53 protein-coding genes are annotated in these 53,591 nt (G+C 40.0%); 4 read left to right on the forward strand and 49 right to left on the reverse strand.

Annotated elements, in window-relative coordinates:
* Positions 1-170: 170 nt before the first annotated feature.
* From codY to dprA, 6 genes are all read right to left on the reverse strand, one after another.
* Positions 171-950 (reverse strand): GTP-sensing pleiotropic transcriptional regulator CodY, encoded by a 780-nt coding sequence (codY, locus tag IEW76_RS19200; protein ID WP_188656002.1) that lies wholly within the window; start codon positions 948-950, stop codon positions 171-173.
* A gap of 23 nt (positions 951-973) precedes the next feature.
* On the reverse strand, positions 974-2,368 hold the full coding sequence (gene hslU / locus IEW76_RS19205) for an ATP-dependent protease ATPase subunit HslU (protein WP_188656003.1): 1,395 nt from the start codon (positions 2,366-2,368) through the stop codon (positions 974-976).
* 15 nt (positions 2,369-2,383) lie between these two features.
* Positions 2,384-2,959 (reverse strand): ATP-dependent protease subunit HslV, encoded by a 576-nt coding sequence (gene hslV / locus IEW76_RS19210; RefSeq protein ID WP_188656004.1) that lies wholly within the window; start codon positions 2,957-2,959, stop codon positions 2,384-2,386.
* Positions 2,952-3,866 (reverse strand): tyrosine recombinase XerC, encoded by a 915-nt coding sequence (xerC, locus tag IEW76_RS19215; RefSeq protein WP_188656005.1) that lies wholly within the window; start codon positions 3,864-3,866, stop codon positions 2,952-2,954. Before xerC ends, hslV begins: the two co-directional genes overlap by 8 nt.
* Positions 3,867-4,719: 853 nt before the next feature.
* Positions 4,720-6,801: a type I DNA topoisomerase gene (gene topA, locus IEW76_RS19220; protein WP_188656006.1), complete on the reverse strand. Its 2,082-nt coding sequence runs from the start codon at positions 6,799-6,801 to the stop codon at positions 4,720-4,722.
* Between the two features lie 187 nt (positions 6,802-6,988).
* Positions 6,989-7,801, reverse strand: a complete 813-nt coding sequence (dprA, locus tag IEW76_RS19225; protein WP_229721313.1) for a DNA-processing protein DprA — start codon at positions 7,799-7,801, stop codon at positions 6,989-6,991.
* Here dprA and IEW76_RS20890 point away from each other — a divergent pair.
* Complete coding sequence (locus IEW76_RS20890; protein ID WP_229721315.1) at positions 7,750-7,887, forward strand: hypothetical protein; 138 nt, start codon at positions 7,750-7,752, stop codon at positions 7,885-7,887. The genes dprA and IEW76_RS20890 overlap by 52 nt on opposite strands.
* A gap of 50 nt (positions 7,888-7,937) precedes the next feature.
* Here the strand turns inward: IEW76_RS20890 and sucD are convergent, their stop codons facing one another.
* The 17 genes from sucD to smc all read right to left on the reverse strand — a co-directional run bounded on the left by sucD (position 7,938) and on the right by smc (position 25,087).
* Positions 7,938-8,840, reverse strand: a complete 903-nt coding sequence (gene sucD / locus IEW76_RS19230) for a succinate--CoA ligase subunit alpha (protein WP_188656008.1) — start codon at positions 8,838-8,840, stop codon at positions 7,938-7,940.
* 16 nt (positions 8,841-8,856) lie between these two features.
* Positions 8,857-10,017, reverse strand: a complete 1,161-nt coding sequence (gene sucC, locus IEW76_RS19235; protein WP_188656009.1) for an ADP-forming succinate--CoA ligase subunit beta — start codon at positions 10,015-10,017, stop codon at positions 8,857-8,859.
* A 323-nt stretch (positions 10,018-10,340) separates the two neighbouring features.
* Positions 10,341-10,616 (reverse strand): EscU/YscU/HrcU family type III secretion system export apparatus switch protein, encoded by a 276-nt coding sequence (locus IEW76_RS19240; protein WP_188656010.1) that lies wholly within the window; start codon positions 10,614-10,616, stop codon positions 10,341-10,343.
* Entirely contained in the window at positions 10,613-12,778 is a 2,166-nt protein-coding gene (locus tag IEW76_RS19245) for a TP0910 N-terminal domain-containing protein (RefSeq protein WP_188656011.1), read from the reverse strand. Before IEW76_RS19245 ends, IEW76_RS19240 begins: the two co-directional genes overlap by 4 nt.
* A gap of 16 nt (positions 12,779-12,794) precedes the next feature.
* On the reverse strand, positions 12,795-13,574 hold the full coding sequence (rnhB, locus tag IEW76_RS19250; protein ID WP_188656012.1) for a ribonuclease HII: 780 nt from the start codon (positions 13,572-13,574) through the stop codon (positions 12,795-12,797).
* Between the two features lie 113 nt (positions 13,575-13,687).
* Positions 13,688-14,542, reverse strand: a complete 855-nt coding sequence (gene ylqF / locus IEW76_RS19255) for a ribosome biogenesis GTPase YlqF (protein ID WP_188656013.1) — start codon at positions 14,540-14,542, stop codon at positions 13,688-13,690.
* 15 nt (positions 14,543-14,557) lie between these two features.
* Complete coding sequence (gene lepB, locus IEW76_RS19260; protein ID WP_188656014.1) at positions 14,558-15,115, reverse strand: signal peptidase I; 558 nt, start codon at positions 15,113-15,115, stop codon at positions 14,558-14,560.
* A 95-nt stretch (positions 15,116-15,210) separates the two neighbouring features.
* Positions 15,211-15,555: a 50S ribosomal protein L19 gene (gene rplS, locus IEW76_RS19265; protein WP_036778645.1), complete on the reverse strand. Its 345-nt coding sequence runs from the start codon at positions 15,553-15,555 to the stop codon at positions 15,211-15,213.
* Positions 15,556-15,688: 133 nt separating this feature from the next.
* Positions 15,689-16,420 carry a tRNA (guanosine(37)-N1)-methyltransferase TrmD gene (gene trmD / locus IEW76_RS19270; RefSeq protein WP_188656015.1) on the reverse strand — a complete coding sequence of 244 codons (732 nt, stop codon included), beginning with the start codon at positions 16,418-16,420 and terminating at the stop codon, positions 15,689-15,691.
* Positions 16,420-16,941, reverse strand: a complete 522-nt coding sequence (rimM, locus tag IEW76_RS19275) for a ribosome maturation factor RimM (protein WP_188656016.1) — start codon at positions 16,939-16,941, stop codon at positions 16,420-16,422. The genes trmD and rimM overlap by 1 nt, the downstream gene beginning before the upstream one ends.
* Before the next feature lie 9 nt (positions 16,942-16,950).
* Positions 16,951-17,340, reverse strand: a complete 390-nt coding sequence (locus tag IEW76_RS19280) for a YlqD family protein (protein ID WP_188656017.1) — start codon at positions 17,338-17,340, stop codon at positions 16,951-16,953.
* A 123-nt stretch (positions 17,341-17,463) separates the two neighbouring features.
* A complete protein-coding gene (locus IEW76_RS19285; protein WP_188656018.1) occupies positions 17,464-17,691 on the reverse strand; it encodes a KH domain-containing protein in 228 nt (75 codons plus the stop codon).
* Between the two features lie 14 nt (positions 17,692-17,705).
* On the reverse strand, positions 17,706-17,978 hold the full coding sequence (gene rpsP / locus IEW76_RS19290; protein ID WP_036778634.1) for a 30S ribosomal protein S16: 273 nt from the start codon (positions 17,976-17,978) through the stop codon (positions 17,706-17,708).
* A 486-nt stretch (positions 17,979-18,464) separates the two neighbouring features.
* The gene (ffh, locus tag IEW76_RS19295) at positions 18,465-19,811 is read right to left on the reverse strand and encodes a signal recognition particle protein (protein ID WP_036778632.1); all 1,347 of its coding nucleotides are present in this window, start codon (positions 19,809-19,811) and stop codon (positions 18,465-18,467) included.
* Between the two features lie 13 nt (positions 19,812-19,824).
* Positions 19,825-20,148, reverse strand: coding sequence for a putative DNA-binding protein (locus IEW76_RS19300; RefSeq protein WP_188656019.1), 324 nt, complete (start codon positions 20,146-20,148; stop codon positions 19,825-19,827).
* A gap of 87 nt (positions 20,149-20,235) precedes the next feature.
* Positions 20,236-21,501 carry a signal recognition particle-docking protein FtsY gene (gene ftsY, locus IEW76_RS19305; protein WP_188656020.1) on the reverse strand — a complete coding sequence of 422 codons (1,266 nt, stop codon included), beginning with the start codon at positions 21,499-21,501 and terminating at the stop codon, positions 20,236-20,238.
* A gap of 16 nt (positions 21,502-21,517) precedes the next feature.
* A complete protein-coding gene (gene smc / locus IEW76_RS19310) occupies positions 21,518-25,087 on the reverse strand; it encodes a chromosome segregation protein SMC (protein WP_188656021.1) in 3,570 nt (1,189 codons plus the stop codon).
* A 136-nt stretch (positions 25,088-25,223) separates the two neighbouring features.
* Between smc and IEW76_RS19315 the strand changes: the two genes are divergently transcribed.
* Positions 25,224-25,454, forward strand: a complete 231-nt coding sequence (locus tag IEW76_RS19315) for a DUF1128 domain-containing protein (RefSeq protein WP_188656022.1) — start codon at positions 25,224-25,226, stop codon at positions 25,452-25,454.
* Between the two features lie 198 nt (positions 25,455-25,652).
* Here the strand turns inward: IEW76_RS19315 and rnc are convergent, their stop codons facing one another.
* From rnc to sdaAB, 9 genes are all read right to left on the reverse strand, one after another.
* A complete protein-coding gene (gene rnc / locus IEW76_RS19320) occupies positions 25,653-26,342 on the reverse strand; it encodes a ribonuclease III (RefSeq protein ID WP_188656023.1) in 690 nt (229 codons plus the stop codon).
* Positions 26,343-26,422: 80 nt separating this feature from the next.
* Entirely contained in the window at positions 26,423-26,653 is a 231-nt protein-coding gene (gene acpP / locus IEW76_RS19325) for an acyl carrier protein (RefSeq protein WP_036778618.1), read from the reverse strand.
* Positions 26,654-26,741: 88 nt separating this feature from the next.
* Positions 26,742-27,482, reverse strand: coding sequence for a 3-oxoacyl-[acyl-carrier-protein] reductase (gene fabG / locus IEW76_RS19330; RefSeq protein WP_188656024.1), 741 nt, complete (start codon positions 27,480-27,482; stop codon positions 26,742-26,744).
* A 3-nt stretch (positions 27,483-27,485) separates the two neighbouring features.
* Positions 27,486-28,427: an ACP S-malonyltransferase gene (gene fabD, locus IEW76_RS19335; RefSeq protein ID WP_188656025.1), complete on the reverse strand. Its 942-nt coding sequence runs from the start codon at positions 28,425-28,427 to the stop codon at positions 27,486-27,488.
* Positions 28,424-29,434, reverse strand: a complete 1,011-nt coding sequence (gene plsX / locus IEW76_RS19340) for a phosphate acyltransferase PlsX (RefSeq protein WP_188656026.1) — start codon at positions 29,432-29,434, stop codon at positions 28,424-28,426. The genes fabD and plsX overlap by 4 nt, the downstream gene beginning before the upstream one ends.
* 2 nt (positions 29,435-29,436) lie before the next feature.
* Positions 29,437-30,012 (reverse strand): transcription factor FapR, encoded by a 576-nt coding sequence (fapR, locus tag IEW76_RS19345; RefSeq protein ID WP_188656027.1) that lies wholly within the window; start codon positions 30,010-30,012, stop codon positions 29,437-29,439.
* A gap of 78 nt (positions 30,013-30,090) precedes the next feature.
* Positions 30,091-32,127, reverse strand: a complete 2,037-nt coding sequence (gene recG / locus IEW76_RS19350; RefSeq protein WP_188656028.1) for an ATP-dependent DNA helicase RecG — start codon at positions 32,125-32,127, stop codon at positions 30,091-30,093.
* A 5-nt stretch (positions 32,128-32,132) separates the two neighbouring features.
* Positions 32,133-33,026 carry an L-serine ammonia-lyase, iron-sulfur-dependent, subunit alpha gene (gene sdaAA, locus IEW76_RS19355; RefSeq protein ID WP_188656029.1) on the reverse strand — a complete coding sequence of 298 codons (894 nt, stop codon included), beginning with the start codon at positions 33,024-33,026 and terminating at the stop codon, positions 32,133-32,135.
* A 22-nt stretch (positions 33,027-33,048) separates the two neighbouring features.
* Positions 33,049-33,711 (reverse strand): L-serine ammonia-lyase, iron-sulfur-dependent subunit beta, encoded by a 663-nt coding sequence (gene sdaAB / locus IEW76_RS19360; RefSeq protein WP_188656030.1) that lies wholly within the window; start codon positions 33,709-33,711, stop codon positions 33,049-33,051.
* A gap of 235 nt (positions 33,712-33,946) precedes the next feature.
* Here sdaAB and IEW76_RS19365 point away from each other — a divergent pair, with 235 nt between their 5' ends.
* A complete protein-coding gene (locus IEW76_RS19365) occupies positions 33,947-35,224 on the forward strand; it encodes an NCS2 family permease (RefSeq protein ID WP_229721311.1) in 1,278 nt (425 codons plus the stop codon).
* A gap of 286 nt (positions 35,225-35,510) precedes the next feature.
* On the opposite strand, the gene fakA is transcribed toward IEW76_RS19365, so the two are convergent.
* Together fakA and IEW76_RS19375 are read right to left on the reverse strand one after the other, a co-directional pair.
* A complete protein-coding gene (gene fakA / locus IEW76_RS19370; RefSeq protein WP_188656031.1) occupies positions 35,511-37,181 on the reverse strand; it encodes a DAK2 domain-containing protein in 1,671 nt (556 codons plus the stop codon).
* A gap of 37 nt (positions 37,182-37,218) precedes the next feature.
* Positions 37,219-37,581, reverse strand: a complete 363-nt coding sequence (locus IEW76_RS19375) for an Asp23/Gls24 family envelope stress response protein (protein WP_188656032.1) — start codon at positions 37,579-37,581, stop codon at positions 37,219-37,221.
* 301 nt (positions 37,582-37,882) lie between these two features.
* Between IEW76_RS19375 and rpmB the strand changes: the two genes are divergently transcribed.
* A complete protein-coding gene (gene rpmB / locus IEW76_RS19380; RefSeq protein ID WP_036778593.1) occupies positions 37,883-38,071 on the forward strand; it encodes a 50S ribosomal protein L28 in 189 nt (62 codons plus the stop codon).
* Positions 38,072-38,179: 108 nt separating this feature from the next.
* Here rpmB and spoVM read toward each other — a convergent pair whose 3' ends face one another.
* The 15 genes from spoVM to IEW76_RS19455 form a co-directional block, all read right to left on the reverse strand.
* Positions 38,180-38,260, reverse strand: coding sequence for a stage V sporulation protein SpoVM (gene spoVM, locus IEW76_RS19385; RefSeq protein WP_019376515.1), 81 nt, complete (start codon positions 38,258-38,260; stop codon positions 38,180-38,182).
* 40 nt (positions 38,261-38,300) lie between these two features.
* Entirely contained in the window at positions 38,301-38,972 is a 672-nt protein-coding gene (locus IEW76_RS19390; protein ID WP_308422096.1) for a thiamine diphosphokinase, read from the reverse strand.
* 172 nt (positions 38,973-39,144) lie between these two features.
* A complete protein-coding gene (gene rpe / locus IEW76_RS19395; protein WP_188656033.1) occupies positions 39,145-39,798 on the reverse strand; it encodes a ribulose-phosphate 3-epimerase in 654 nt (217 codons plus the stop codon).
* Positions 39,799-39,801: 3 nt separating this feature from the next.
* A complete protein-coding gene (gene rsgA, locus IEW76_RS19400; protein WP_188656034.1) occupies positions 39,802-40,683 on the reverse strand; it encodes a ribosome small subunit-dependent GTPase A in 882 nt (293 codons plus the stop codon).
* Complete coding sequence (pknB, locus tag IEW76_RS19405; protein WP_188656035.1) at positions 40,684-42,720, reverse strand: Stk1 family PASTA domain-containing Ser/Thr kinase; 2,037 nt, start codon at positions 42,718-42,720, stop codon at positions 40,684-40,686.
* A complete protein-coding gene (locus tag IEW76_RS19410; protein WP_188656036.1) occupies positions 42,720-43,475 on the reverse strand; it encodes a Stp1/IreP family PP2C-type Ser/Thr phosphatase in 756 nt (251 codons plus the stop codon). The genes pknB and IEW76_RS19410 overlap by 1 nt, the downstream gene beginning before the upstream one ends.
* Positions 43,476-43,716: 241 nt before the next feature.
* Entirely contained in the window at positions 43,717-45,063 is a 1,347-nt protein-coding gene (rsmB, locus tag IEW76_RS19415) for a 16S rRNA (cytosine(967)-C(5))-methyltransferase RsmB (protein ID WP_188656037.1), read from the reverse strand.
* On the reverse strand, positions 45,056-46,003 hold the full coding sequence (gene fmt, locus IEW76_RS19420; protein WP_188656038.1) for a methionyl-tRNA formyltransferase: 948 nt from the start codon (positions 46,001-46,003) through the stop codon (positions 45,056-45,058). The genes rsmB and fmt overlap by 8 nt, the downstream gene beginning before the upstream one ends.
* An 18-nt stretch (positions 46,004-46,021) precedes the next feature.
* Positions 46,022-48,433: a primosomal protein N' gene (gene priA / locus IEW76_RS19425; protein WP_188656039.1), complete on the reverse strand. Its 2,412-nt coding sequence runs from the start codon at positions 48,431-48,433 to the stop codon at positions 46,022-46,024.
* Positions 48,430-49,635, reverse strand: a complete 1,206-nt coding sequence (gene coaBC / locus IEW76_RS19430; RefSeq protein WP_188656040.1) for a bifunctional phosphopantothenoylcysteine decarboxylase/phosphopantothenate--cysteine ligase CoaBC — start codon at positions 49,633-49,635, stop codon at positions 48,430-48,432. The genes priA and coaBC overlap by 4 nt, the downstream gene beginning before the upstream one ends.
* Positions 49,636-49,686: 51 nt before the next feature.
* Positions 49,687-49,887 (reverse strand): DNA-directed RNA polymerase subunit omega, encoded by a 201-nt coding sequence (rpoZ, locus tag IEW76_RS19435; protein ID WP_084599247.1) that lies wholly within the window; start codon positions 49,885-49,887, stop codon positions 49,687-49,689.
* Positions 49,884-50,504, reverse strand: coding sequence for a guanylate kinase (gmk, locus tag IEW76_RS19440; protein ID WP_036778564.1), 621 nt, complete (start codon positions 50,502-50,504; stop codon positions 49,884-49,886). The genes rpoZ and gmk overlap by 4 nt, the downstream gene beginning before the upstream one ends.
* 10 nt (positions 50,505-50,514) lie before the next feature.
* Positions 50,515-50,778 (reverse strand): extracellular matrix/biofilm regulator RemA, encoded by a 264-nt coding sequence (gene remA, locus IEW76_RS19445; protein WP_036778562.1) that lies wholly within the window; start codon positions 50,776-50,778, stop codon positions 50,515-50,517.
* Positions 50,779-50,865: 87 nt separating this feature from the next.
* A complete protein-coding gene (locus IEW76_RS19450; RefSeq protein ID WP_188656041.1) occupies positions 50,866-51,747 on the reverse strand; it encodes a YicC/YloC family endoribonuclease in 882 nt (293 codons plus the stop codon).
* 125 nt (positions 51,748-51,872) lie between these two features.
* On the reverse strand, positions 51,873-53,165 hold the full coding sequence (locus IEW76_RS19455) for an NCS2 family permease (RefSeq protein WP_188656042.1): 1,293 nt from the start codon (positions 53,163-53,165) through the stop codon (positions 51,873-51,875).
* Between the last annotated feature and the right edge of the window lie 426 nt (positions 53,166-53,591).

Consider the following 53,591-nt stretch of genomic DNA (forward strand, 5'->3'; position numbering starts at 1 on the left):
CCTCCGGCTTCCTTCAGATTCCGGGTCACCCCGGACACCCTTGCCCTTGGCTAACGGCTACAACGACCTTCACCGTTCGGGACTCTAACCCTAAAGCTTGCGCCCATGTCGGGCACACATCCAAAAAAACCCAGCCCCTAAGGGGGCTGGGTTTTTTGGACTAAAGTTGTTTAGTTCAAACGCATATTTTGCAATTCGACAAGAAACTTGTCATTCAGTACTTTGATATACGTACCTTTCATGCCTAGAGAGCGTGACTCAATAACACCCGCACTTTCTAATTTACGAAGAGCATTTACAATCACCGAGCGCGTGATTCCAACACGGTCAGCAATTTTACTCGCCACAAGCAACCCTTCATTTCCTTCTAACTCTTCAAAGATATGTTCAATTGCTTCTAGCTCACTATAAGATAAGGAACTAATCGCCATCTGGACGACAGCCTTACTTCTAGCTTCCATTTCAATCTCTTCTGTTTTCTCATGAAGGATTTCCATGCCTACAACAGTAGCACCATACTCACCTAGTAAAAGGTCGTCATCGTTAAAACTTTCAGTTAAACGACTAAGAATAAGTGTACCAATTCGCTCACCGCCGCCGATAATAGGTACAACAGTCGTCAATCCTTGTTGGAACAATTCACGGTTCTCAACAGGAAATGCCGTAAGCGGGTGATCAATATCCAAGTTTGGAGTTGTTTCATTTATAGAGAATAAGTTTTGTGTATACTCTTCTGGGAATTGTCGCTCAGCCAGCATACTTTTCATGCGGTCGTTTTCAATTTCCTGCTTAATAGCGAAACCTAATAGTTTACCTCTTCGACTTACGATATACGTGTTTGCCCCAATAGCATCACGCAGCGTCTCAGACATATCGTTAAAGTTGACGGATTTACCTGTAGTTTTTTGCAACATTGAATTAATATTGCGTGCTCGATCTAATAATTTCATATTGATCCTCCTGTTCAGTGTGTCTATAAAATAAATTGGCTTAAGTCTTTATTCTTGGCAATCGATGCTAATTTATCATCTACATAAGCTTTAGTGATTTCAATGGTTTCCATATGGACATCCGGAGCTTCAAAGGACAGATCCTCTAATAGTTTCTCTAAAATAGTGTGCAATCTGCGTGCACCAATATTATCTGTCTCCTGATTCACTTCGAAAGCTACTTCTGCTAATCTGGTAACAGCTTCGTCAGAAAATTCCACATTTATACCTTCTGTTTCAAGTAAAGCTTTATATTGCTTTAATAATGCATTTGATGGTTCAGTGAGAATATTCACAAAATCTTCCACAGTCAGTTTCTCAAGCTCTACGCGAATTGGGAAACGTCCTTGTAATTCAGGAATTAAATCTGAAGGCTTAGACATATGGAATGCTCCCGCTGCAACAAATAGAATATGGTCTGTTTTTACAGGACCATGCTTTGTAACAACTGTAGATCCTTCTACGATAGGTAAAATATCTCGCTGCACGCCCTCTCTTGAGACATTCCCTGACGATTGCTCATTTCCACCAGCTACCTTATCAATTTCATCTACGAAGATCATTCCATTTTGCTCTACGCGTTCTACTGCATCTTGAGATACTTCGTCCATATCAATGAGTTTTTGAGCTTCATCTTGAGTTAGCACCTTACGAGCATCCTTTACAGAAAGCCTGCGTTTTTTGGACTTTTTCGGCATGAATTGACTGAAAGCATCTTGCATATTCATCCCCATTTGTTCCATACCCGAGCCCTGCAACATATCAAACATGGAAGATTGTTGCTCTTCCACTTCGATTGTAATCATTGTATCTTCTAGCTCACCCATTGCAAGCTTGTGAGAAGCTTGCTTACGTTTTTGCTCTACATTTTGTTCTTCAGAGCGATCTTCACTTTGCTGCGTGTCTTCTTGACCAGAGAAAAACATTTCTAATGGGTTTTTAAAATTATTTTGCTTTTTCTTTTTAGGAACTAAATATTCTACAATACGCTGGTTCGCACGCTCTTCAGCTTTCCCTTTCACTTGCTCCATTTTTTCTTCTTTCACCATACGGACAGCTGTCTCCATAAGGTCTCTTACCATGGACTCAACGTCTCGGCCCACATAACCTACTTCTGTAAATTTAGTAGCTTCAACTTTCACAAAAGGAGCACCTACAAGCTTAGCTAATCTACGAGCAATCTCTGTTTTACCTACCCCTGTTGGCCCCATCATTAATATATTTTTAGGAACAATTTCGTCTTTTAACTTATCATCCAACTGCATGCGTCGATAGCGATTACGTAAAGCGATCGCTACAGCTTTTTTGGCGTTATTCTGACCAATAATATATTGGTCTAAGCGTTCAACTATTTGTCTAGGTGTTAAGTTTTCACTCATCGATAAAGACCTCCCTTAGTCCTCCAGCGATTCTAGTACGATTTCATTATTGGTATACACACATATTTCTCCTGCAATTTCTAAAGCTGCTTGAGCAATTTCAGTTGCGTTTTTCTCAGGAGAATAACGTTTTAATGCTCGACCCGCACTCAATGCATAGTGCCCTCCAGATCCAATTGCAATAACACCATCATCAGGTTCAATGACCTCACCTGTACCCGAAACAAGGAATAGGTCGTCTTTGTTCATCACAATTAACATCGCCTCAAGCTTACGAAGCACTTTGTCACTTCGCCACTCTTTAGCAAGCTCTACAGCTGCACGAGCTAAGTTTCCATTATAGGCTTCAAGCTTTGCTTCGAATTTCTCAAACAACGTAAAAGCATCAGCTACAGAGCCAGCAAATCCTGCCAAGACTTGCCCCTTAAATAATCTACGAACTTTTTTTGCTTTATGTTTCATTACAACGGCATTTCCAAATGTAACTTGCCCATCTCCGCTCATTGCACATTGTCCATTATGCTGAACGGCAAAAATCGTTGTTGCATGAAATTGTTGTTCCAAAAACTCCACCTCATTCCATTTATTCATCCTTGCCTGCTCGTGGATGGCTATTCATGTATACGTTTTTTAAATGATCTTTCGTTACGTGTGTATATATTTGAGTAGAGGTTAGGTGCTCATGCCCTAACAATTCCTGTACGGAACGTAAATCTGCCCCTTCATTTAACATATGCGTAGCAAACGTATGCCTAAGCATATGAGGATGGACATGAATGGTCATAGCTGCCTTTTCTACCATTTTATTCAGGATTAACCGGACTCCACGGTCTGTTAATGGAGAACCTTTTGCGTTAAGCCAGATTGCTCCAGTGTCCATTCCGGACTTCTGTAATAACGAGTTTCTTCCATTATAAATGTAGTGTTTTAAAGCCTCTCTTGCAAAGCTCCCGAAAGGAATGTAACGTTCCTTCCTTCCTTTACCTCGAACCAGAACCGTACCAAGCTCAAGATCTATATCAGATAACTCACACGATACACATTCACTTATACGCATGCCTGTCGCATAAAGAAGCTCTAAAATAGCTTGATTTCTTTGGCCTAAAGGTTCTTCAGTATTACTCACATGAAATAACTTATCCAACTCTTCTTCATATAAGAATGAAGGAATCGGATTTTCCTGCTTTGGCAAAGAAACATGTAAGAAAGGATTTGACTCTACATGCCCTTCCCTTTCTAAGAAGCGATAAAACGATCGTAAGCTTGAAAGCTTTCTCGAAACGGATCTTCGAGAAAGTTGCTGGTCATAGAGTTCTGTTAAAAAGACTCTAATAATGGGATAATCCACTTCCTCCCAACTCAGATCTCCTTCCCTTTGTAGAAATGCTTTAAAGGAACGGAGATCACTTTGGTAAAAGTGGATCGTATATGATGAAGCGTTCTTTTCAATTTGTAAGTACTCCGTGAATAAGTTTATTTGACGTTGATTATCATCCATCAGCTCACCTCACATAAGGCGCTTAAATATTAACACAGATAATACAGCTTATGCAATGAATTTTACTTAATTGTAACAAAATTCTGAATTGTTCTTAAACCTTTGTAAATTATCATTGCTAGCATATCCATGACCAAGAGCAAATATACTAATTTCTGTCAAGTATATTCCCTTACCACTCAACGATTATAGCTTGATGACCTACTAGTGTCAATTAAAATTATTTTAAGTATTTTTTAACAGTTTGTAAGGTAGGAATAGAATTACAAAAAATTCTATTAAAAGATCTATTATAATCATAAGACTCTTATGTGGAAGACTGGAAGTTGCTATATTTTAGCCGGGAGGGCCGTTGTGTTTGATGAGTGTTGGGCTTGCTCGGGGACAACTCGCTTTCCTGCGGAGAGCTGGGAAGCCTCCTCGTTCGCTTACGCTCTCTGTGGGGTCTTCCCTAGGCCCTTTTCCCGCGGGAGTCTCGCAGTCCCCGCGCAAGCCCTTGCTTTAAAGAGGTGAACGGCCCCGAAGTTTACGTCAGGGGTTCTGGTGTAACCCTATATACGGCATGTTTCCGTTAATCTTAATATTGAAAAGGTGGGCCTGGAAACTGCGAGACTCCCGTGGGCAGAAGAGCCTAGGTGAGACCCCGGAGTCCGGCTTTGCCGGGCGAGGAGGCTCACCAGCTCCCCACAGGAAAGCGAGTGGTTTCCAGGCCCACCTTACACTCAACTAAAGCTAACGAAACATTCTCTCAGTTTCGAGTATTCCATATTACTGCACTTACCTGAAATCGTTTATTCGGAGAGTATACGATTATTGCTCATAAATAAAAGCATAAGGGGATAGCCCCTTATGCTTATTGCTGAAGTTCTTCTTTATAATCACATTCAGAACACTGCACTTGCGTTCCTTTTTTAGCTTTCTTCTCTACTAACATTGATTCACATTTCGGACATGGACGACTGATTGGTTTATCCCATGAGATAAACTCACATTCTGGGTAACGATCACAGCCATAGAACGTGCGTTTCTTTTTACTTTTACGTTCAACGACGTTCCCTTCTTTACATCGAGGGCATTTAACACCAATTTCTTTTAATATTGGCTTCGTATTACGGCAATCTGGGAAATTGGAACAAGCAAGGAATTTACCATAGCGGCCCATTTTGTAAACCATTTCATGACCACATTCTTCACAGTCAATTCCTGCGGGTTCGTCTTTAATTTCGACCTCTTCCATTTCTTTCTCAGCAGTTGTTAAACGCTTTTCGAAGTCTTGATAAAAGTCATCGATTATTTGAACCCATTCTTTGTTGCCCTCTTCTACAGCATCAAGATTTCCTTCCATTTGTACAGTGAAATCGACGTTAATGATTTCAGGGAAGTACTCTTTCAATAATTCAATCACGATTTCCCCTAATTCAGTAGGTACGAATCTTTTATTATCTAAACTCACATATCCTCTTCTTTGGATTGTATCAAGGGTAGGAGCATATGTGGATGGACGTCCAATCCCCATCTCCTCTAATGTACGTACAAGACGAGCTTCTGTGTATCGCGGTGGAGGCTGAGTGAAGTGTTGATTCGGTTGAATGGCCTCTGCTTTAACCGTAGTGCCCTCTTCCAAATCTGGCAACATCTTATCTTCTTCTTTCTTATTATCGTCGTTGCCTTCAACATATACTTTCATAAACCCTTTAAATTTAACTTTAGAACCGGTAGCTCTAAATTCTACGCCTTGATTTAACAAGTGAACGGTCATGGTATCAAGAACAGCAGGAGCCATTTGGCTAGCAACAAAACGCTCCCAGATCAATTTATACAATCGATACTGATCTCTAGACAAATATTCTTTCATTGCCTTTGGGGTACGTAAAGAGGAAGTTGGCCGAATCGCTTCGTGTGCATCTTGAGCATTTTGCGATTTCTGTGATTTCTTTTGACTCCCAGATCCAAGATAGTCCTTTCCATACTGCTCTTCAATATATCCAGCAGCTTCATCCTTAGCTGTTTGAGAGATACGAGTCGAGTCTGTACGCATATAGGTAATCAAACCAACTGTGCCCTCTTTTTTACTAAGCTGAATTCCTTCATATAATTGTTGAGCCATCATCATTGTTTTCTTAGCACGGAAATTTAATTTTCGAGCTGCTTCTTGTTGTAACGATGATGTCGTGAATGGTGATGCAGGATTACGGCGACGTTCTCTTTTGTTTACTTTATCAACATTGAAGTCTTCGTCGTTCATTTTAGAAAGAATCTGATCAACATCTTCTCTAGATCCTAGTTTTTGTTTTTTACCATCTATACCATAAAAAGAACCTTCAAACTGTTCATTATCTTTCATAAAGTTTCCATCAATGGACCAATACTCTTCAGGTTCGAAATTTTTTATTTCATTTTCCCGGTCCATAATCATTTTTACGGCTACTGATTGTACTCGTCCTGCACTAAGACCTTTTTTTACTTTTTTCCATAATAACGGGCTAATGTTGTAACCAACTAATCGATCTAGCACCCTTCTTGCTTGCTGTGCGTTCACAAGATCCATATCAATTGTACGAGGATGCTTAAACGATTCCTTAATTGCATCTTTTGTAATCTCATTAAATACAACACGACATTGAGATGTCTCATCCATATTTAAGCTATGAGCCAAGTGCCAGGCAATTGCTTCCCCTTCTCTATCGGGGTCGGCTGCGAGATAGACTTTCTTTGCTTTCTTAGCAGCTGTTTTAATTTCTTTTAATACAGGCCCTTTGCCTCGAATAGTAATGTATTTCGGGGTATATCCTTCTTCTACATTTACACCCATTTGACTTTTGGGTAAATCAATGACATGCCCCATTGATGCTTTTACGGTATACTTTTTTCCTAAATATTTCTCTATTGTTTTAGCTTTTGCTGGTGATTCTACAATAACAAGATAATCTGCCATATAGTATCCTCCTAGATGAGGTTATTCTTTATTTCATTTATTTTATGTGTAAACGGTTGTTTTAAATTAAATCTTCCCTATTATTAAATACTTCTTATTCATTTGTCAAACAAATTATAGAAACAAAACTTATAGAAAAACGGAAAAATATTGATTTTATGACAGATTTCGACACCATTTCCCCTTTTTATTCTTTCCATTCATCTAAAATATCATGGGCATTTTGAACTAATTTAGCACCATCTTGAATCATCTTATTACAGCCGCTTGAAAAATCATTCAATATAGAGCCAGGAATCGCAAAAACCTCTCTTCCTTGTTCTAAAGCTTGATCTACGGTTATTAACGTACCGCTTCGTTCTTTCGCTTCAACAACTAAGGTTCCAAAACTTAGGCCGCTTATTATTCTGTTTCGTTCAGGGAAATGCCATTTTCTTGGTGGGATGTGAGGGGCATATCCAGATAACAGAAGTTGATCTTGAGCTAACGTCTGCATGAGGGGTTGATTTGCTTTAGGATAACAGTATTGAAAACCAAAACCTAATATAGCTATGGTCTTTCCACCTAGCTCTACGGTGACATCATGAGCAATAGAATCAATCCCTTCAGCCATCCCGCTTACTATAACAAATCCTTCATTTAATAATGGAGGAAGCACCTTCTTCAAAGAAGCTAACGCAAGATTTGAACACTTTCTAGTTCCTACTATACTTAAGTACGAATCCATACCCAAAAGTTTTAGATCTCCTTTTGCATATAGAAGTAAAGGGGCATCAGGAATACCCCTTAATAGTTTAGGATAATTAGGATGCCAAAAAGGAAGTAAAGCACATTCTGATAAATTTATGAGGAGCTGTTTTCTATTAGAGTCAGAATGGAGATGAGTAAGAAATGTGGAAGCTCTTTTTGAGGAAAGATTAAAATTTGAAGTAAGTTCTTTTAGGGAGAGTGAAAAAACAAACTCAAGGGAAGGATCAAACTGAAGAAATTGCTTTAACAAAGCCCGACTTGCTCCTTTTGTTTGATGTAAAAGAGCTAATCTTAATGTTCTTGCTTCCAAACGTACACGTCCCTTCATTTATATAGGAGATCGTTTAAAAAGGTGCTCCTACAACCAGGAGCACCTTCCTACTATCTTAATGGGTTTTACATTTATCGTAGATATTGTTTTCTTTTAACACGTTTATGAGCGTTTCTCCCATAACTGCAGGCGTTTCAGCCACTTGTATACCACACTCATTCATTACTTTGATCTTTTCCTCTGCTGTGCCCTTACCGCCTGAAATAATGGCACCTGCGTGTCCCATACGTTTACCAGGAGGCGCTGTGCGACCTCCAATAAAGCCAACAACAGGTTTATCCATATTGTCTTTAACAAATTGGGCAGCTTCTTCTTCAGCTGTTCCACCTATTTCACCAATCATAATAACTCCATAGGTGTCAGGATCATCCTGGAAAGCTTGCAAGACATCGATAAAATCAGTACCGTTCACTGGGTCTCCACCAATCCCTACAGCTGTAGATTGGCCAATACCAGCTTCAGAAAGTTGGTGTACGGCTTCATATGTTAATGTTCCACTTCTAGAAACAACGCCGATATGTCCTTTTTTGTGAATGTATCCTGGCATAATACCAATCTTACATTCTTCTGGAGTAATAACACCTGGGCAGTTCGGCCCTACTAAGCGTGTTTTCTTCCCTTCCATATAACGCTTCACTTTTACCATGTCAATAACAGGGATATGCTCTGTAATACAGATTACAAGATCAAGCTCAGCATCAACAGCTTCCATAATTGCATCAGCAGCAAATGCGGCTGGTACGTACACAACAGATGCCGTCGCACCTGTTTCTTCAACAGCTTCTTCAACAGTATTGAACACAGGTACGCCCTCTACTTCAGTGCCACCTTTTTTCGGTGTTACGCCGCCTACGATTTGGGTACCGTATTCAAGCATTTGTTTCGTATGGAATAGGGCAGTAGACCCTGTAATACCTTGTACAATGACTTTTGTATCTTTATTAATATATACACTCATTTTTGTCCGTCCTTTCTTATTTTACTAATTCTACGATTTTCTGTGCTGCTTCGGCCATAGATTCGGATGCAACAATGTTTAGGCCTGACTCATCAAGGATTTTCTTACCTTGTTCTACGTTTGTTCCTTCTAGACGAACAACAAGTGGAATTTCAAGACCAACTTCTTTCGTTGCCGCAACGACACCTTCTGCAATGACATCACATTTCATAATTCCACCGAAGATATTAACAAGAATACCCTTAACACTGTTGTCGGACAAAATGATTTTGAAAGCTTCTGTTACCTTTTCAGTAGTTGCGCCTCCCCCAACGTCAAGGAAGTTGGCGGGGTCTCCGCCATAGTGCTTAATCGTGTCCATTGTCGCCATCGCAAGACCAGCACCATTAACCATACAGCCAATATTACCATCTAATGCAATATAGCTTAGGTCATATTGAGAAGCTTCGATTTCTTTTGGATCTTCTTCATCTAAATCACGAAGTTCAAATACATCTTTTTGGCGATATAAAGCGTTATCATCAAAGTTTAACTTCGCATCAAGCGCCATTACTTGACCGTCTCCTGTAGTTACAAGCGGGTTAATCTCTGCAATGGAACAATCTTTTTCAACAAATACTTGATAAAGACCCATCATAAATTTAACCGCTTTCCCTAACAGTTCATCTGGAATGTTAATGTTAAATGCTAAGCGACGAGCTTGATAAGGCATTAATCCAGTTACAGGATCGATTACTTCTTTGAAAATTTTCTCTGGTGTTTCAGCTGCTACTTCTTCAATTTCAGTCCCGCCTTCTTCAGAAGCCATCATCGTTACACGTGAAGTGACCCGGTCTAGTACAATACCAACGTAATATTCTTTTTGAATATCACAGCCTTCTTCAATGAGTAAGCGCTTAACTTCTTTACCTTCAGGACCCGTTTGATGAGTCACAAGCTGTTTGCCTAAAATTTCTTCAGCATATGTACGGACTTCATCTATATTTTTGGCTACTTTAACACCACCAGCTTTTCCGCGGCCCCCTGCATGGATTTGTGCTTTTACTACAGATACATCTGTACTTAAGCCTTTAGCGGCTTCTACAGCTTCGTCTACAGTAAATGCAACGGTTCCGCTTGGAACGGCAACGCCGTAGCTACGTAAAATTTCTTTCCCTTGATACTCATGAATGTTCATCTTCCATCCTCCCATCAAATTGTCACTGCATGACCATTGTATAAAAAATATGTGTGAATTGTCTACAAATTCATCTAGTATCTCCAAAAAAATTAAGAAAATACCGACAAAATCCGCTATTTTCTCCACTTATAAGCTAAAAAAAATATTATTTATAATAATTTACTTGATGTAGGAGATAAGACTAGTTGAATAGCAGAAACGATTCCACAGAAAGCTTTAAATAAAAATAGAGGCACTTAAATCTTTATTTGATTTTAGTGCCTCTATTTAAAAATCATTGATTAATATATAAATGCAGTAGTAAACGTTACTAAAATCACTTAAGACTTCATTTGTTTATCAAGTTGATAAACATAAGCAAATACTTCGGCAACCGCTTGATACAATTCTTCTGGGATCTTTTCATTAATATCAAGTTCTCCTAATAGTTTTACAAGTGTTGGGTCTTCTTGTATAGGAACTCTGTGATCATTTGCTTTATTAATAATATTTGCAGCAATATCCCCTTTTCCTTTAGCAACAACTTTTGGAGCATTAAATTGATCTTCATCATAACTTAATGCTACTGCTTCTCTTTTGTAGTTAGATTCGCTCATATTTTTAAATCAAAGCCTCCTGTTTTTCGAGTGGGGTTATTTACTCTATTTATAGCAGTTTCAGAGGAATCTTTAAGGTTGATTTCCTTATGCCGAACAGTGGATAGCTTATAGTTCAGTTGTTCTAAACCTTTTTCTAGAGATGGCTTAAGCATATGAATAAGATCTTCCACCCCGCTATTTTCAGTAAATAAGGTGAGTTGGACAACTCGTTTTTGAATCCTCATATCAATAACCGTTTCTTTAAGAGATTGGAGATCAAGATAAAATAAAATGTGACAATAGTCTGGATCAATTTCTCCATTTTCTTTCTTGTTCCCTTCCACATCCATTGTCACATCTTGCTCAATTCCAAACCACTCTCCTGGCATCTGTACATTAAATTGGATAGATTGTTCGGATTCTTGCATCATTATTGGAGCAGCATTAAGATGATTCAACACTCTTTGCAGCCGATCTGCTACAGATGAGGCTAGTGGGTCTTGCATAGCTTGTAGTATGCTTCCTTTTAAAGATGAGGAGGGTGCTTCTCCTCTCTCCGCTAGTTGATACTCGTAATTAATTCCACTGAGTTGAGTATATGCTTTTAACTTTACTAAAAATCGATCTTTGGAAGACATAGCTATTTCATTCGTTTCTTGCAACCCATGCCTCAGCCATTCAATAAGTTTTGTAGCTTCTCCTTTAGGCAATTGGTTGTTCATAACTTGACTCAAAGTGTTTGCAACTTCTTTCAAAGGAGAACGGTTTTCGTTCAGCACTTTAGTTGGGTTTGAACTTCCTATAAGGAATCCGAGAGCTTCTACAGACGGTTGTGATGCTCCATGATTACTTAAAGCTCCTTTTAGAGAAGACCATACCCCTGCTACTTGTAGGGATTCAGAAAGTTGATTTAAAGCTTGTCCAAGCTTTGGAGACATAGGCCCCGGCATATTCCCATTTGGTTCTGTCAATTTATTTAAAATGGACGAAAACTGATGCAGTAAAGACTTTGTATTTTTTGATACAGGGAGTTGCTGTTGAAACAAGCTAACCAACTGACCCTTTAACTCCCCTGAATTTTTTATTACGAATGAACTTTCTGATTCTTTACTAGCGGCAGTTGCATTAAGTTGCTTAACAGCTTGTTGTAAAGACGTTTGATTTTGTCTAAGGAAAGATGCTGGATCTGATACCGTTAAAAGCTGCTGGGCTTTAAGTATGGGGAACTTCTCATGATTTGCTTTATTACTCATGAGTTGCTCCCATATCCCTTTACTTGTCAAATTTCTCCCCGCATCTTTTAGATGATCCATTGAATGTAAAGAAGATTGGGGACCATTAACTTGTTCTTCTAAAAGAGATGCAAACGTTTGAATCGCAGAACTTTGATTATGATTAACAGTTAGCTGAGTTTGAATTTGGGATAATGACGTTTGGTTAGAGATATGCCCACTTCGCTGTAAAAGCTGTAACGCAGCCGTTTGTTCCCCTAAGGGAGCGTTCATAAATGTCCTCATGATCATTTTATCTAGAGGTAAACCAGATCCTTTTCTTCCAAGAACCTGTTGTAATTGATGGCCAAGAGAAGCCCGAGTTTGACTCTCAAGACTTCCCGCATCTGTAAATATAGATTGAAGAGAAGCTGTTAAAGAAGATGATTCTGTGTATTTAGTGTATAAAGCTTGAAACACAGATGATTTAACCGGCAAATTCCTTGAAAACATGTCTAATAAAATTTGAGATGCTTTCGATCGAGGACCCCACTGTTCCAATATTTGCAGCGCTTCTTTTAGATCTTTTCGTGTAAAGGGAATGTCTCGTTGAATTAGTTCATTCACGAAACTCATTTGGCTCTTAGAAGGACTTGAGATACCTAATTGATGCAGTAATTGTGTTGAAGACTGAAGCGTTTTCCCCTTCTCCCCTTCTACCACTTTTAGGCGAAGCATAGGCTTTGTTTGTTGAACTTGAAATACATACCTTTCATTTACAGAGAGGGATGCTTCTAGCTGAGCGTTCATTTGGCCACCACCAATTTGAACCAGCGCTTTTGCTTGAGGGTATAACTTTAATACTTTACCACCGACCAGACTCCCTTGTTGTAGTGATTGTGACGGTTGGTTCAGAACCGCTGATGAACGCAGTTGGTTAAGGAATTGAGGAGCCGTTAAAGATGACATTCTCTATCCCCTCTCTTTACTGAAATGTTAACGAAGCTTCCTTTACCGGTGCAAACGATCTCCTGTGATACGGAGTAACTCCATGTTGTTTTAAAGCTTGAAGATGATTCTTCGTACCATAACCAGCATTCTGATTAAATTCATATGCCGGATAAGATCGGTGAAGGTCATCCATATAACGATCTCGTGTCACTTTTGCAAGGACACTAGCAGCTGCAATAGAGATGCTTCGCTGATCTCCTTTAGGAAAGGCATCTACTGGTGCACGCGTATTTGTTAAAGGGAGAGCATCAATCAAAAGCTGATCGGGTTCTTTGCTTAACTGACCAATTGCTCTATGCATCGCCAATTTAGTAGCCTCATAGATGTTAATGTCATCAATCGTTTCACTTGTTACAATCCCAATTCCATATGAAATAGAATGGGCTTTTATATAGTCAAAGAACATATCCTTTTGGCTTTCTGAAAGTGCTTTTGAATCATATAATCCTTCTAAATAGAACGTATCAGGTAAAATCACTGCCGCAGCTACAACAGGACCTGCTATAGGCCCTCGACCCGCCTCATCGATTCCAGCGATTAGCTCTTTCCCTCTTTCCTTGTATGCATTCTCATAGGTTTTCATAGCCTCAAATTGATCTTTGAGCGCCTGTTTTCTTGCTAATTGTTTGTGATATTGTTTAACCAACTTTTGTACACCTTTACGGTCATCAGATTCTAAAGCCTGTAATTCTTCTGGTGTACACCCTGTGTCAAAAAGTTTTCCCTTTATTTCTGCAATGGTCTCTTTACTCATGATCGTCCTCGTTTCCTCTTTTATCGGTTTTCTCTACATATCTCTTAAGGATGGATTTGATATTTTCTCACACAAAAAGCTGACCCTCAACATGAGAAAGTCAGCCTTATCTTTTATTGTATCATATCTGGTGTTTCCAAAGTGACTCTGCCAATCTTGGCTGAACGTAAATCACGAATAATTACCTCAGCCACTTTATCATAATTAATATTTCCACCGCTCTCTAAGCAGCCTCTCTTCGTTCCGATATGATCAAATACTTCTCCCATATCATCCACATCAGCAGACACTCCGAAGCGTTCTTGCAAAAGGCTTGGATAATGTTCTTGTAAAAAGCGAATGAAAAAAGCAGCCACGTCTGGAATAGGTAAAATATTATCTTTAATCGTACCAATCGTAGCTAGGCGAAACCCAACAATTTCCTCTTCAAATTTCGGCCACAGAATACCTGGTGTATCTAGAAGCTCGAAGTCTTTTTTCACTTTGATCCATTGTTGAGCAGTCGTAACGCCTGGTCGATCACCTGTTTTTGTAATCTTCTTTTTCGCGAGACGATTAATAAGTGTAGATTTCCCAACATTCGGAATACCGATAATCATAGCCCGCGCTGGTCTTGGACGTACACCTTTTTTCCTTAAGCGTTCTAACTTTTCTTGACCCATGTCTTTAGCTTTTTGAATAACATACTGTACGTCTTTTGGATCATCCACATTTACTGCTATTGCCTCGATATCTTGCTCTTTATACCAACTAATCCACTTATTCGTAACCCCATCATCAGCTAAGTCTCTCTTCATAAGAAGAACCATCTTAGGCTTCTGTTGAAGCACTTGATGAAGCATTGGGTTTTGTGAAGAGTATGGTGCACGTGCATCTACTAATTCAATGACAAAGTCAACAAGCTTTAATTTCTCTTCTACTTGTCGTTTGGCTTTAGCCATATGGCCCGGAAACCATTGAATCGTCATAGTCATCATCCTTTATCAATCTACAAAACCAAACCGTTCCATAGGCCAATAAATAAACCTGGTTTCCCCTACTATCCTCTCTAAAGGAATCAACCCAAGCATACGGCTATCTGTTGAGTTATTACGGTTATCCCCAAGTACTAGAACATGGCCTTCAGGAATGGTTTCATAGTTCCCTTTTATATCTTGTAATCGAAAATCAAACGTATAAGATTGATTCTCTGAAAGTCGGTCTAATCTTTCTTTCAAGAACGTTTCCTCTACAGGTTCTCCGTTCACATATAATGTATCATCCCGGTATTCAATGTGATCGCCCGGGAGGCCTATTACTCGTTTAATATAATCTTTCGTTTCTGTTGCATGAAACACAACGATATCAAAACGTTCTGGTTTTCCAATAGAGTAACTAAATTTATTCACAATCATGTGGTCACCATTTTCTAGCGTCGGAAGCATAGATGGCCCGTCCACTACGATTGGAGCAAATAAAAATACGCGGATGACAATTGCTAAAATGGCTGCAACGATCAACGCTTTTATCCAATCAAGCCATTCATTTCTTTTCTTCGTCATCCAGCTTCCCTCCACTATGTAAACAACATCTGTTATAAGTCATTATAGAACAAAAAGGAGCCTGTCTAAACAAGCTCCTTTCTTTCGTGTTCATCTTAGCGAATTTCTTTAATGCGCGCAGCTTTACCACGTAGGTTACGTAGGTAGTAAAGTTTAGCACGACGTACTTTACCACGACGAACAACTTCGATTTTATCAACGCGTGGAGAGTGTACTGGGAACGTACGTTCAACACCAACGCCAGAAGAAATTTTACGTACAGTGAATGTTTCGGAGATGCCTCCGCCACGGCGCTTAATTACAACACCTTCAAACACCTGAATACGTTCGCGGCTTCCCTCAACAACTTTAACGTGAACTTTTACAGTGTCACCAGCTTTGAAACGTGGAAGATCTTCGCGTAGCTGTTCTTTAGTAATTTCTTGGATCAAGTTTTGCATCCTGTTTCACTCCTTCTTCACCAATGCTCTTACCTGGATTGACCTGGTAGCGGAACATCGTAATTAGACTTAAGCTAAACGCCTAAGCACAAGTTTTAATATAGCATAATTACAATGATGATGCAATATGCTTTTAATCATTCTGCCATTCATTTATCCATTGTTTTTCTTGTTCCGTTAATGAGCGTTGTTCAATAAGATCTTTACGCCTCTCATAAGTTCGCTTTAAGGACTGTTTATGTCTCCATTCATCAATCTTTGCATGGTTGCCGGAGAATAACACCTCGGGCACGTGCATTCCTCGAAAATCACGAGGCCGTGTGTAGTGAGGATGTTCTAATAGGCCATTTGAGAAGGAATCTTCAGGTGCTGAAGATGCGTTCCCTAGTACACCGGGTAACAATCGCACAACACTGTCCATCACAACCATAGCCCCAAGCTCTCCACCGGTTAACACGTAATCCCCTATAGAGATCTCATCCGTTACAACATGTTCACGAATCCTCTCATCATAACCTTCATAATGGCCACATAAGAAAATTAAATGATCTTCCTGAGCTAATTCTTCTGCCTTAGCCTGAGAATGCGGTTCACCTTGAGGGCACATAAGAATGACTCTTGGCTTCTTCCCTTGCTTATCTTTAATAGCATCTACTGCGTCAAAGATCGGCTGAGGAGATAAGACCATACCAGCTCCCCCTCCGTAAGGGGTGTCATCTACCTTTAAGTGTTTACTTTCGGTATAGTCTCGAAAATTAACAGTCTCATATGAAAATGCATCTAAATCCTGAGCTTTTTTCATAATAGATGTATTGAGTACCCCACTAAACATTTCTGGGAACAAAGTCAAAATATCAATATGCATTAGTCAAGCAGCCCTTCCATTGGTTCAATTGTGATCGTTTTGTTGTGGATGTCTATTTCTTTTACAACTTGTTCGATATAAGGGATTAGAGCATCCTTTTTCTGAGGACGCTTTACGACCCACACATCATTTCCACCAGGGCTTAAAATTTCTTTCACGGTTCCCACAACTTCCTCTTCCGTTGTTTGTACGGAACAACCGATAATCTCGTGGTAATAGAATTCTCCTTCATCCAGAGGAGTTTGTTGCTCTTTCGTGATCGCTAATGTGCCGCCTTTTAACGATTCAACCTCATTTAATGAGCTATACTCCTCAAAATGAAGAAGGTGAAAGGATTTATGCATACGATGACCTTTAATCGTTAATGCAATGGGTTCTTCTTGCTTTGACTGCGGAACCCAGTATACTTCATTTCCTGGTTCAAAACGATCTTCAAAATCTGTTACTTGAATTACGCGAATTTCACCGCGTACTCCATGAGTATTCACGACCTTACCTATTGTATATAATTCTTTATCCATTCACATCACCTATTTATCAATCCGGATTACTTTACCATCTTGAACAATAATCGCGCCCTGGTTCATTTGTTCGTCCCAGGTATCCCCTACATTTAGGTCTACTATGGATTCCACTTCCCCATCTTCTATTTCACTGCCTAATGGTAGGATTTCTAGTTGTTCGAGTTGATATTCAAGCCACCGAATTTTTTCTTTTCTCTTATCGATTTCTCGATTAAAACGCTTTGCTACTTCTTCTCTGGAGATATTTTGTTTTACTTCAATCTTTCTTTTTTCAAAGGAAAGTTGCTGACACTCTTCATCAAGTCTAGCTTTCCGTGTTTCAAACTCTTGCTGTAACTTTTCTTTACTTGCTTCTGTAAGAACACGTTTTACTGGTACACGTTTGATGATGTTCATCACATTCGCTCCTTTAACCGTAAACGACTCTTCTATACATCCCAAGGATTTTGCTTTATGAAGAGCAAATTACACGAAAAAGTTTAACCTAGTAAAAAAGGGAAAGGTGGCCCCTCTCCCTTTTTACATAATATCTAAATAAATTCGCTTCTTGGAATTCGATCCTGCCGCATATACAACGGTTCGGATGGCCTTAGCCACTCGTCCGTGTCTACCAATCACCTTGCCGACATCATCTTTGTGAACAGATAAGTGATACGTAAGCTTACGCTCTTCTTCTTGCTCTGTAACGGCAACATCATCTGGATAATCAACTAGTGGACGTACAATGGTTTCGATTAAGGCTTTCACGATATCACACTACTTTACTTTTGAGTTTTTTGTGCGTGAAACTTTTCCATAAGACCTTGTGTTGAGAACAAGTTGCGAACTGTGTCAGATGGCTTAGCGCCTTCTGTCATCCAGTTAAGAGCTTTTTCTTCATTTACAGTAACCTCTGTTGGGTTAGCTGTTGGGTTGTACGTTCCGATCTCTTCGATGAAACGACCATCACGTGGGGAACGAGAATCTGCTACTACTATACGATAGAATGGGTTACGCTTAGAACCCATGCGCTTTAGGCGAATTTTTACTGCCATATTAAATACCTCCATATTTTCAAATGCTTATTTTTACTTAACACAATTTTAGATTTTAGCAGAGAACTGCGAGTGTGTAAAGGGGTTTTGCATTACATATTAATAAAAGTGTGAAAGGCGCTTCGATCACAGTCCAGCTCCAACGGTTAGGCCCTAGCGCGATAAGTAAAAACACTGCGGTGAGGAAACCTCACCTACGCGCTTTTACTTATCCGTACGGGCCTGGACGAACCGTTTCCGCTTCCTGCTTTTCCAGCTCCGGCGGGGAGGAGCTAGCGCGATAAGCAATCGACTTGCAGTGACTAACGTCACTTCCAGTCGCTTGCTTATCCGTACGCTCCTGTTCACCCCGCCTGCGCTTTTCCAAATGTCCAGTTCCGGCTCCTAGCCCCTAGCGTCATAAGCCATTCAACTACAGTGGTTTTCAACCACTTTCGTTGCTTGGCTTATGCGTACGGGGCTAAGCAGTCGCCTGCACTTTTCCTTTTACATAAACGGTAATTTAAATCCGCCGCCTTTACCTTTTTTACCTTTTTGGTTCGTCATCTGCTTCATCATTTTCTTCATGTCGTTGAACTGTTTTAATAAACGGTTCACTTCGGATACGTTTCGGCCGGAGCCTTTGGCAATTCGTTTTTTACGACTTGCGTTCATGATACTTGGGTCATTTCGTTCGGCTTTAGTCATGGATTGAATGATTGCTTCGATGTGATTTAATTGCTTCTCATCTATATTAGCATTCTTCAAACCTTTCATTTTATCAGCGCCTGGGATCATGCCGATTAGTTCATCGAGTGGTCCCATATTACGAACTTGGCCCATTTGTTCTAAGAAATCGTCCAATGTGAAGGACGCGTCGCGCATTTTCTGCTCGAGTTCTTTCGCCTGGTCTTCGTTTACTTCAGACTGGGCTTTTTCAATTAACGTTAGTACGTCTCCCATACCTAAGATACGAGAAGCCATACGCTCAGGGTGGAATGCTTCTAGCTGGTCAAGTTTCTCACCCATACCTGCAAACTTAATTGGTTTGTCTGTTACAGCTTTGATTGATAGCGCAGCACCACCACGGGTGTCACCATCTAATTTAGTTAGGACTACCCCGCTAACGTCTAGCTGCTCATTAAAAGATTCTGCTACGTTAACAGCATCTTGACCTGTCATCGCATCAACAACTAGGAAGACTTCATCGGGATTCACGTTTGAGTGAATTTCTTTCAACTCTCCCATAAGATTCTCGTCAATATGAAGACGACCAGCTGTATCAATAATGACATAGTCATTATGATTCTCTTTCGCTTGAGCAATTGCTTCATTAGCAATGTCAACTGGGTTTGCCTCTGTTCCTTTTGAGAAAACAGGCATATTAAGCTGAGTCCCAAGCGTCTCTAACTGGTTAATTGCAGCAGGACGGTAAACGTCAGCTGCTACTAGTAAAGGGTTCCTATTGTGGTTTTTACGAAGATGGTTAGCAAGTTTACCGGTAGTGGTAGTCTTACCAGCACCTTGAAGACCTACCATCATAATAACTGTTGGTGGACGATTAGCCACAGCAATTTTGCTCTGGTCTCCTCCCATAAGATCAGTTAATTCTTCTTTCACCACTTTAATCACTTGTTGACCTGGAGTTAAACTTTGCATAACTTCTTGTCCAACCGCACGTTCTTTCACGCGTTTCACAAAGTCTTTTACAACTTTGAAGTTAACGTCCGCTTCAAGAAGCGCAAGGCGGACTTCACGGGTCATTTCTTTTACATCTGCTTCGGTTACCTTACCTTTGCCTTTGATCTTTTGGATCGAATTCTGCAGTCGGTCGGCTAAACCTTCGAATGCCATATAAGCCGCCCTCCTAATCTAAGTTCTCAAGGGTCTCAATGATTTCTAACACGTCATCAGACCCTTTCTGAACGGAATCTTTCAATTGCTTCAACAACCTTTGTCGCTTTTCAAAACGATCGTATAAGTCTAACTTCTGTTCGTATTCTTCAAGCATTGTTTCTGTTCGTTTAATATTGTCATATACAGCCTGACGACTTACATTGAATGTTTCAGAGATCTCCCCTAAAGAATAATCTTCAAGGTAATAGTACTCCATATAACTTCGCTGTTTATCTGTCAGTAATTCTTGGTAAAAATCAAACAAATAGTTCATGCGTGTTGTTTTCTCAAGCAAAGTAAGCACTCCTTGTTAAGTGAAATGCCTTTACATATACAAATAGTACAAAATAAAGGTGTGATCTGTCAAGTTCATCCCGATGAATTATTCTTGTTCTGACTCTTCAAGCATATCAGCAAATAGGCCATAAACGAAAGCATGGGCATCAAAGGATTGAAGATCTGTCACCTTTTCGCCTAGTCCTACGAACTTAACTGGTATATCTAATTCATTCCGTATCGCCATAACAATACCACCTTTAGCGGTACCATCAAGTTTTGTCAGCACAATCCCAGACACATTCGTCGCTTCTGAGAAGGTCTTTGCTTGACTCAAGGCATTCTGACCTGTAGTGGCATCAAGAACTAGTAACGATTCATGAGGTGCGCCTGGTATTTCGCGTTCAATGACACGCTTCACTTTGGATAACTCGTTCATTAAGTTAACCTTGTTTTGCAAACGACCAGCTGTGTCGCATAGCAGTACATCTGCTCCCTTAGATTTTGCAGACTGAATACCGTCATAGATAACTGCAGCAGGGTCACTTCCTTCACTATGACGAATAACTGGTACTCCCACACGCTCGCCCCATACTTCAAGCTGTTCAATCGCACCGGCACGGAATGTGTCACCTGCTGCCATAACCACATTTTTTCCTTGCTGTTTAAGTCTGTGAGCCATCTTCCCAATTGTAGTTGTTTTCCCTACACCATTTACTCCTACAAAAAGAAGAACAGTAAGTCCGTCTTGATTAAACGTGATTTCTTCAATTTCTTCGTCATCATCTCCATAATAGATGTCGACCAGTTTTTCTGAAATGACTTCGCGAACCTCACGAGTGTCTTTAATGTTACGACGCTTCACTTCCATCTTTAATTCATCAATTAAATGCATAACTGTATTGACACCCACATCAGCAGAAATGAGAATCTCTTCTAGTTCTTCGAAGAAATCTTCGTCTACTGTACGATAACGCGCAACAAGGTCATTCACTTTAGTCGCAAAAGAGTTACGGGTTTTCGCTAATCCCTTCTTAAACTTTGTGGATATGCTCTCTTTCTCTTCTACTTCTTCTACTTCTTCTACTTCTTCTTGTTCTTCTTGTTCTTCTTGTTCATCTTGTACGTATTCTGTAGTGTCTGGTTCAACAACCTCTTCCTCTTTAGATGGTTCTTCAACAACCACTTCAGAAGCAGGCTCGTTGACATCTTCTTGTACTTCCTCTTCTTCGGTTGAAGTGGAAAGGTCTTGATCCTCTTCTTCAGTTTGGTCCTCTTCAAGATTGTCTACGTCTTCTTTTTTACCGGAATCTTCTTGTACATGCTCATCTTCTTTTACGAATTTTTTTTTTAACTTCTTAAAAAATCCCATCTCACATACTTCCTTTCTACGAACGTTGTATTAATTCCTTAGTCTCTTCCAAACGAACAGAGACAAGTTTTGAGACACCAGACTCTTGCATCGTTACCCCATACAAGACATCCGATTCTTCCATCGTCCCTTTTCGGTGAGTAATGACGATAAACTGTGTTTTAGCACTAAATCGCTTTAAATACTGAGCAAATCGGGTCACATTTGCTTCATCAAGTGCTGCTTCTACTTCATCGAGTACACAGAATGGAACCGGCCTAACGTGAAGAATTGCAAACAGAAGAGCGATTGCTGTCAGTGCACGTTCCCCGCCAGATAATAATCCTAAATGCTGCAATTTCTTGCCTGGTGGTTGTGCTACTATTTCAATTCCTGTCTCTAAAATATTCTCAGGATCTGTCATTCTAAGGTCAGCCCTGCCACCTCCAAAGAGATCTTTAAAGACATGAGTGAACTCTTCACGGATTTGAACGAACGTACTTTCGAAACGACGCTCCATCTCTCCATCCATCTCCGAAATCACACCGAATAACGTATCTTTAGCCTCTAGTAAGTCTGTTTGTTGATCAGTTAAGAATGTGTGACGTTCTTTAATGCGATCATACTCTTCAATGGCTCCTATATTGACGGTTCCTAATTCATCAATAGCAAGACGAATAAGCTTTACTTGTCTCTTCGTAGCATCAATATCTTCTACTTCAGGATAAGTCGCTTTTGCCTTCTCATAAGAAAGCATGTATTCAGTCCTAAGGTGTTCTAGTCGATTTTCAAGTTCTACATCAAGACGGTTGGCTTTAACCTCTTTATCTTGTATATCTTGCACCAAGGATTGGTGCATCCTTTTGTTCTCTTTCAGCTCAGCCTCGATGTCTTGAATCTTTTCGGAACGATTGGTGCGATCTTCACGTTTACTACGTATCAGTTCACTTTTCGTTTCTTTTTGGTGTCGCTTTGCTTCAATTTGAGCATCAATTTCTTCTTCCGTTTCTTTAGACTCAGCAATATCTTTTAACTGATCAAGCTGAGATTGTTGTTCTTGTTTGGAAGACTGCACTTCTTCTAATTGAACGAGGAGAGCTTCTGTTTTTTCCTGCTGGTTTTTCACTTGTGTTTGCTGCTCAGCATACTCAATTTGTAACTGGTTTAGATCTTGTTGAAGTTGATCATAACTGGCTTTTTGAGTCGTTTGCTGTTCTGTTAGTTGATCAATTTCTTTCTGAATGTTAATGAGATTCTCTTCAATCGTTTCTAGTTCAGTTGTTAATTTCTTATTCCGCTCTTGTAGAGAAGATCGGTCATCATCAAATTGAGCTTTGTCTTGGTCATAAAGGGAAAGCTGATCGTTTAAATTTTGTTCTTGTAATTCAAGTTCCCTCAAGCGTCCCCTGCTTGCTTGTTCTTCAAGCCTTGATGATTCAAGTTGCTGTTGTAAAGTCGAGCGTTTTTCTTTCTTCTCTTTAATTTTCTCTTTTAAGTCCTTAACTGTTTGCTCATATTGTGTGCTTCTTTGCTCAAATTGAGTTAACTTTTCTTGTAACTCCTGTAGCTCTTGATCTCTTGTAAAAAGCGACTGGTTACTCTTTTTCTGCGCGCCACCTGTCATGGAACCACCAGGATTTACTACATCCCCTTCCAATGTCACAACGCGGAAACGCCTCCCCGTTGCTTTTGCGATCTCATTGGCTTCCTTTAATGACTCAGCTATGATTACATGCCCCATAAGGTGTTGAATGGCTTTGGAGAAGTGCTCTTCATATTGAACCAGCTCAGAAGCTACCCCGACAAAACCTTTTATTCCTTTAGCTGTATTTAATTTTTCTGAAGGAATATATTTTGGTTGAATCGTAGGAAGTGGCAAGAACGTCGCCCTACCTCTGTTGGTTTGCTTTAACCAGTTAATGGTCTTACGAGCAGTGGCTTCATCTTCCATCACAACATGCTGGGCCGCTCCACCAAGCGTTGTTTCAATAGCTGTTACATAATTTTTAGGAATATCAATAAGTTCAGCAACGGCACCTTTAACGCCTTTTAGTTCACCAGACTCTCTTGCCTTTAAGACTTCTTTTACACCTTGGAAAAACCCTGCAAAATCTTCTTTTAAGTCTTCTAGCATTTCTTTTTTAGAACGTAATTTCTCTAAATGTTGATAGCCTTGATAAAGTTTAGATTGCTTCTCCTGATACTCTTTCTCTTCATGGTCAAGCTCTGTTTTAACACGATTTAAACTTTGCTCTTGTTCCGTTCGTTTAGCTGTAACCGTTTCGAGTTCTTGTTCTAAAGTCCCTTTTTGTTTTTGGATCGCATCACGGTCATCAATGAGGTCTTTAAATTTACCTTCTAGACGAGTCGTTCTTACATCAAACTGCTCTAATTGTTGGCTTACAGACTGACGTTCGTTACGTTTGGCAGCCTGCTCATTAAGCTGTTCAATATAATCACTCTTTAAGCTTTCTATTTTTTCTTCCTGATTGCTTTCTAATTGATTAAGTTGTTCCCGTACTTTATTTAACTTTTCTTTTGTCGTATTAGCTTGGGATGTGACACGATCTAACTTAGACTGTTCTTGTTCATATTGTCCTTGAACAGTTTCTTCACGGCCCTGAAGTTTACTAACATCCTCTTCTAGTTTGGAGCGGTTTTCAGTGTAATGTTTCTGACGTTCACTAAATAACTCTTTCTTTCCTTCAAGGTTTTCAAGCTCCTGGGTTAAAACCAGTAAAGCTTCTTGCAACCCTTCAACAGAGTCATCTAACGCTTTCATTTCGTTTCGCTCTTCTTCCACATTTGCTTCTTGATTTGAAGTAAGCGCACGCAATTCTTGTTCCCGAGCTTTTTGTGTTTCTAAATCTTTTAACAACGCTTCCCAATCAGCGTGTATGGTCTCTATTTCTGCTACCATTAGAGAAACTTCATAATTCTCAAGCTCTTCTTTCTTCTCAAGGTAATCTTTTGCAATAGCAGCTTGCTCTTTTAATGGCTCTAATTGACCTTCAATCTCATAAATAATATCCTCTACGCGGTTCAAGTTTTCTTGAGTTTCCGCTAACTTGTACTCTGCTTTTTGTTTACGTTTCTTATATTTAAGAACACCAGCAGCCTCTTCAAAAATGGACCTGCGCTCTTCAGCTTTTGAGCTTAAAATCTCTTCTACCTTTCCTTGCGAGATTATAGAGAATGCTTCCCTCCCGAGACCGGAGTCCATAAACAAGTCGATGATATCTTTCAAACGACACGCCTGTTTATTAATAAGGAATTCACTTTCCCCAGATCGGTACACTCTTCGTGTGACGGAAACTTCCTGATAATCAAGAGGTAGTGTGTTGTCTTCATTATCTAGCGTTAATGTAACTTCTGCAAAATTAAGCGGTTTACGGGAATCACTCCCCTGAAAGATAATATCCTCCATTTTAGAGCCACGAAGAGACCTAGCTGATTGCTCACCTAGAACCCATCTTATAGCATCTGTGATATTACTTTTCCCGCTTCCGTTCGGACCTACTACTGAGGTGACGCCTGGCACAAAATCTACAGTAATCCGTTCGGCAAACGATTTAAATCCTACTGTATCTAAACGTTTGAGGAACATGTTAACTTCCTCCTATGTAAAACTATTTTTTGTATTTCTGCGATGAATAATTTCAATTTCAACTCATTTATTTTATCATAAACTATAAGGTGTTAGAAGAAAGCATTCTAGTAATGATGAAAGAGGAGAGATTTCTATGGATTTAAGTACCCCAACAAATGATAATTTAGTGTTTATGATTAACACTCTAGCCGAGCAGCTTCAGGTTGTTAACCGTGGTTTAATGGACCCTGAAGACTACGACATCAAGCATTATGAAGACATTAAAGACATGTACGACATGGTCCAAATGAAAAAAGGACAACTTAGCGTATCAGAACTCCAAGCTGTTGTTGGTGAACTAGGTAAATACCGCGTTAAAGCATAAGCATTTAAGACGAGCCTTCTAAACAGGCTCGTCTTTTTTTTCAATTATAACTCGAGGTCCGTGCCCCAGACACATCAACCACTAAACCAACGTAACGGCCCCATCCAAAACTAAGGTAACTCAGCTTCTGCGCTTATCTTGAAAAACACCACAGCCTATTACAGATAGAAAAAGCTGCTAGCGGGAGCCAGCAGCTTTTTAAACCTCTATATCGAAAGCATCAAGTGCTTCCTTTGCAGCATTTTGTTCTGCTTCTTTTTTCGTTCGACCAATGCCAACACCAGAACGGTCACCTTGTATAAAAACGTGGGCGATAAATTCACGATTATGAGCTGGGCCTCTTTCTTCCACGATCTCATATTCTATAACGCCATTACGCTCTCTTTGGACCACTTCTTGTAATTGACTTTTATAATCCATCGCATGCGAAAAAGCACCTTTATGAATTTTAGGGTAGACAAACTCTTCAAGAAATCGAATAACAGTCTGGAAGCCTTGATCCAAATAAATAGCTCCGATAAACGCTTCAAATACGTCTGCTAACAGAGCAGGACGCTCACGACCACCTGTCATTTCTTCTCCTTTGCCTAAGAAGATCAGGTCACTGAAATGTAAATCATTTGCGAAACGAACGAGTGAGGCTTCACAAACAATTGAAGCGCGATATTTCGTTAATTCGCCTTCAGTCATCTCTGGATGCTTACGGTATAGATATTGAGATATTGCTAATTCTAATACTGCATCCCCTAAAAATTCTAATCGTTCATTGTCGTCATATTCTCGGGTGCGATGCTCATTCACATAGGATGAATGGGTGAAAGCCTGTTCTAATAACTTTTTACTCTCAAAGGTTATCCCAATCCTATTTTGAAATTTCGTGAAATCCACTGTCTCATGCCACCTATTCTTATTATTAGAATTACATACAGAGAAAGTCTCGCATCTTGCGAGACTTTCTTACTTTATTGTTACTTGCTGTTTATGTAATTCACAGCATCGCCAACTGTCTCAATTTTCTCTGCATCTTCATCAGAGATCTCCATGTCGAACTCATCTTCAAGTTCCATAACAAGCTCAACCACATCTAGTGAGTCTGCTTCTAGGTCATCTTTAAAGGAAGCTTCCATGGTTACTTTTGAGTCGTCTACATCTAGACGTTCAACAACTATGCCTTTTACTCGTTCAAATACATCTGCCATCGTTGTTCACCTCCCTTCAGTAATTATAGAAGATTTTGCTTTAAAATACTAGGTCATGACAAGATTTTATCTTGGATCTTAATAAAATTTACATGACCATGCCGCCATCTACATGAAGGGTTTGCCCTGTCATATAGTTGGCATCGTCAGACGCTAAGAAACGAACAACCTTTGCGATATCTTCACCTTGTCCTAAACGAGACAATGGAATCATCGATTGCATACTCTCAACTTGTTCATCTGTCAGTTCATCTGTCATATCTGTTTCAATAAATCCTGGTGCAACGGCATTTACAAGAATATTACGAGCAGCTAGTTCTTTAGCTGAGGTCTTCGTTAATCCGATCACACCTGCTTTAGCGGCTACATAGTTAGCTTGTCCTGGGTTTCCACTAACACCAACAACTGAAGCTATATTTATAATTTTTCCGCCTTTTTGCTTCATCATTGGACGTGTTACAGCTTTGGTTGTCAAGAATACACCTTTAAGGTTCGTATCTATAACCTGATCAAACTCTTCTTCTTTCATTCGCATAAGAAGGTTATCACGCGTTATACCAGCGTTATTGATTAATAGATCAATACGACCAAATGTTTCAGTAACTTGTTTCACCATTGCTTTTACTTCTTCTTCTGATGATACATTGGCTTGGATCTTAATACCTTCAGTTCCTAAAGAAGTGATTTCATCAACAACGTCTTGAGCCTTTTGTTCGCTACCCGCATAGTTCACAGCTACTTTAGCTCCTTGTCTTGCTAGCTCTAAAGCGATAGCACGGCCGATACCGCGAGATGCACCAGTTACAAGGGCAACTTTACCTTCAAGCATTTGTTAGTCCTCCTTATACCATTCCAGAAATGCCTCTAAGCTCTCTGGGTCTTGGATATTAAATGTTTTCATTCGTCGATTAACTTTACGGATCAAGCCGCTTAAGACTTTTCCATTTCCAACCTCTACAAAGGCATCAATGTCTTGGTCCATCATATAGCGAATCGTTTCTTCAAAGCGAACCGGAGAATATAGTTGTTCAACTAAAGAATCAAAGATTTGATCTTTATCTTGAACAGGCTTTGCGGTTACATTGGCTACAACCGGAACTTCAGCCTCTTTTAAAGAAACACCTTTTAGTTCTGACTCAAATTGCTCACTTGCAGGCTTCATTAGACGTGAGTGGAAAGGTCCGCTCACATTAAGAGGTAGTGCACGCTTTGCTCCCTCTTCTTTCAAACGTACACACGCTTCGTCTACGCCTTCTTTTGAACCTGATATAACAATTTGACCAGGGCAGTTATAATTGGCAACTTCTACAACTTCCCCCTCATCCCGAATTGCTGAAGTTACACGTTCGATTGTTTCAACATCTAATCCGAGTACTGCCGCCATGGAACCTTGCCCAGCTGGAACTGCTTCTTCCATAAGCTGACCACGCTTTTGTACTAAAGACAATGCTTCTTCTTGTGACATTGTCCCAGCAGCTACATGAGCGCTATACTCCCCTAAACTGTGACCTGCAACAAGTTCAGGTTTGATGCCTTCATCTTTAAGTAATTGAACGATCGATGTACTTAGTAAAAGAAGAGCTGGTTGCGCATGCTCTGTTTTCGTTAACGTTTCCTCTGGCCCTTCTAACATGTATTGACTGAGAGAAACGCCTAAGCGATCGTCAGCTTTAGCGAACTGCTCTCTTACACTTTCATATTGATCATAGAAAGACTTTCCCATACCAACTTCTTGAGAACCTTGTCCTGGAAAGACAAAAGCTATTCTTTTCATTGATCATCATCCTTATCCCAGTCCATATTTTGAACCGTTTCTTGTATAGCTTGATTCACCTCATGGTCGACCATGTGACAAGCTTGTTTAATAGCGTTATATACTGCACGTGAATCAGAAGATCCATGAGCTTTAATAACAGGTGCGGCAAGACCAAATAATCCAGCTCCGCCATATTCAGAATAATCTAACTTACTCTTCAACCCACGTAGATTTTCCTTAGCCATACTAGCAGCCAACTTAGTCTTCCAATTTGTCATAAATGTATCTTTAATCATGGCAAACATCGACATCGCTGTACCTTCTATTGTCTTAAGGGTTACATTACCCGTAAAGCCATCCGCTACAACAACATCCGCTACACCATTCAGTAAGTCACGTGCTTCCACATTTCCTACAAAATTAATTGGAGCGCCTTGCAATTTCTTGAATGTCTTCTTAACAAGATCATTCCCTTTTCCATCTTCTGTACCAACATTTAAAAGACCAACCCTAGGAGAAGTTATGCCACGGACTTGTTCTGCATAAACAGATCCCATTACCGCGTATTGTACTAGGTGGTTTGGTTTTGCATCAACATTAGCCCCAACGTCTAATAGTAAAAAACCTTTTCCGTCCACTGTAGGTAGCGTTGGACTAAGCGCAGGGCGTTCAATTCCCTCAATTCGTCCAACAACAAACAAACCTGCACTCATAAGCGCCCCTGTGTTGCCTGCAGAGACACAAGCATCTGCTCGTCCTTCTTTAACTTCTTTAGCCATTAAAACCATTGAAGCATTTTTCTTACGGCGAACCGCACGCACGGGTTCATCTTCTGAAGTAATCATCTCATCTGTATGTATGACCTTAATGGCTGAATAATCCTCGCTCATGTGTGAACGAATCTTGTCCTCCTGGCCAAATAAGGTAATCTCTAGATTTTCTATATTTTTTACCGCTTCTATTGCGCCTAATACGATTTCTTTAGGAGCATGGTCTCCTCCCATTGCATCGACTGCTAATCTCATGGTTAGGCCTCTCCTTTTTCATCATTTGAACGAAACATAACAAAGACTCCTGAAAATACAGTCTCTTGGTCAACCACGCTTTCTACTTCTACGATGGTTCGACCCTTGTCATCATTTCCTTTAACTTGCGCCTTTGCCACAACACGTTCCCCTTCTTTTACTTGCCGCGTAAACCGGATTTCAGATTTAGCTGTTAGAGCAAGTTCATCGTTAATAACAGCCACAGCCAAAGAGTTCGCCTGTGCAAACAGGTGATGACCTCTGGCAATTCTATTACGAGAAAATACGTGTTCATCTTTTATATCTAATATCGAGATTGCTTTATGATCTAACTCCAAATCAACAACTTCCCCAATAACCTCCTCTAGAGGCAGGGCTTTAACTGTTTCATTCCATTGGTAGGTAGCGACCGACTTAATTCGTTCACGAAGCTCAGGAATTGATAGTTCCATTCGATCTAGACGAATCGTTTGGATACTAACTCCATATTTCTTGGCTAATTCCTCATCTGTAATGAACGGAGTCTGCTCAATCGTTTCCTTGAGACGCTGCTGACGCTCTTTCTTCGATAACTTCATCTATACACACCGTCCAATTATGACTAGGTACTAATAGTAATATATAATACCTCCCTATCTTATGCAAGGATTGTTTCTTTAATCCAAAACTTCTCCTTTTAAAATAGGGTCATTCATTAAGAGGTTAAAGAGCGGTTGAAGGGATGGGTCTTCCTTAAAATGATCTTCTTCAATCATCTTCTGCGCATCTTGACGAGCCGTTTCTAAAGCTCGATAATCGTGCACCATATCTGCAACCTTAAATTCTGGGACGCCACTTTGCTTTCTTCCAAAGAAATCGCCAGGACCACGAAGTTTAAGGTCATGTTCAGACAATTCAAATCCATTTGTGGTTTCACTCATGATCCTCATCCGCTCTTTGCCTACATCTCCTTTTGGATCAGCTAGTAAAATACAATAACTTTGATGACTCCCTCTTCCTACACGACCTCTTAACTGATGAAGCTGGGATAAACCAAAACGATCAGCATCGTATATAAGCATGACCGTTGCATTGGGAACGTTCACACCCACCTCAACAACCGTTGTGGATACCAGTACTTGCACCTCGTTATTAGCATACTGCTTCATCACTTCATCTTTTTCCTCAGATGTTAAGCGACCGTGCATCAACCCCACTTTTATAGACGAAGGGAAATAAGCAGTAAGTTGATGATAAGTATCCACTGCATTCTGTATGTCAAGCTTGTCAGATTCTTCAATTAGCGGGCTAATCACATAAGCCTGACGCCCCTCTTCAACTTCATTTTGGATAAATGTTAAAACACGATCTAACATTTGTTCTTTCACCCAATAAGTCTCAACAGCTTTACGCCCAGCTGGCATTTCATCAATTACAGAAACATCCATGTCTCCAAATGCTGTAATAGCAAGAGTTCTAGGGATGGGTGTAGCGGTCATAAAGAGCACATCAGGCATCAAGCCTTTATCACGAAGTGTCCGGCGTTGCTCTACACCAAAACGGTGCTGTTCATCAATAATGGCTAATCCAAGATCATTAAAAATGACTTCGTCTTGTATTAATGCATGTGTTCCAATGATAATATCCGCCTCATGGTTCGCAATTTTTTCTACGACTTCTTTACGCTGTTTCCCTTTAACGCTACCTGTCAGAAGTACAACCTCAGCCTTATCTCCAAACAGCTCTTGCAACGATTCATGATGTTGTTCTGCAAGGATTTCTGTAGGGACCATTAGAGAACCTTGTTTGCCTGAGGTAATGGTTGCATATAAAGCTATAGCTGCTACCGCAGTTTTTCCAGATCCCACATCGCCCTGAAGCAAACGATTCATTCGATAGGGGGAGCTCATATCTTTCAAGATTTCTTTTAGACTTTTAGATTGAGCCCCTGTCAACTGGAAAGGTAAATCATTTGTAAATTGAGTAACCGACTCTTTATCAAAGCTTTGAGCATTACCCGTTGTCGCTTCTCGTTTGATTTTTCGTAAGAGCTGCATTTTTAATTGGAATAATAAGAACTCTTCATATATAAAGCGACGCTTCGCATGTTTTAATACGACCCGGCTTTCCGGGAAATGCATCCCATATAATGCCTTGGATCGCTCGGGTAACTTATAAGCTTCCAAAAAGGAAGGAGGTAAGACCTCTTCTATGTAAGAACCATATTGATCTACGGCCGTTCTCATCCACTTTTTAAACGTTGGCATTTTCATATTCCCTTTTAACGAATAGACGGGTTGGATTGGGGTGTTCGATTTAGCTCTCCCTTTATAATAATGACTCACCGTAATCTGCAAACGATGTTGGTCCCATTTCCCTGTAACAGTTACCGTATCACCTGGCTGAAGCTGTTTCTTAGCAAAAGCACGATTAAACATAACTGCTTTCACCGCGAACTGTTCCACTTGTAACGTAATGGTTAAGCGTGATTTCTTCTTTCCAAAAAAGGTGAGGGAAGGTTCACCTACGACCTCCCCTTCAATAGTAGCTTTTTCATCGTGTACAAGTTCGGTCAACGGCTTTACCTCGTGAACATCATAACGGAAAGGAAAATAAAAAAGGAAGTCTTCTATCGTAACTATTCCCATCTCATTTAGCGTTTCTCCAGTTTTCTCGCCAACTCCTGACAATTGTAAAACCGATTGTTGTAGCACTTGTCTCACTCACTTTTTAAATTTATTCCATACACTTTCGCTTCTAACTCCCGTCCTGTTGGTGTAGCCGCTAAACCACCTTGGGCTGTTTCTCTAAGAGCCACAGGCATCGTTTGACCAATTTTGTACATAGCATCAATGACTTCATCACATGGAATGCGACTTGTCACACCAGCAAGAGCCATGTCTGCTGCAACAACTGCGTTAGAAGCTCCCATCGCATTCCGTTTCACACAAGGAACCTCCACAAGGCCAGCTACAGGATCACATACTAACCCTAGCATATTTTTAAGTGTAATCGCCATTGCTTCAGCTGATTGAGCAGGTGTACCACCAGCCATTTCTACAATCGCAGCAGCCGCCATACCTGCAGCCGATCCTACTTCTGCCTGACAGCCTCCAGCAGCACCTGAGATGGATGCATTATTCGCAACGACAAACCCAAACGCGCCTGAAGTAAATAAATACCTTACCATTTGCTCGCGTGTAGGGTTTAATTGGTTCTTTACAGCAAATAGTGTTCCAGGGACACATCCAGCACTCCCTGCTGTTGGTGTAGCACAAATCGTTCCCATAGCCGCGTTTACTTCATTGGTAGCCACTGCTTTACTTACAGCATCCATTAACAGGTTCCCGGAAAGTGGCGTGTGGTTTTTCATATAATTTTGAATGAGTACAGCGTCTCCTCCTGTTAAACCAGAATGAGACTTAACTCCTTGCAATCCTTCCTCAACCGCGTTTTCCATAACCTTTAGGTTTTCTTCCATTTGTCCAAAAACCTCTTCACGAGATCGTTCACGAACCGCCATCTCTTGACGAATCATTAACTCAGAAATAGAAACTCCTTCACTTTCACATCGTTCTACTAACTCCGCTACGTTCCGAAATAAGATTTTCATATATGATTCCTCCCCTAGTCTGTTAATCTACAACTTTCGCTACTTGCAAGATATGATCACAACTTTCAAGTTCTCTTAAAAGATCATCACTAACATTTTGGTCAACTTCAATAACCATAAGGGCTTCTTTGCCCATTTCTTTTCTCGAAACTTCCATATGCCCAATATTTATCTCATGCTTCGCAAGCGTTTGAGTGACAGAGGCAATAGAACCAAATCGGTCGTTATGCATAACCAAAATAGCGGGATGATTCCCGGAAAGACGTAACTCAAACCCATTGAGTTCAGTAATTTCAGCTTTTCCTCCACCAATTGATATCCCGACTAACTCTAGATCACCATCCTCATCCCCGATCCTTACACGAGCTGTGTTGGGATGGTCTGTGTGGGCATCTTCCTCTTCAAACTGAACCTTAATTCCTTTTTCTTTCGCCAAATCCAGAGATGTGCTAATTCTTGTATCCCACGTTTCAAAGTCAAGCACACCACCTACAATAGCAACATCTGTACCATGGCCTTTATAAGTCTTCGCAAATGACCCATATAAGTGGACGGTTACCCATTTAGGCTCACGACCAAATAACGTTCGCGCTACTCTCCCTATACGGGCAGCACCTGCTGTATGCGAACTAGACGGCCCAATCATGACCGGACCAATAATATCAAAAACAGATTTAAACTTCACTGTTACCACCATCCTATTCATATAAAATGATCATCTATTTCCTTTATACACGTAATTGTAAGCGCATTCAACAAGTAAGAGTGTTTTAGATCAACTCTTTTATTATAACAAAAATAAAGAAAAACGAGTATGAAGAGTAGTTGATAAAATTCACAGACTTCCCTATAATAAAACTTTGTGGATTATGTTCGGCATAATCGGGTGGGAGAGGGCAACTTTATATTGAGGGTTTTATATGAAGCACCATAACCCTGATTCACAAGGAGCAAAGACATCCCTGAAAACGGAGATGATGGCAGGTTTAATCGGGTATTTAACGACTGTCTACATTGTAGCAGTTAATGGCTCGATTTTAAGCGAAGCCGGTATCAGCTACCAAGCTGGTATGATCGCTACCATATTGGCTAGCTTTGTGGGGTGCTTATTAATAGGTTTTTGGGCCAACGCTCCTATGGTATTAATACCAGGAATGGGCGTTAACGCCTTGTTTGCCTATTCAATTGTGCAAGGTGGCGGGCTCACTTTCGAGGAAGGATTGGGAGTTGTTCTAGTATCGTCAATCCTTTTTATCATTATTGCCCTAACCAAACTAGGTTCATGGCTCCAAGAAGCTATACCTGACTCGTTAAAGCACGCTATTACGGTAGGATTGGGTTTGTTTCTTACGTTTATCGGCCTTGAAAAAGGCGGCTTGATTACTCGAGGTGAACATTCATTGATTGAATTGGGTCATTTCACTTCCCCAACCGTGCTCGTTAGTTTACTTACTTTGGCGGTAGGTATATTCCTATTCATCAAAAATGTCCCTGGCCATTTTCTCTTAACCATGGGAACTGGAACAGTCTTAGCCTATCTGTTCGGGATTTTAGATGGAGGCACAACAAACATTGCTCTAGATGCACAATGGATTTTCATCCCATCTTTCAGTGCAGTAGACGAACTGGCCTTTTGGCTAGGTGTATTTCCGTTAACGATCGTACTCGTCTTTGAGAACATGGGTCTCATTAACGGACAGCTATCGATGGTGGGAGATATGAGTAAATTTAAGCGTTCATTCCAATCCACAGCTTTTTCAAGCCTAACATGCGCTTTTTTCGGCACATCACCAACTGTGTCATCAGCAGAAAGCGCAGCAACGATTGCCTCAAATGGTCGATCCGGTAAAGCAGCCATCACGACAGGCGTATTGTTTTTGCTCACCCTTGGACTAATCCCGTTTATATCATGGATCCCTTCCATGGCGATTAGCCCTATATTGATTATTGTAGGGGCCCTTATGGTACAGAATGTTCGCCATATTGCCTTTGACGATTTATCAGAAGCAATGCCTGCTTTCTTAATCATTGTAATGATTCCTTTCACAAACAGCATTGCTGACGGAATGGCCTTTGGATTCATCGCTTACCCAATTGTTCAAATGGCAAGCGGTCAAAAAAACAAAGTTACCCTTCCTGTTATGGTTATCGCGGGTATGTTTCTAACTGAATTCATCATTAAAGCATTAGGGTTGTAACCCTATCCTTTCAGATGTAAATTAGAGCATTGGACTGTTATACAGTCCAATGCTCTTTTTGTATGTAGATTTGGATTGAAGACAATGTCTATTTGCTACGAATGGAGAATTGCTCCCGCCAATTTTAATGGAGCGTAAGGTGGACCTGGAAATCACTCGCTTTCCGCGGGCGAGCTGACGAGCTTCCTCATTAACCTATAACAAATGAATAAGAAAAGCAGTTCAATCAAGGGGGACAAGCTTCTTTGTCCTCCAAAATTGAACTGCTTTCGTTGCTTCCACCTTACTATTCCACTGAAAAAATAAAGGAATAGATTGGCTGGTTGCCTTTATGAACTTCTACTTCTAGGTCTTCATAGTTTTCTTCTAAGAAGCTTTCAAGAGCCTCAACTTCTTCTGTCGTAGCATCTTCACCCTGAAGAATAGTTAAGATTTCATCTTCTTCTTCATCAATCATATCTTGAAGAAGTTGCTTAGCTGCTTCAAGTTTATCTTGATGAGTAGAAGAAATGCTACTTTCTAGAATACCCATGAAATTACCTTTTTCAATCGTCATTCCATCAATTTGAGTGTCACGTACAGCATATGTTAGCTGACCTGTCTTTACAGCTGCAGCTGCTTCTTTCATACCTTCCTGATTCTCTTCAACCGATTGTTCAGGGTGGAATGAAAGTAGTGCACTCATACCTTGAGGGACTGTCTTTGTAGGAACCACAACAACGTGATCCTCAGCTAAGTCTGCAGCTTGTTCAGCAGCCATGACTATATTTTTATTATTTGGCAATACGATAATTTGCTTCGCATTCGCTTCCTGAATTGCATTAGTAATGTCCTGAGTACTTGGATTCATCGTTTGCCCGCCTTCGATTACGACTGTAGCTCCAAGGCTTTCAAACATCTCTTTAATGCCACTTCCCATTGCAACAGTTACAATAGCAAATTCAGCTTTTTCTTTCTTTGCGGGCTTTTCTTTCTTCTGTTCGCCTACAATGGATGTGTGTTGTTCACGCATATTTTCAATCTTCATATTCACTAGACTACCATAGCGCTGACCTAGTGTTAGCGCTTTACCAGGCGTCTCAGCATGTACGTGCACTTTAATGAGCTCGTCGTCTGATACGACAAGTAAAGAATCTCCAAGCTCACTAAGGTCCTCTCTAAAAGCATCTTCATCATATGGGTTTTGAGCTAGTTTATCTTCTTCGAACTTCACCATGAATTCTGTACAGTATCCAAACTCTATTTCATCGGTGCTCATGAAGTCTTGAGCGAGTTTATGGTGTTCAGCATTAACCATATCATCCATACTTGGACCGGCTTCATTCGTAGCAGGTAACTCTTCGCCTTTTAAGTTAGCCAAGAACCCTTCATAAATTGTTACAAGACCTTGACCCCCACTATCAACCACTCCTACCTCTTTTAGGACTGGTAGCAGTTCTGGAGTGCGTTTCAATGATGATTTTGCATTCTTTATCATTTCTTCCATGAAAACAACAATATCTTCTTCCTGGTCAGCAATCTTGTTAGCAGCTTCAGCGGAATCTTTAGCCACAGTAAGAATTGTGCCTTCAACAGGTTTCATTACTGCTTTATAGGCAGTTTTAACACCCTGGTTCATTGCCTCAGCAAAATCAGTTGTTGTAATCGTTTCTTTATCCTCAATAGCCTTTGAGAAACCTCTAAAGAGTTGTGATAGGATTACACCTGAATTACCGCGCGCCCCCATCAACAACCCCTTAGCTAAGCTTTTAGCTACTTCACCTACGTGGTCTGCTTGTACATTTCTTACTTCATTCGCTCCTGATGTCATTGATAAATTCATATTCGTACCTGTATCACCGTCTGGAACAGGGAATACATTAAGAGCGTCGATCATATTCGCATTGTTTGTTAAATGGTTTGCTCCTGCGAGCACCATTTGCGCAAACGTTGCTCCATCTAACGTCCTTATCGTCACTCCGACTTCCTCCTTCGTCATCCACTAACTTGTCTGATTAATCATTTGACACACGTACACCCTGAACATAAATATTCACAGAGTCTACGGACAAGCCAACTGTTTTATTTAATGTATACTTCACTTGTGATTGTACATTAGAGGCAACCTCCGAGATCTTCGTCCCATAGCTTACGATAATATACATATCAATATGTGTTTCTTCTTCTTCTTGACGGACAATGACGCCGCGTGCGAAATTCTCTTTACGCAATATTTCCGTAAGACCGTCTTTGATTTGATTTTTTGAGGCCATACCTACAATTCCGTAGCATTCTACAGCTGCACCGCCAGCTACAGTTGCAATCACTTCATTCGTAATGGTTACGTGACCAAAGTTCGTATTTAAATCAATGGACATATTGGATCCTCCTTCGTTCTCTTCCATACTTATCGTCATTTTACTATAACGAGCTTGAATTTAAAAGTGTGGTTGATGGAAGAAACGCGCCACATTCTCTACAATCGAACACTTTCATTGACTAATTCGCATAAAAGCTTGTGAAAACCCCATTTAACAATGGACGAAAACAATTTATCTGTCAAGTGACTTTTCTTGATATATTTCGCCAAACTTGTTGAAATCTTAACGACGGTATGATAAATTAAATAAGTATTTGATGATATACATGAAAGCTTTAGTGCAAGTAGGAGGGAAAATTATGAGTCGTAAATGTGCTGTTACAGGCCGTAAAACAACTACTGGAAACAACCGTTCACACGCTATGAACGCTAGTAAACGTCAATTTAAATCTAACGTACAAAAAGTACGTGTTATGATCGACGGTAAACCTCAAAAGGTTTACGTTTCAACACGTGCTCTTAAATCCGGTAAAATTCAACGCGTTTAATCGCTAAGCATTTTACCATACAAAAAAAGCACCCTTTGGGGTGCTTTTTTTGTATCCAAAGATAAGAAATTACTACAAATGAGAACATGTGTTAGACGTCGTACGCCTTTAGTCTTTTTTGAAGGTACCTATGATGACGCGCACGAAACCACCAATGAAGCGTGGGAGTTTAATGGTATAAAATTTCAACTGGTCCCCCTCCTCTAACATACAATGACCTTTAATAGCCTTAGGATTTCCTAGTTTCACTTAGTACATCTCGGCTCTTTATTAGTAATAGTATGCCATGCTCAAATGAAAAAGTACCTTTTTCTGAAATAAGCTTATTCGACACACACAACGTAGACCCCCATGGGACAAAGGCATTTTCTAAAGGATAATAAAAGCCTTCAAGCGTTAGCCCCCGAACCTCAGGAGTAAATGGAATGAAGGAAATGTTCGGATAACCAGGGTCAAATTGCACTTCGTGATGCCCGGGAGATTTACACTCAACCCAATTCCCCTTATCAATAATCACCCCTTTAATCCCTTGTGCTTCTAGGGGAGCTAGAATTTGCAGATTTGTCAAAGCATGATCCAACCTACCTCCAGTGACACCAAAGAAGTAAATAACTTCTGGATCTAATGTCATAGCCTTCCGTACAGCAATTTCTAAATCAGTCTCATCCTTTTCAGCTGGATGCTTTGTAAAATCCTTCGCAGAATGCTTAATCTTTTCTAATTCTTCTTCAGTTACAGAATCAAAATCCCCTACAGCGAAGTCTGGGGAGATCCCATCATCTACAAGGGTGATAGCACCATGGTCAGCCCCAATCCATGTAATCTCTTCTTCTTTGTATTGTGTTAATGAGGGAATATGCTCACTTGGCCCTCCCCCAACTATTGCGATCCCTTTCATCATTTCACCCTTTCTACATTCTATGAAAAAAGGCTGATCCCATTCCTAAAGGGTCAGCCTTTTTGTTATCTAGGAAATTATAAAACGGTTCGTTGATAGAACTCATCGAGAGCGAAGAGTCTATTCCCTATTGGGTATCCGATGCACTGTGTACTACTCTCTCTGCTATTTAAAGCTACACGCGAGTAGCTAATAACGATTGAATAGCTTCTCCTCGGTCCTCTTTATTAAAGACAGCACTTCCCGCAACAAGAACGTCTGCTCCTGCTTCTACACATGTTTGAGCTGTACCTTCTTTTACTCCACCATCAACTTCGATCTCAAAATTATATCCATGCTCTTCTCTCAAGTTTGACACCTCTTTGATTTTAGGAACAACATTTTCAATAAATTGTTGCCCCCCAAACCCAGGGTTAACAGTCATAAGAAGAACCAAATCCACATCAGGTAGTACTGACTTGATCATCTCAACCGGCGTAGCAGGGTTTATGACTACACCAGCTTTTACACCAGTTGATTTAATCAACTGAATTGTTCTATGAAGATGAGGACACGCTTCCTGATGTACAGAAATAATATCAGCACCAGCCGAAGCGAACTGCGGAATGTACTGATCCGGATTTTCAATCATTAAGTGAACATCCAGCGGCAAGTTGGTATGTGGCTTAATTGCTTCTACAATAAGTGGCCCAATTGTAATGTTCGGAACAAAATGACCATCCATCACGTCCACGTGCACATATTCAGCTCCGCCTTGTTCAATATCTTTTATTTCTTCCCCTAACTTGGCAAAGTCAGCAGATAATATAGATGGAGCAATTTTTGTCATAAATTAATACCTCGGCTTTCTGTTTTGTATTTCTTCTAAGAACTGCAGGTAATGTTCATATCTGTAAGAAGGAATTTCCCCTTCTTCTACCGCAGCTTTAACCGCGCACTTTGGTTCTTTGTTGTGTAAGCATCCTCTAAATTTACAATACTCGCCGTGCTCTCGCATTTCAGGAAAACAATCCGGGAGTTCATCATATTCTAGGTCTTGAAATTCAAGAGAACTAAAACCAGGCGTATCCGCAATAAGCCCCCCGTACATTTCAATGAGCTCCACATGACGTGTTGTATGCTTCCCTCGACCAAGGCTTTTCGAAATGTCATTCGTTTCAAGGTCTAAATGAGGCTTTAGGGCGTTTAACATTGAAGACTTTCCTACACCAGATTGTCCAGCAATAACAGTGGTTTTCCCTTCAAGGTAAGGTGTAATTCCCAATAGACCATCCTCTTCTTTTGAAGAGCCCACAATCACTGTGTACCCCAGTTTCTCATAGTCTTCCTTGTATGACTCCAGCTTCTCAAGCTCCTCATCATCGACAAGGTCTGTCTTCGTTAATACAATCATTGGTGTAATATTTTTCGATTCGATCAAGACCAAAAATCGATCCATTAAAATCGTACGAAACTCTGGCTCTACAACTGATGCTACAATCATCGCTTGATCAATATTCGCTATAGGTGGTCGAACTAACTCATTTTGTCTTTCGTCAATATCAAGGATATAGCCTTCTTCATTCTCGTCCATCTCAAATGATACGTTGTCACCTACAAGCGGAGTGATTTTCCTCTTGCGGAAATTCCCTCGTCCCTTACACGGATAAACAGAATTTCCATCCTGAACGTAATAAAAACCACTAAGCGCTTTTACAATCTTACCCTTTAACATCTATTCAGCTTCACCTTCTTCATATGGTACCTCTTCTTCTTTCACCGTTTCACCATCTACCTCTACCCTATAGTAAGCAGTTGAACCTTGTTTCACTCGAAGGGGTATGGTGAATTCTTTTGTTTGATTTATGATTTCGTCTATATAAGGCGTATCTACATCTTCATTTTCATCATCAATATAAATTTTAACCGTTTTTTCAATAGTTTCTTGTTGATTTGCGTTTTCTTCCCCATTGTTATCTTGAGGTTGCTCATCTTCTTGAGATTCATTTTGTTCGACTTCAACGGTGTATTTTTTATTAACAGTTCTATAAGAAGGTGGTTCCTGACCTTTAGAGACCCATACCCTCAAAGTCGATCCTATATCCACTTCTTCGTTGGCAGTTGGCTGCTGACGAATAATTTGACCTTGGGGAACTGATGAACTGAACTCTTGCCCAGCTTCTTCGAGCGAAAAGTTATTTCCTAAAGTTGATTCTGCTTCTGAGATTGTGCTCCCCGTGACATCTGGTACATCTACTTGTTCAGGACCACTGCTAACCACCAACACAACAGATGTTTCTTCCGGAAGAACCATATCTCCAGCACCTGGAGTAAGATTGGAGATGATTATACCTTCTTCAACATCAGATGAATTCTCTCGGTTAAGATATACCTTCTTATACCCTTTCTCTTCCAATTCTTTCTTGACTTTCTCGAAAGAAGCCCCCGCGTAATCCTGAAATTCTTCTTTTTTCTTACCAAGGCTTGAGAAAATAGTAATTTCTGAACCTTCTTTTACAGTAGACCCTACTTCAGGATTAGTCCTAATGACTTTTCCTTCTTCTACTTCAGAGGAATTAATAGCCTCGCGATTTACTTTCAAGTTGAGCTCCATTAACTGACTAAGCGCTTCCTCATACTCTAGTCCTCTTACATCAATCACTTCTACGTCATCAGGAATCATAAAAGCCGGGATAAGAAATAACGCCAAAACACCTGCTCCAATTAACGTAAATAAAATCCCAAAGACCCATCCTTTCCACTTCCTTTTCTTCTTAGGAGTGGTTGGTGGTGGCTCAGGGTCAGTATTAACCTCTGTATGATCTGTCTGATGTATAATCGTATCATCTGTACGCTCAGAGTTATAAGCATCATTCGTTATAATTGGAATTGCTTTTGTTACTTCTTCATCATCATCCAAAGGAACGGTAAATTTCGCTTCATCTTGCCTTTCGGGCAAAAGAGCAGTATCTAAGTCTTCATCAATTTCAGATATATCATCATAACGATGAAATGGATCTTTTGCTGTTGCTTTTAATACAATATTTTCCACACTTTGAGGTACTTGTGGATTCCATCTTTTCATAGAAGGAGTCTCACTTTGCAGATGTTTCAAAGCAATGGACACAGGTGACTGACCCGAAAAAGGAAGTCGCCCAGTCAACATCTCAAATAGAACGATTCCAATCGAGTAAATGTCTGATTTCTTAGTTGCCATACCTCCTCTTGCTTGTTCAGGAGATAAGTAGTGTACAGAACCTAATACTGAATTGGTTTGGGTTAAGGAGGTAGCGCTTAAAGCCATAGCAATCCCGAAATCCGTTACTTTTACTTGTTTATATTCATCAATCAATATGTTTTGGGGTTTTATATCCCTGTGCACGATATGGTTATCATGGGCATGTGTAATGGCTGCTGTAATTTGCTTAGTAATATCTAATGATTCTTGAACGTCTAGTGGTCCGTATGACTGTATGTATTGTTTCAAAGTCATTCCATCAACATATTCCATGACCATGTAGTAAATGTGTTCTTCTTCACCAACATCATATATGTTTACAATATTCGGGTGAGACAAGCTTGTAGCCGAATGAGCTTCTCTTCGAAACCTTGCAATGAACTCATCATCATTTGCATATTCCAAGCGAAGTACTTTGATTGCTACATCTCGATTTAAAATCGTATCACGGCCCAGATAAACATTGGCCATTCCTCCGCCACCAATGGTTTCCCGGATTTCATAGCGGTCATTTAAAAGGTGTCCCTTTAGCATTAAGACACACCCTCTTCCGTTGGTGCATCATGATGAACGAGCACTAACGAAATGTTATCTTCTCCCCCACGCTCATTCGCAATGGTTACAAGCTTTTCAGCAGCTTTCTCAAGAGGGAGTGGCTCTTGAACGAATTCAACCAGTTCATCATCTATCATTTTATTCGATAAACCATCTGAACAAAGCAATAACTTATCATCTTCCTCCCAGATCACCGTATTAATATCCACACTCGTTTCAGACTCTGTTCCAAGTGCCTTTAATAACACATTCTTCCTAGGGTGATGCTCAGCATCTTCACGGGTAATCTGACCAGCTCTTACAAGTTCATTCACTAACGAATGATCTTCGGTCACTTGCTTAAACCCAAATTCATTTGACAAATAACAGCGACTATCACCTATATGAGCTACAGACACAAATTCTTCTGTACAAATAGCCGCTACAATCGTTGTCCCCATTCCCTGGCATTCTTCATGGTTCAAAGCATACTGGTATAATTCTTGATTAACATTTTTAATTGTACGTTGGAGCCAATCCTCTGCCTCTTCTGCTGTTTGAATAGGTTGAGCGTCAAGCCACTTATTATGTAAAGAGGTCGTCGCTATATTACTCGCAACGTCTCCTGCTCGATGTCCACCCATCCCATCTGCTACAACGGCTAACACTTGATTGTTTTGGTTAAAGAAAATTCCCCCAGCGTCCTCATTATGGCTACGAACCTGTCCTTTGTCCGTCAAAAAATAACCATTCAAGGGTTTCACCTCGTCTCTTATTTAAGCTGAATGTGATCGATGCTAAATATAAGTTGATGAAGTACTTATTGTCTTTCGGCACGTCACTCTTGTTATTACTAAGCAAGGACATGTGCCTAAAATAAAGAACAGACCCCAATGTTCTATTTTGTACAATGGGGTTTTGTTGTTCTTAATCTAAATTCACGTAAAATGTCTCAACTAAACGATTAGAATTCGCCAAATTTCAAAAATCCATTTATCATTTACGCTTCAATCTTGTTAAAAAGAAACCGTCTGTATCAAAGTCTTGTGGAAATAGTTGAAGACCCCACTCGCTTAGACCAGGTAGATCTTTACAATCTTCAGGTAGATCATTAAAGAAGTCCTTGTCCACTTCAAATTCTGAATGACGATTTAAGAAATCTTGTATAACTTCCTCATTTTCTTGACGGTCTACTGTACATGTACTATATACTAGTGTACCATTTTTTTTCATTAATGAACTCACTGATTCAAGCAACTCTTTTTGAATAGTTGAGAGAGAAACAATATCATCTTCAGTTTTGGAATACTTAATGTCTGGTTTTCCTCTCACTACACCAAGACCAGAACAAGGAGCATCTAATAATAATCGGTCAAATGTTTCAGCACCGATTAACTCAGGCAGGTGCCTAGCATCAGCTTGTGCTGTTGAAATATTTGTTAAACCTAGTTGATCCGCCTTCTCTGCCACTAGCTTGACCTTCTTCTTATGAAGATCAAATGAAGCAATTTGCCCGGTGTTATTCATCTTCTCAGCAATATGGGTTGACTTTCCGCCAGGTGCGCTACAAGAATCGAGAACATGCATGCCTTCCTGAAGATCCATCATCTCGGCTACTAGCATGGAACTTTCATCCTGAACTGTTACCCCACCTTCATGGAAGATGCTGTGACGAAGTATATTACCTGAGAAGATGATAATTCCTTGCGGTGACAAGACAGATGCTTCAACATCAAAACCGTCTTCTTGTAATGTTTCCATCACCTGAGCTCGCGTATAGCGAGTCGTATTCACTCGAACAGACATTGTTGGTCGCTCCAAGTTCTTACGACACATTCTTGTTGTTTCTTCAAGCCCATACATATTACTCCAGCGTTCTACCATCCACTTTGGATGACTCGTTTCTATTGCTACACGCTCAATAGGGTCCTCAATTTCATCAAGTGAAGGTACTCCATTACGCTGAAGGCTACGAAGAACACCATTTACCATAGATACTATACCTTTATGCCCTCGCTTTTTAGCAATTTCTACTGCTTCATGAATAATAGCATGATCAGGCACGCGCTCTAAGTAGACCATCTGGTAACAAGACATATAAAGTAGCCAAAGAACCCAAGGCTTTAACTTCTTCTTATTTTTAACAAAGGGGGTGATGTAGTAATCTAAAGTATCTTTGCGCTGCACGGTTCCATAAACAATCTCTGTTAATAAAGAGGTGTCACGGTCTGATAACCCTCGCTTTTCAATAGTTTGGTTAATTAAAAGGTGGCTGTAACCTCCATTTTCACCAACGCGAGTAACAATATCTAACGCAGCATTTCTTAGAGCCATCTCACTCATTGGCTTCACCTAAAACATAGCCCACTTCAAGTGATTGACCAGCTCCACGTAAGAAATCACCAGCAGCCATTCGCTTTTTCCCTGATGGTTGAATATCTGTTAACTTAATTCCAAACCCATCTCCGCAAGCAACCACAAACCCATCTTCATCTAAACGAACAACTTCTCCAGGAGTTCCTTTAAAGGAGTCCTGTACTTTCACTCCCCACCATACTTTCATTGGCTTATTGTTCCATGTTGTGAAAGCAACTGGCCATGGATGTAAACCGCGAATATGGTTATAAATTGTTTGTGCGTCATTATTCCAATCAATTCGCTCTTGCTCTCGCTTAATATTAGCAGCGAAGGTTACTTTACTTTCTTCTTGCTTAACAGGAGTAATAGCACCATTCAGTAAATCAGGTAATGTGTCATGTAAAAGAGCTGCACCGACTTCTGAAAGTTTATCGTGAAGGGTGCCAACATGATCTTCTTCTTCAATTGATACACGACGTTGACTCAGGATATCCCCTGCGTCTAATGCTTCTACCATATACATTATTGTAATCCCGGTTTCTTTTTTCCCTTGAAGGATTGAATAATGAATAGGCGCTCCTCCTCTAAGTTCTGGAAGAATCGAGGCATGTACGTTTATACAGCCGTACTCAGGCACCTCTAATAATTCCTTCGGGAGGATTTGACCAAATGCAGCTGTGACAATTAGATCGGGATGGTATTCTAGAACATCCGCATACTCATGCTTAATTTTCTCTGGTTGCAATACAGGAATGTCGTGACGGTTCGCCTCAACTTTAACTGGAGGAGGTGTCATTTCTCTCTTTCGCCCTTTAGGACGATCTGGTTGGGTGACAACTGCCACCACATTATATTGGTCTTCAATTAATTGTTGTAAAACTGGGACAGCAAAATCTGGTGTTCCCATAAATACGATACGCTTCATTTCAACATATCTCCTTTCTTACATTAGCTGGTACGGTTGAAAATCGATCGTGAGCTGCAAATCCTTTTGTTGAATAGCGTCCTCATATATTTGAAATAGTCGATTCATGACCTTGTGTAATGTTGGTTCATTTCTGTATTTTATCATGCATTGATACCGATATCTATCTTTGATCCGGGTTAGCGGTGATGGTGTAGGTCCTAAAATAATCGTTTGGTCTGAAAGATGATCACGTAAAAACTGAACTATTTTCTGCGTAACATCCATTGTGTACAAATGATTTGGATGGGAAACAGTGAGTAATGTTAAAAAGTAATACGGAGGGTATCGAAATGTTTTCCGCATCTTCATCTCTTTCTTATAAAACGACTCGAAATCGTACTGACTTGCCATCTCAATGCTGTAATGTTCAGGAGTATAACTCTGTACAATAACTTCACCTGGCAATGTATGCCTACCAGCACGTCCACTAACTTGAGTTAATAACTGAAACGTCTTCTCAGATGACCGAAAATCAGGCAGGTGCAACAATGAATCTGCTGCTAAAACACCAACAAGGGTAACATTCCCAAAATCGAGCCCTTTGGCAATCATTTGTGTCCCAAGTAATATATCCGCTTCCTTCTCTGCAAACTTCGTTAATAATCTCTCGTGTGCCCCTTTTCGACGCGTGGTATCTACATCCATTCGTATGATTCTTGCCTCTGGTATAAGTTGATTCAGTGACTCTTCCACCTTCTGAGTCCCTGTACCGAAGTAACGAATTGTGTCGCTCTCACAACTTGGACAAGTAGTAGGCATTGGTTCCTCATGAGAACAATAGTGACACTTTAATCGTTCTGCTTTACGATGATAGGTCAAGGCAATATCGCAATGAGGACATTCTTTCACTTCACCACAATCACGACACATGACGAAAGTTGAGTAACCTCTTCTATTCAGGAACAAAACAACTTGTTCACCTTTTTGAATACGATCTTCAATTTTCTCTCGAAGTTGTATAGAAAACATAGATCTATTCCCTGCATGAAGTTCCTTTCTCATATCAACAAGTTCAACTTCAGGCATACTTGCATTGTTCATTCGTTTTTTTAACGTAAGAAGCTTATAGACATCCTTCTGAGCTCTTGCAAAAGACTCGAGTGTTGGAGTTGCACTACCAAGGACAACAGGACATTGATGGTATTCTCCACGCTCAATGGCTACGTCTCTTGCATGGTACCTTGGGTAGTCTTCTTGTTTATAACTAGATTCATGTTCTTCATCAATGATGATAATACCAATATTCTCAAAAGGAGCAAAGATAGCTGAACGCGCACCAACTACTACCTGTACTTCCTTTCGTTGAATCTTTCTCCATTCGTCAAACTTCTCTCCTGCAGATAGAGCACTATGTAATACAGCGACCCTTGAGCCAAAGCGTCCTTTAAATCGCTCTACCATTTGTGGTGTGAGTGCAATTTCAGGTACTAGCACAATAGCTTCCCTTCCATCATCAAGTACTTGTTGGATAGACTGGAGATATACTTCCGTTTTACCACTTCCGGTTACACCATGAAGAAGGAAAGGAACATGTCGCTTCTCTTCGATAGAAGCAAGAATAGGTTCGATCGCCTCTTGTTGTTCTTCTGTTAACGGAAATGGTGTGGTACGCTCATATTCTCGTTGCTGATAAGGGTCCCGGTATACTTCTTTATACACAGTTTTTAAAATTTCTTTATCAAGTAATGGTTTTAAGGATGCTCTTGTCGTTTTAAGTTCTTCTAATAATTTTTTCTGTAAAATTTCATCTGGATATTCAATAAAATAGGCAAGAATCAAACGTTGTTTCTTAGCCTGTTTGGGCGTGTCATGATAGATTTCTTCTAAGCGATGAGAAGGGATATTCGGAACGATATAGGTCTCTTTTTTCTTCGTTTCCTTCCCTTTCACTTTATATTGAACCTCCACGATCCCTTCATGAATGTGTTTTTGAATTTGAGAGTAGGACATAGAAGAAGATTCAATTTCCTCATAAGGGATCACACCCCGTCCAGCGAACATCCTGTCTAGGTCTTCTGTTAAATCTTCATGTTCAGCAAGTAACCACAGCTCTTTCTCATACTTTGCCTTGAGTAGTTGAGGTAACATAGCCTGATAGGCAGAAACGTAAAAACAAAGCGTAGTTTCTGAGATCCACCTTCCTAGTTGAATAAGCTCAGGTGTTAAGACAGGAGTCAAATCCATTACGTCTTGAATTTTTTTTAAGCGAGTAAAACTTGTTTGATCTGTCACTTCTAATACAAAACCCATGATTTTACGAGGTCCAAATGGAATAATGACTCTCATACCAGGCGATACAACGCCTATTAATGAATCCGGTATTTTATAATCAAATGGTCTGTTCGTTTGGCTTGTAGGTACATCCACAATTACTCGAGCGATATTCACGTATGACCATCCTTCAACTCATTTGCCACTTGTATAAGAATCTGATAAGCCACATCTTCTTTAGACTGAAGTGGAAGATTCCATTCCAGACCACTTCCATTAATATAAGTGACAATATTTGTATCAGTCCCGAAACCAGCACCTGCTTCAGATACATTATTCACAACGATTGCGTTAGCATTCTTTTTTATAAGTTTTTGCTTTGCATACGTAATTGGTTCAGTCGTTTCAGCCGCAAATCCGACAACAAACTGATTTGTTTTAGCTTTGCCGATTTCACCAAGTATATCTGTTGTTCGCTCCATCTCGATCGATAAAGAACCCTCTTTCTTCTTCATCTTTTGATCTAGAGGGGTAGCGGGGCGGTAATCTGCTACAGCAGCTGTTTTAATAACAATATCTGATTGCGGGAGCTCTTTCATAACCGCTTCATACATGTCATGAGCAGACTCCGTTTGAATGACTTTAACTCCTAAAGGCTCACTAATGGAAACAGGGCCTGATATAAGTGTAACTTCAGCTCCTAGCTCTTTCGCTTTTCGAGCAAAAGCATACCCCATTTTTCCGGTTGAGAAGTTCGTAAAAAATCGAACTGGATCAACCCTTTCCCTAGTGGGTCCAGCGGTAACAACCACACGTTTTCCTTTTAGAGGAAGGAAGGGGCTCTCTTGTTCCTCTAACACGGAAACAATGGTTTCAGGTTCCTCTAATCGACCCTTCCCTACATACCCACAAGCCAAATAACCTTCACCAGGCTCTATGAATCGATACCCATAAGCTTCTAGCCTTTTTAAGTTCTCCTGCACAGCAGGATGGGCATACATATGCACGTTCATGGCAGGCGCTATATAAACAGGGGCCTCACTTGCTAATAGTGTCGTTGTCAGCATATCATCTGCAATTCCATTTGCCACTTTACCTATTAGGTTTGCAGTGGCAGGAGCAAGAACAATCAAATCAGCCCAGTCTGCTACATCAATATGTGATATTTGTTCAGGAATTTTTTCATCAAATGTATCTGTATACACAGGGTTTCGTGATAAAGCTTGAAACGTTAGTGGGGTTACAAACTCTTGAGCACTAGTTGTCATAATGACAGTAACATCAGCTCCAGCTTGAACAAGTTTGCTTGTTAATGCACAGGCTTTATAAGCAGCAATCCCACCTGAAACACCCAGGACAACTTTCTTTCCTTTAAGCATGATTATCCCATCCTTCCCATCTACATAAAAATAACAACCTTGATAAGGTTGTTATTCTTCGTGTTTATAATGCAATTTGCCTTCTTTGATTTCTTCAAGTGCAATACCGACGTATTTTTTTGAGTCAAAGGAATCAATTAAATACTTGTTCGTCTCTTGCATTTGACGAGCTCTGCGAGCAGAGATTGTTACTAGAGTATACTTAGAATTAATGGTTTCCATTAGGGAATCAATGGATGGTTCTAACATCATGATTCATCACGCTCCAATGCTTGTTTATATTGTTTTGCTACACGATCACGTTTACAGTGCTCGCTTCTGACAATAGATTGAACCGTATCTACCGCACGGTCAATTTGATCATTTACAACAACATAGTCATAGTAATCCATCATTTCAATTTCCTCTTTAGCCGCTGCTAAACGATTTCGTACTAATTCTTCTGTTTCAGTCCCACGACTAATAATACGATCTTTAAGCTCTTCAAGGCTTGGTGGGATCAAGAAGACGAATACACCTTGAGGGAAGTTTTCCTTTACCTGTAGAGCCCCTTGGACTTCAATTTCAAGAAAAACATCGTTCCCTGACTCTAATTGTTGCTCAACATAATCTTTTGGTGTTCCATAATAATTTCCCACATATTGAGCATATTCAATCAACTTTTTATTCTCAATTAGTGTTTCAAATTCCTCTTTGCTTTTAAAGAAATAATCAACTCCATCTACTTCTCCTTCACGAGGGTCTCGTGTCGTCATAGAGATCGAGTATCTAAGATCTGTATCTTTTTCAAAAAGAGACTTCCTTACTGTCCCCTTTCCAACTCCGGAAGGACCGGACAAAATAAATAAAATCCCTTTCTCATCTATCACAATAAAGCTCCTACCCTTCTTCTGACATATCGTCATGACTTGTGACACGTCCACCTACAGTTTCAGGTTGAACAGCCGATAAAACGACATGATCGCTGTCAGTTATAATTACCGCACGCGTCCTGCGGCCGTATGTAGCATCTACCAATTTATTATTATCCCGAGCAACGGTTATAATCCTTTTTATTGGTGCTGATTCTGGTGACACGATGGAAATGATACGATTTGCGGAAACTACGTTACCAAACCCGATATTGATTAGTCGTAAGCTCAATGTGGCTCCTCCTTCATCATCTAAAACCATTCAAGATTGTATATGAATACTATAATTATATGAAAAATTTTATGATAAACTCAATCATTATTCAACATTTTGTACTTGTTCTTTTATTTTTTCTATTTCGCTCTTTAATAATACTACCCATTCACTAATTTTTGAATCAGTTGATTTAGAGCCAATAGTATTCGTTTCCCTATTCATTTCTTGAACAATAAAATCAAGCTTACGTCCAATGGATTCGTTTAACCCTAACGTTGTAATAAACTGATCTGTGTGACTATACAATCGAGTAATTTCCTCTGCTATATCACCTTTTTCAGCTAATACACCAACTTCATGGAGGAGTCGTGAATCCTCATTAGGGAGGGCGGCTTGAGCATATTCCTCAATTTTCGTTTTTATACGCTCTCTTGTTTCATCAACAACGATTGGTCTTCGGCTTTTTAAATCATCCACAATTGAAACAACCGTTTCTAAACGGTTTTTTAAATCTTGACGTAATGCATCCCCTTCTTGCACTCGCATAGACACGGTGTGCTCACACGCTTCATCTATACAAGAAAGAATCATTGATTCCATACGATCTTCGTGTTCCTCTAACTCTTGAATAGTAAACAGATCTTCAAGCTTCGTCAAGACATTTACCGAAATTTCTTCTACCAGTCCATATCGAGCCTTAGCTTCTCGAAGTTGAGTTATGTATTGATCTAGCAGGTCCCAGTCCGTTTTTACAGTACGTTTTGTTAACGCTTTTCCTTCAACCGTGATAAACACTTCTAAACGTCCTCTTGTGAAAGATGGCTGCAACCTTTTTTTTACTTTTTCTTCAAGGTAAAGGAGAGACCTTGGCATTTTAGGAGCAATGTCTAAAAATCGGTGATTAACAGATTTAAGTTCCACCGTTACCGTTGTATCCTCTAATGTTTTACTACTTCTCCCATATCCAGTCATGCTTTTAACCATATCCATCACACCTATTATTACAAGATTATACCCATTTTAACATAACCCAGTCAGGATAAAAGAACTTGTACGTCATCAAAACAAAAACTGCCCTTTTAAAGGGCAGTTCCTATGAAAATCGACTATTAGTGAGCAGGGAAAAACACAAGTTGAATAGCAAATAATATTCCGAATACGTAAAGTAACCACGAAACTTCTTTTCCTTTTCCACTCACTACTTTTAGTAATGGATAAGTGATAAAGCCCATCGCAATTCCTGTTGCAATACTAGAAGTAAGGGGCATCGTTAAAATAATAATAAAACTAGGAAATGCTTCGTCGAAACTCTTCCAATCAACACGAGATAACCCTTCCATCATAAAACACCCTACAATAATCAGTACTGGTGCTGTAATAGCTGATACTCCAGAAATAGCTTGAATAAATGGAGAGAAGAACATAGAAAGGAAAAACAACCCTGCTATAACAAGAGAAGTTAGACCCGTACGTCCGCCTGCTGCAACGCCTGATGTTGATTCTACATATGCAGTAGATGGACTTGAGCCAAATGTAGAACCTACCGTTGTCGCAATTGCATCTGCCATTAAAGCTGATTTAGCCTTAGGTAACTTGCCGTCTTTCATGAAGCCAGCTTGTTCAGCCACTCCCACAAGCGTACCTGTAGTATCAAAGATCGTGACCAATAAGAAAGCAAATACAACAGCATAAAGACCTTCTGTAAACACTCCCGCAATATTCATTTCAAAGAAAACTGGAGCAGGCGGCATAGAAACAACACCATTAAACGTTAGCTGACCTGTGAAGAAAGCAATGATCGCTGTCATAACAATTCCATAGAATAGAGCGCCCTTTACATTACGAGCCATTAAAATCAGCGTAATAAACAATCCTGCTATTGATAAAAGCGTATTTGGGGCTTGAAGATCACCAAGTGTTAAAAGCCCTGCTTCTCCTCCGTCTACAATAATTCCGCTAAATTGCAAACCTAAAAATGCTATAAATAAGCCTATCCCTGATGTAATACCAAACTTTAATGAGTTCGGGATCGCTTCTATCAATTTCTCACGTAAACTTGTGAAACTGAGTAAAAGGAAGATCACACCAGCAATGAAAACCGCTCCAAACACAATGCTATAAGATAAACCATATTTCGTTACTACTGTAACAAAGTAAGCATTTAATCCCATTCCAGGTGCTATAGCAATTGGATAGTTAGCTAGTAATGCCATAAGGAGAGTACCTACAAGGGCTGAGATAATAGTTGCCATAAAAACTTGTCCAGATGGTACTCCAGCATTTCCGAGTATAACCGGGTTTACAAATATAATATAAACCATTGTTAGGAATGTTGTAATTCCTGCGTTGATTTCTGTTTTGATTGTCGTTTGATTCTCTTGTAATTTAAAAAAACGATTCAACTTCTTTCACCTGCTTTTCACGAATGATAATAACAAACATTGATAATAATATTCGTTTTTAGGATATATTTCAATACAAAATAACAATTTGTTTCAGAAATTTATTAGCAAAGGAAGATTTACGACTAAATATCTATAATCTTCAATGTTCCTCCCATTATTCTTGTAATGTAAATTACCAATATAACAGTGTAACCATATTCCTGCTATAAATAAATCGAGTAGGAGGAGGTGACTAACCTCCGTCCTCTCACACCACCGAGCGTACGGACCCGTACTCGGCGGTTTCCCTAAGTTTAACGTAGAAATTTATATCGATGAGATAAACTACGAAGCCCTAGACAATTCCAATAAGAATTGTTTAGGGTTTTATTTAGTATTGGGCTATTGGCTATTCGCCAATAGCCCTTCCTTGTATTTGCCCAT

Source organism: Pontibacillus salipaludis (assembly GCF_014642405.1).
GTDB classification, from domain to species: Bacteria; Bacillota; Bacilli; order Bacillales; family BH030062; genus Pontibacillus; species Pontibacillus salipaludis.

Excerpts from the sequence above, each read along its gene's own strand:
- codY (WP_188656002.1), bottom strand. The coding sequence starts at position 950 with ATGAAATTATTAGATCGAGCACGCAATATTAATTCAATGTTGCAAAAA.
- hslU (WP_188656003.1), bottom strand. The coding sequence starts at position 2,368 with ATGAGTGAAAACTTAACACCTAGACAAATAGTTGAACGCTTAGACCAA.
- hslV (WP_188656004.1), bottom strand. The coding sequence starts at position 2,959 with ATGAATAAATGGAATGAGGTGGAGTTTTTGGAACAACAATTTCATGCA.
- xerC (WP_188656005.1), bottom strand. The coding sequence starts at position 3,866 with ATGGATGATAATCAACGTCAAATAAACTTATTCACGGAGTACTTACAA.
- topA (WP_188656006.1), bottom strand. The coding sequence starts at position 6,801 with ATGGCAGATTATCTTGTTATTGTAGAATCACCAGCAAAAGCTAAAACA.
- sucD (WP_188656008.1), bottom strand. The coding sequence starts at position 8,840 with ATGAGTGTATATATTAATAAAGATACAAAAGTCATTGTACAAGGTATT.
- sucC (WP_188656009.1), bottom strand. The coding sequence starts at position 10,017 with ATGAACATTCATGAGTATCAAGGGAAAGAAATTTTACGTAGCTACGGC.
- IEW76_RS19240 (WP_188656010.1), bottom strand. The coding sequence starts at position 10,616 with ATGAGCGAATCTAACTACAAAAGAGAAGCAGTAGCATTAAGTTATGAT.
- IEW76_RS19245 (WP_188656011.1), bottom strand. The coding sequence starts at position 12,778 with ATGTCATCTTTAACGGCTCCTCAATTCCTTAACCAACTGCGTTCATCA.
- rnhB (WP_188656012.1), bottom strand. The coding sequence starts at position 13,574 with ATGAGTAAAGAGACCATTGCAGAAATAAAGGGAAAACTTTTTGACACA.
- ylqF (WP_188656013.1), bottom strand. The coding sequence starts at position 14,542 with ATGACGATTCAATGGTTTCCGGGCCATATGGCTAAAGCCAAACGACAA.
- lepB (WP_188656014.1), bottom strand. The coding sequence starts at position 15,115 with ATGACGAAGAAAAGAAATGAATGGCTTGATTGGATAAAAGCGTTGATC.
- rplS (WP_036778645.1), bottom strand. The coding sequence starts at position 15,555 with ATGCAAAACTTGATCCAAGAAATTACTAAAGAACAGCTACGCGAAGAT.
- trmD (WP_188656015.1), bottom strand. The coding sequence starts at position 16,420 with ATGCATATTGATATTTTGACTTTGTTCCCAGAAATGTTTAGTGGGGTA.
- rimM (WP_188656016.1), bottom strand. The coding sequence starts at position 16,941 with ATGGATAAAGAATTATATACAATAGGTAAGGTCGTGAATACTCATGGA.
- IEW76_RS19280 (WP_188656017.1), bottom strand. The coding sequence starts at position 17,340 with ATGAACATCATCAAACGTGTACCAGTAAAACGTGTTCTTACAGAAGCA.
- rpsP (WP_036778634.1), bottom strand. The coding sequence starts at position 17,978 with ATGGCAGTAAAAATTCGCCTAAAGCGCATGGGTTCTAAGCGTAACCCA.
- ffh (WP_036778632.1), bottom strand. The coding sequence starts at position 19,811 with ATGGCATTCGAAGGTTTAGCCGACCGACTGCAGAATTCGATCCAAAAG.
- ftsY (WP_188656020.1), bottom strand. The coding sequence starts at position 21,501 with ATGGGATTTTTTAAGAAGTTAAAAAAAAAATTCGTAAAAGAAGATGAG.
- smc (WP_188656021.1), bottom strand. The coding sequence starts at position 25,087 with ATGTTCCTCAAACGTTTAGATACAGTAGGATTTAAATCGTTTGCCGAA.
- IEW76_RS19315 (WP_188656022.1), top strand. The coding sequence starts at position 25,224 with ATGGATTTAAGTACCCCAACAAATGATAATTTAGTGTTTATGATTAAC.
- acpP (WP_036778618.1), bottom strand. The coding sequence starts at position 26,653 with ATGGCAGATGTATTTGAACGAGTAAAAGGCATAGTTGTTGAACGTCTA.
- fabG (WP_188656024.1), bottom strand. The coding sequence starts at position 27,482 with ATGCTTGAAGGTAAAGTTGCCCTTGTAACTGGTGCATCTCGCGGTATC.
- fabD (WP_188656025.1), bottom strand. The coding sequence starts at position 28,427 with ATGAAAAGAATAGCTTTTGTCTTTCCAGGACAAGGTTCTCAAGAAGTT.
- plsX (WP_188656026.1), bottom strand. The coding sequence starts at position 29,434 with ATGAGATTAGCAGTCGATGCAATGGGAGGAGACCATGCTCCTAAAGAA.
- fapR (WP_188656027.1), bottom strand. The coding sequence starts at position 30,012 with ATGAAGTTATCGAAGAAAGAGCGTCAGCAGCGTCTCAAGGAAACGATT.
- sdaAA (WP_188656029.1), bottom strand. The coding sequence starts at position 33,026 with ATGAAAATCTTATTTCGGAACGTAGCGGAGTTAGTAGAACGATGTGAA.
- IEW76_RS19365 (WP_229721311.1), top strand. The coding sequence starts at position 33,947 with ATGAAGCACCATAACCCTGATTCACAAGGAGCAAAGACATCCCTGAAA.
- IEW76_RS19375 (WP_188656032.1), bottom strand. The coding sequence starts at position 37,581 with ATGTCCATTGATTTAAATACGAACTTTGGTCACGTAACCATTACGAAT.
- rpmB (WP_036778593.1), top strand. The coding sequence starts at position 37,883 with ATGAGTCGTAAATGTGCTGTTACAGGCCGTAAAACAACTACTGGAAAC.
- IEW76_RS19390 (WP_308422096.1), bottom strand. The coding sequence starts at position 38,972 with ATGATGAAAGGGATCGCAATAGTTGGGGGAGGGCCAAGTGAGCATATT.
- rpe (WP_188656033.1), bottom strand. The coding sequence starts at position 39,798 with ATGACAAAAATTGCTCCATCTATATTATCTGCTGACTTTGCCAAGTTA.
- rsgA (WP_188656034.1), bottom strand. The coding sequence starts at position 40,683 with ATGTTAAAGGGTAAGATTGTAAAAGCGCTTAGTGGTTTTTATTACGTT.
- pknB (WP_188656035.1), bottom strand. The coding sequence starts at position 42,720 with ATGCTAAAGGGACACCTTTTAAATGACCGCTATGAAATCCGGGAAACC.
- rsmB (WP_188656037.1), bottom strand. The coding sequence starts at position 45,063 with ATGAGTGAGATGGCTCTAAGAAATGCTGCGTTAGATATTGTTACTCGC.
- fmt (WP_188656038.1), bottom strand. The coding sequence starts at position 46,003 with ATGAAGCGTATCGTATTTATGGGAACACCAGATTTTGCTGTCCCAGTT.
- coaBC (WP_188656040.1), bottom strand. The coding sequence starts at position 49,635 with ATGCTTAAAGGAAAGAAAGTTGTCCTGGGTGTTTCAGGTGGGATTGCT.
- rpoZ (WP_084599247.1), bottom strand. The coding sequence starts at position 49,887 with ATGATGTTAGAACCATCCATTGATTCCCTAATGGAAACCATTAATTCT.
- IEW76_RS19450 (WP_188656041.1), bottom strand. The coding sequence starts at position 51,747 with ATGGTTAAAAGCATGACTGGATATGGGAGAAGTAGTAAAACATTAGAG.